This is a genomic window from Allosaccharopolyspora coralli (genome assembly GCF_009664835.1).
Classification (GTDB): Bacteria; Actinomycetota; Actinomycetes; order Mycobacteriales; family Pseudonocardiaceae; genus Allosaccharopolyspora; species Allosaccharopolyspora coralli.
Map to the genome: position 1 here is coordinate 173015 of NZ_CP045929.1, position 56251 is coordinate 229265.

56 protein-coding genes, 5 tRNA genes, 1 other RNA gene and 3 pseudogenes (2 of these 65 cut by a window edge) are annotated in these 56251 nt (G+C 67.8%); 35 read left to right on the top strand and 30 right to left on the bottom strand.

What is annotated here, in order from left to right:
• From GIY23_RS00765 to GIY23_RS00785, 5 genes are all read right to left on the bottom strand, one after another.
• Positions 1–228, bottom strand: partial view of a hypothetical protein gene (locus GIY23_RS00765; RefSeq protein WP_228717472.1) — the 5' portion only. The gene continues 6 nt to the left of window position 1, outside the view; 228 of the gene's 234 nt are visible here — the first part of the coding sequence; it begins with the start codon at positions 226–228; its stop codon lies off the left edge, out of view.
• Positions 229–316: 88 nt separating this feature from the next.
• Positions 317–1249 (bottom strand): galactofuranosyltransferase GlfT1, encoded by a 933-nt coding sequence (gene glfT1 / locus GIY23_RS00770; RefSeq protein WP_154074901.1) that lies wholly within the window; start codon positions 1247–1249, stop codon positions 317–319.
• Positions 1246–2112, bottom strand: a complete 867-nt coding sequence (gene wzt / locus GIY23_RS00775) for a galactan export ABC transporter ATP-binding subunit Wzt/RfbE (RefSeq protein ID WP_228717473.1) — start codon at positions 2110–2112, stop codon at positions 1246–1248. Before wzt ends, glfT1 begins: the two co-directional genes overlap by 4 nt.
• Before the next feature lie 13 nt (positions 2113–2125).
• The gene (gene wzm, locus GIY23_RS00780; RefSeq protein WP_456061929.1) at positions 2126–2977 is read right to left on the bottom strand and encodes a galactan export ABC transporter permease subunit Wzm/RfbD; all 852 of its coding nucleotides are present in this window, start codon (positions 2975–2977) and stop codon (positions 2126–2128) included.
• A 224-nt stretch (positions 2978–3201) separates the two neighbouring features.
• Entirely contained in the window at positions 3202–3711 is a 510-nt protein-coding gene (locus GIY23_RS00785; RefSeq protein ID WP_154074903.1) for a bacterial proteasome activator family protein, read from the bottom strand.
• A gap of 162 nt (positions 3712–3873) precedes the next feature.
• Between GIY23_RS00785 and GIY23_RS00790 the strand changes: the two genes are divergently transcribed.
• The gene (locus GIY23_RS00790) at positions 3874–5073 is read left to right on the top strand and encodes a cysteine desulfurase-like protein (protein WP_154074904.1); all 1200 of its coding nucleotides are present in this window, start codon (positions 3874–3876) and stop codon (positions 5071–5073) included.
• A gap of 59 nt (positions 5074–5132) precedes the next feature.
• On the opposite strand, the gene GIY23_RS00795 is transcribed toward GIY23_RS00790, so the two are convergent.
• Positions 5133–6113 (bottom strand): NAD(P)H-quinone oxidoreductase, encoded by a 981-nt coding sequence (locus GIY23_RS00795; protein WP_154074905.1) that lies wholly within the window; start codon positions 6111–6113, stop codon positions 5133–5135.
• Between the two features lie 222 nt (positions 6114–6335).
• Here GIY23_RS00795 and GIY23_RS00800 point away from each other — a divergent pair, with 222 nt between their 5' ends.
• A complete protein-coding gene (locus GIY23_RS00800) occupies positions 6336–7892 on the top strand; it encodes a M20/M25/M40 family metallo-hydrolase (protein ID WP_154074906.1) in 1557 nt (518 codons plus the stop codon).
• Between the two features lie 588 nt (positions 7893–8480).
• Here the strand turns inward: GIY23_RS00800 and GIY23_RS00805 are convergent.
• The gene (locus tag GIY23_RS00805) at positions 8481–8822 is read right to left on the bottom strand and encodes a type II toxin-antitoxin system PemK/MazF family toxin (RefSeq protein WP_323847467.1); all 342 of its coding nucleotides are present in this window, start codon (positions 8820–8822) and stop codon (positions 8481–8483) included.
• Positions 8823–9188: 366 nt separating this feature from the next.
• Between GIY23_RS00805 and GIY23_RS00815 the strand changes: the two genes are divergently transcribed.
• The gene (locus GIY23_RS00815; RefSeq protein WP_154078516.1) at positions 9189–10394 is read left to right on the top strand and encodes an endonuclease/exonuclease/phosphatase family protein; all 1206 of its coding nucleotides are present in this window, start codon (positions 9189–9191) and stop codon (positions 10392–10394) included.
• A gap of 103 nt (positions 10395–10497) precedes the next feature.
• Here the strand turns inward: GIY23_RS00815 and GIY23_RS00820 are convergent, their stop codons facing one another.
• The gene (locus tag GIY23_RS00820; protein ID WP_154074908.1) at positions 10498–11268 is read right to left on the bottom strand and encodes an ABC transporter permease; all 771 of its coding nucleotides are present in this window, start codon (positions 11266–11268) and stop codon (positions 10498–10500) included.
• Entirely contained in the window at positions 11265–12236 is a 972-nt protein-coding gene (locus GIY23_RS00825; protein WP_154074909.1) for an ABC transporter ATP-binding protein, read from the bottom strand. Before GIY23_RS00825 ends, GIY23_RS00820 begins: the two co-directional genes overlap by 4 nt.
• A 181-nt stretch (positions 12237–12417) precedes the next feature.
• Between GIY23_RS00825 and GIY23_RS00830 the strand changes: the two genes are divergently transcribed.
• The gene (locus GIY23_RS00830; protein WP_154078517.1) at positions 12418–12849 is read left to right on the top strand and encodes a MarR family winged helix-turn-helix transcriptional regulator; all 432 of its coding nucleotides are present in this window, start codon (positions 12418–12420) and stop codon (positions 12847–12849) included.
• Between the two features lie 48 nt (positions 12850–12897).
• Positions 12898–12983, top strand: a tRNA-Ser gene (locus tag GIY23_RS00835).
• A gap of 169 nt (positions 12984–13152) precedes the next feature.
• Here GIY23_RS00835 and GIY23_RS00840 read toward each other — a convergent pair.
• The 4 genes from GIY23_RS00840 to GIY23_RS00855 all read right to left on the bottom strand — a co-directional run bounded on the left by GIY23_RS00840 (position 13153) and on the right by GIY23_RS00855 (position 15255).
• The gene (locus tag GIY23_RS00840; RefSeq protein WP_154074910.1) at positions 13153–13413 is read right to left on the bottom strand and encodes a hypothetical protein; all 261 of its coding nucleotides are present in this window, start codon (positions 13411–13413) and stop codon (positions 13153–13155) included.
• A 2-nt stretch (positions 13414–13415) separates the two neighbouring features.
• Positions 13416–14114, bottom strand: coding sequence for a GAF and ANTAR domain-containing protein (locus GIY23_RS00845; RefSeq protein ID WP_154074911.1), 699 nt, complete (start codon positions 14112–14114; stop codon positions 13416–13418).
• Positions 14115–14213: 99 nt separating this feature from the next.
• Positions 14214–14546 (bottom strand): helix-turn-helix transcriptional regulator, encoded by a 333-nt coding sequence (locus GIY23_RS00850; protein WP_228717474.1) that lies wholly within the window; start codon positions 14544–14546, stop codon positions 14214–14216.
• A 253-nt stretch (positions 14547–14799) separates the two neighbouring features.
• Positions 14800–15255, bottom strand: a complete 456-nt coding sequence (locus GIY23_RS00855; protein ID WP_154074913.1) for a hypothetical protein — start codon at positions 15253–15255, stop codon at positions 14800–14802.
• A gap of 304 nt (positions 15256–15559) precedes the next feature.
• Here GIY23_RS00855 and GIY23_RS23450 point away from each other — a divergent pair.
• Positions 15560–15745 (top strand): annotated as a pseudogene (locus GIY23_RS23450) (IS982 family transposase); the annotation flags it as partial.
• Between the two features lie 99 nt (positions 15746–15844).
• Here GIY23_RS23450 and GIY23_RS00865 read toward each other — a convergent pair.
• Positions 15845–16720, bottom strand: a complete 876-nt coding sequence (locus tag GIY23_RS00865; protein ID WP_228717475.1) for a cation diffusion facilitator family transporter — start codon at positions 16718–16720, stop codon at positions 15845–15847.
• Positions 16721–16851: 131 nt separating this feature from the next.
• On the bottom strand, positions 16852–17217 hold the full coding sequence (locus GIY23_RS00870; protein ID WP_154074915.1) for an ArsR/SmtB family transcription factor: 366 nt from the start codon (positions 17215–17217) through the stop codon (positions 16852–16854).
• Between the two features lie 1253 nt (positions 17218–18470).
• Between GIY23_RS00870 and sbnA the strand changes: the two genes are divergently transcribed.
• Positions 18471–19451: a 2,3-diaminopropionate biosynthesis protein SbnA gene (gene sbnA, locus GIY23_RS00875; RefSeq protein WP_154074916.1), complete on the top strand. Its 981-nt coding sequence runs from the start codon at positions 18471–18473 to the stop codon at positions 19449–19451.
• Entirely contained in the window at positions 19448–20893 is a 1446-nt protein-coding gene (locus tag GIY23_RS00880) for an MFS transporter (protein ID WP_187351978.1), read from the top strand. The genes sbnA and GIY23_RS00880 overlap by 4 nt, the downstream gene beginning before the upstream one ends.
• A 242-nt stretch (positions 20894–21135) precedes the next feature.
• Here the strand turns inward: GIY23_RS00880 and GIY23_RS00885 are convergent, their stop codons facing one another.
• Positions 21136–22176 (bottom strand): C40 family peptidase, encoded by a 1041-nt coding sequence (locus GIY23_RS00885; protein ID WP_154074918.1) that lies wholly within the window; start codon positions 22174–22176, stop codon positions 21136–21138.
• An 82-nt stretch (positions 22177–22258) separates the two neighbouring features.
• On the opposite strand from GIY23_RS00885, the pseudogene GIY23_RS00890 reads away from it, so the two are divergent.
• Positions 22259–22387 (top strand): annotated as a pseudogene (locus GIY23_RS00890) (SAM-dependent methyltransferase); the annotation flags it as partial.
• Positions 22388–22568: 181 nt separating this feature from the next.
• The gene (locus tag GIY23_RS00895; RefSeq protein WP_154074919.1) at positions 22569–23369 is read left to right on the top strand and encodes an IclR family transcriptional regulator domain-containing protein; all 801 of its coding nucleotides are present in this window, start codon (positions 22569–22571) and stop codon (positions 23367–23369) included.
• A 147-nt stretch (positions 23370–23516) separates the two neighbouring features.
• Here the strand turns inward: GIY23_RS00895 and GIY23_RS00900 are convergent, their stop codons facing one another.
• On the bottom strand, positions 23517–24032 hold the full coding sequence (locus tag GIY23_RS00900) for a GNAT family N-acetyltransferase (protein ID WP_154074920.1): 516 nt from the start codon (positions 24030–24032) through the stop codon (positions 23517–23519).
• Between the two features lie 581 nt (positions 24033–24613).
• Here GIY23_RS00900 and GIY23_RS00905 point away from each other — a divergent pair.
• The 3 genes from GIY23_RS00905 (at position 24614) to GIY23_RS00915 (ending at position 26796) form a co-directional block, all read left to right on the top strand.
• Positions 24614–25414, top strand: coding sequence for a L,D-transpeptidase (locus GIY23_RS00905; RefSeq protein WP_228717476.1), 801 nt, complete (start codon positions 24614–24616; stop codon positions 25412–25414).
• A 51-nt stretch (positions 25415–25465) separates the two neighbouring features.
• Positions 25466–25939 carry a hypothetical protein gene (locus GIY23_RS22750; protein ID WP_154074921.1) on the top strand — a complete coding sequence of 158 codons (474 nt, stop codon included), beginning with the start codon at positions 25466–25468 and terminating at the stop codon, positions 25937–25939.
• A gap of 122 nt (positions 25940–26061) precedes the next feature.
• The gene (locus tag GIY23_RS00915) at positions 26062–26796 is read left to right on the top strand and encodes a methyl-accepting chemotaxis protein (RefSeq protein WP_228717477.1); all 735 of its coding nucleotides are present in this window, start codon (positions 26062–26064) and stop codon (positions 26794–26796) included.
• A 46-nt stretch (positions 26797–26842) separates the two neighbouring features.
• Here GIY23_RS00915 and GIY23_RS00920 read toward each other — a convergent pair whose 3' ends face one another.
• Both GIY23_RS00920 and hisC read right to left on the bottom strand, forming a co-directional pair.
• Complete coding sequence (locus GIY23_RS00920) at positions 26843–27448, bottom strand: hypothetical protein (protein WP_154074923.1); 606 nt, start codon at positions 27446–27448, stop codon at positions 26843–26845.
• Between the two features lie 105 nt (positions 27449–27553).
• Complete coding sequence (gene hisC / locus GIY23_RS00925) at positions 27554–28609, bottom strand: histidinol-phosphate transaminase (protein WP_154074924.1); 1056 nt, start codon at positions 28607–28609, stop codon at positions 27554–27556.
• 333 nt (positions 28610–28942) lie between these two features.
• On the opposite strand from hisC, the gene GIY23_RS00930 reads away from it, so the two are divergent.
• The 4 genes from GIY23_RS00930 to GIY23_RS00945 all read left to right on the top strand — a co-directional run bounded on the left by GIY23_RS00930 (position 28943) and on the right by GIY23_RS00945 (position 32172).
• Positions 28943–29644, top strand: coding sequence for a dienelactone hydrolase family protein (locus tag GIY23_RS00930; protein ID WP_154074925.1), 702 nt, complete (start codon positions 28943–28945; stop codon positions 29642–29644).
• A 230-nt stretch (positions 29645–29874) separates the two neighbouring features.
• Entirely contained in the window at positions 29875–31866 is a 1992-nt protein-coding gene (locus GIY23_RS00935; RefSeq protein WP_154074926.1) for an acetoacetate--CoA ligase, read from the top strand.
• Between the two features lie 100 nt (positions 31867–31966).
• Positions 31967–32055, top strand: a tRNA-Ser gene (locus GIY23_RS00940).
• 44 nt (positions 32056–32099) lie between these two features.
• Positions 32100–32172 (top strand) — tRNA-Arg (locus GIY23_RS00945).
• Positions 32173–32483: 311 nt separating this feature from the next.
• On the opposite strand, the pseudogene GIY23_RS00950 reads toward GIY23_RS00945, so the two are convergent.
• Positions 32484–33122, bottom strand: a pseudogene (locus GIY23_RS00950) (2-keto-3-deoxygluconate permease); the annotation flags it as partial.
• Between the two features lie 26 nt (positions 33123–33148).
• Here GIY23_RS00950 and GIY23_RS22860 point away from each other — a divergent pair.
• Positions 33149–33328, top strand: a complete 180-nt coding sequence (locus GIY23_RS22860) for a 2-keto-3-deoxygluconate permease (RefSeq protein ID WP_228717758.1) — start codon at positions 33149–33151, stop codon at positions 33326–33328.
• Here the strand turns inward: GIY23_RS22860 and GIY23_RS23330 are convergent.
• Positions 33243–33440, bottom strand: a complete 198-nt coding sequence (locus tag GIY23_RS23330; RefSeq protein WP_222850207.1) for a 2-keto-3-deoxygluconate permease — start codon at positions 33438–33440, stop codon at positions 33243–33245. The two genes, GIY23_RS22860 and GIY23_RS23330, sit on opposite strands and share 86 nt — an antisense overlap.
• Before the next feature lie 33 nt (positions 33441–33473).
• Between GIY23_RS23330 and GIY23_RS00965 the strand changes: the two genes are divergently transcribed.
• Both GIY23_RS00965 and GIY23_RS00970 read left to right on the top strand, forming a co-directional pair.
• A complete protein-coding gene (locus GIY23_RS00965; protein WP_154074929.1) occupies positions 33474–34364 on the top strand; it encodes an EamA family transporter in 891 nt (296 codons plus the stop codon).
• A gap of 14 nt (positions 34365–34378) precedes the next feature.
• Positions 34379–35248, top strand: coding sequence for an SDR family oxidoreductase (locus GIY23_RS00970; RefSeq protein ID WP_222850208.1), 870 nt, complete (start codon positions 34379–34381; stop codon positions 35246–35248).
• Positions 35249–35324: 76 nt separating this feature from the next.
• Here the strand turns inward: GIY23_RS00970 and GIY23_RS00975 are convergent, their stop codons facing one another.
• Together GIY23_RS00975 and GIY23_RS00980 are read right to left on the bottom strand one after the other, a co-directional pair.
• Positions 35325–36539 (bottom strand): alpha-hydroxy acid oxidase, encoded by a 1215-nt coding sequence (locus GIY23_RS00975; RefSeq protein ID WP_154074931.1) that lies wholly within the window; start codon positions 36537–36539, stop codon positions 35325–35327.
• A 33-nt stretch (positions 36540–36572) separates the two neighbouring features.
• Positions 36573–38288 carry an L-lactate permease gene (locus GIY23_RS00980; RefSeq protein ID WP_154074932.1) on the bottom strand — a complete coding sequence of 572 codons (1716 nt, stop codon included), beginning with the start codon at positions 38286–38288 and terminating at the stop codon, positions 36573–36575.
• 111 nt (positions 38289–38399) lie between these two features.
• Between GIY23_RS00980 and GIY23_RS00985 the strand changes: the two genes are divergently transcribed.
• A complete protein-coding gene (locus tag GIY23_RS00985; protein ID WP_154074933.1) occupies positions 38400–39179 on the top strand; it encodes a FadR/GntR family transcriptional regulator in 780 nt (259 codons plus the stop codon).
• A gap of 118 nt (positions 39180–39297) precedes the next feature.
• On the opposite strand, the gene GIY23_RS00990 is transcribed toward GIY23_RS00985, so the two are convergent.
• The 3 genes from GIY23_RS00990 to GIY23_RS01000 all read right to left on the bottom strand — a co-directional run bounded on the left by GIY23_RS00990 (position 39298) and on the right by GIY23_RS01000 (position 41323).
• On the bottom strand, positions 39298–39777 hold the full coding sequence (locus tag GIY23_RS00990) for a YbaK/EbsC family protein (RefSeq protein WP_154074934.1): 480 nt from the start codon (positions 39775–39777) through the stop codon (positions 39298–39300).
• Positions 39778–39880: 103 nt separating this feature from the next.
• Entirely contained in the window at positions 39881–40075 is a 195-nt protein-coding gene (locus GIY23_RS00995) for a hypothetical protein (RefSeq protein ID WP_154074935.1), read from the bottom strand.
• 567 nt (positions 40076–40642) lie between these two features.
• Positions 40643–41323, bottom strand: coding sequence for a TetR/AcrR family transcriptional regulator (locus tag GIY23_RS01000; RefSeq protein ID WP_187351980.1), 681 nt, complete (start codon positions 41321–41323; stop codon positions 40643–40645).
• Between the two features lie 282 nt (positions 41324–41605).
• Between GIY23_RS01000 and GIY23_RS01005 the strand changes: the two genes are divergently transcribed.
• Positions 41606–41827, top strand: coding sequence for an antitoxin (locus GIY23_RS01005; RefSeq protein WP_154074937.1), 222 nt, complete (start codon positions 41606–41608; stop codon positions 41825–41827).
• Positions 41828–41961: 134 nt separating this feature from the next.
• Here the strand turns inward: GIY23_RS01005 and GIY23_RS01010 are convergent, their stop codons facing one another.
• A complete protein-coding gene (locus tag GIY23_RS01010; protein ID WP_154074938.1) occupies positions 41962–42933 on the bottom strand; it encodes a prephenate dehydrogenase in 972 nt (323 codons plus the stop codon).
• Between the two features lie 308 nt (positions 42934–43241).
• Between GIY23_RS01010 and GIY23_RS01015 the strand changes: the two genes are divergently transcribed.
• The 4 genes from GIY23_RS01015 (at position 43242) to GIY23_RS01030 (ending at position 44718) form a co-directional block, all read left to right on the top strand.
• Positions 43242–43730 carry a tRNA adenosine deaminase-associated protein gene (locus GIY23_RS01015; protein ID WP_154074939.1) on the top strand — a complete coding sequence of 163 codons (489 nt, stop codon included), beginning with the start codon at positions 43242–43244 and terminating at the stop codon, positions 43728–43730.
• A complete protein-coding gene (locus GIY23_RS01020; protein ID WP_154074940.1) occupies positions 43727–44197 on the top strand; it encodes a nucleoside deaminase in 471 nt (156 codons plus the stop codon). Before GIY23_RS01015 ends, GIY23_RS01020 begins: the two co-directional genes overlap by 4 nt.
• 77 nt (positions 44198–44274) lie before the next feature.
• A complete protein-coding gene (locus GIY23_RS01025) occupies positions 44275–44505 on the top strand; it encodes a CsbD family protein (protein WP_154074941.1) in 231 nt (76 codons plus the stop codon).
• Between the two features lie 125 nt (positions 44506–44630).
• A tRNA-Ser gene (locus tag GIY23_RS01030) sits at positions 44631–44718 on the top strand.
• A gap of 54 nt (positions 44719–44772) precedes the next feature.
• Here the strand turns inward: GIY23_RS01030 and GIY23_RS01035 are convergent.
• Complete coding sequence (locus GIY23_RS01035; protein ID WP_154074942.1) at positions 44773–45402, bottom strand: M23 family metallopeptidase; 630 nt, start codon at positions 45400–45402, stop codon at positions 44773–44775.
• Between the two features lie 1503 nt (positions 45403–46905).
• Here GIY23_RS01035 and GIY23_RS01040 point away from each other — a divergent pair.
• The 7 genes from GIY23_RS01040 (at position 46906) to GIY23_RS01070 (ending at position 51955) form a co-directional block, all read left to right on the top strand.
• Positions 46906–47565 (top strand): GAF and ANTAR domain-containing protein, encoded by a 660-nt coding sequence (locus GIY23_RS01040; protein ID WP_228717759.1) that lies wholly within the window; start codon positions 46906–46908, stop codon positions 47563–47565.
• A gap of 528 nt (positions 47566–48093) precedes the next feature.
• Entirely contained in the window at positions 48094–48738 is a 645-nt protein-coding gene (locus tag GIY23_RS01045; RefSeq protein WP_154074944.1) for a methyltransferase, read from the top strand.
• Complete coding sequence (locus tag GIY23_RS01050; protein WP_154074945.1) at positions 48728–48937, top strand: CDGSH iron-sulfur domain-containing protein; 210 nt, start codon at positions 48728–48730, stop codon at positions 48935–48937. The genes GIY23_RS01045 and GIY23_RS01050 overlap by 11 nt, the downstream gene beginning before the upstream one ends.
• Entirely contained in the window at positions 48931–49944 is a 1014-nt protein-coding gene (locus tag GIY23_RS01055) for an iron-containing redox enzyme family protein (RefSeq protein WP_154074946.1), read from the top strand. Before GIY23_RS01050 ends, GIY23_RS01055 begins: the two co-directional genes overlap by 7 nt.
• Before the next feature lie 4 nt (positions 49945–49948).
• Positions 49949–50956: an L-histidine N(alpha)-methyltransferase gene (locus GIY23_RS01060; protein WP_228717478.1), complete on the top strand. Its 1008-nt coding sequence runs from the start codon at positions 49949–49951 to the stop codon at positions 50954–50956.
• 305 nt (positions 50957–51261) lie between these two features.
• Positions 51262–51636: a hypothetical protein gene (locus tag GIY23_RS01065; protein WP_154074947.1), complete on the top strand. Its 375-nt coding sequence runs from the start codon at positions 51262–51264 to the stop codon at positions 51634–51636.
• Positions 51617–51955, top strand: coding sequence for a hypothetical protein (locus tag GIY23_RS01070; RefSeq protein WP_154074948.1), 339 nt, complete (start codon positions 51617–51619; stop codon positions 51953–51955). Before GIY23_RS01065 ends, GIY23_RS01070 begins: the two co-directional genes overlap by 20 nt.
• A 328-nt stretch (positions 51956–52283) precedes the next feature.
• Here GIY23_RS01070 and GIY23_RS01075 read toward each other — a convergent pair.
• Positions 52284–52369, bottom strand: a tRNA-Ser gene (locus GIY23_RS01075).
• A gap of 142 nt (positions 52370–52511) precedes the next feature.
• On the opposite strand from GIY23_RS01075, the gene ffs reads away from it, so the two are divergent.
• Together ffs and GIY23_RS01085 are read left to right on the top strand one after the other, a co-directional pair.
• Positions 52512–52606: signal recognition particle sRNA small type (ffs, locus tag GIY23_RS01080), an RNA gene on the top strand.
• Positions 52607–52736: 130 nt separating this feature from the next.
• A complete protein-coding gene (locus GIY23_RS01085; protein ID WP_154074949.1) occupies positions 52737–54950 on the top strand; it encodes a DNA polymerase III subunit gamma and tau in 2214 nt (737 codons plus the stop codon).
• Positions 54951–54954: 4 nt separating this feature from the next.
• On the opposite strand, the gene GIY23_RS01090 is transcribed toward GIY23_RS01085, so the two are convergent.
• Positions 54955–56251 carry the 3' portion of a S9 family peptidase gene (locus GIY23_RS01090; protein ID WP_154074950.1) on the bottom strand. Its footprint extends 518 nt past the window's final position, so 1297 of the gene's 1815 nt are visible here — the last part of the coding sequence; its start codon lies off the right edge, out of view — the gene reads right to left on this strand; it ends in the stop codon at positions 54955–54957.

Genomic DNA, 56251 nt, shown 5'->3' on the forward strand with positions numbered 1-56251 from the left:
CTCCTCCATCCACTTCTCGCCGAAGATCGATGCCAGCTGCGTTTCGATGCTGCGAAGCACCATCCAGGACAGCTCGCGTTGGTGACCGGTGAGGGTGAAGCTCGCGAGGTGGTCCCCGGTTTCTCGATCGCGGACGTGGAAGAGTCGATGAGAGCCCTTGCCTCGGGCGGGATCTTCTTCGATGCTCGCGCCGTGCTCGCGCGCGGCCTTGCGCGCGAGTTGGAGCACCTTCGCAGGTTTCAGTTTCCTCGTGACCACGACGCTACGTCTATCGGATTGACCGCGCAAGTGGCAAGTATGCTAGAAACTTTCGTGTTCAGCGGCGGAAGAACTGCTCCCGGCGTCCCTGACGGACCAGACGCATCCACTCGAGGAACGCCTTCGGGTCCCGGCGCTGGCCGACGAAGTACAGGCCGAACCGCACGAACTCGAGCGCGCCGATCTTGCGCATCCCCGGCTGGGCGAGCAGGTAGCCGCGATTGCGGTAGGTGTAGTAGCGCTTGTTCGCATCCGCCGGGTCCTGGGCGTGGAACCGCCCTCCCAGCATCGGCTTGAACTCCTCCGAGCCGTCCGGATGCACGAAGCGCGTCCGCAGCGTGGTTCCGAACGGCAGCCCGGAACGCACCACCCTGCGGTGCATCTCCACCTCGTCGCCGCGGAAGAACAACCGGTAGTCCGGAACGCCGACGACGTCCAACGTGGACGAACGGAACAGCGCGCCGTTGAAGAACGACGCGATGCCGGGCAGGAAATCCCCGTCGGCCCCCTCGGCCCGCAGGTCCTCGGCATTGCGCTTCCAGGTCAGGCCGCGACGCAACGGGAAGGCGAGCCGCTCGGGCCGCTCGATGTTCACCACGGTCGGCGAGACGGCCGCCAGGCCACGCTGCTCGGCGACGTCGATGAGCGTGGCCAGCGCGTCCTCGTCGGCGGGCCTGCCGTCGTCGTCGCCGAGCCACACCCACTCCGCGCCCAGCGAGAGCGCGTGCAGGATGCCCAGCGCGAACCCGCCCGCGCCACCGAGGTTGCGCTTCGACGGCAGGTACGTGGACGGGATCGGGCATTCGGCGACGACGTCGTCGACGGGCTTGTCCGGGCCGTTGTCGACGACCACGAGGTGATCGGGCACGCGCGACTGCGCGGCGATGACCTTGAGCGACTCCGCCAGCAGCTCACGGCGATGCCGGGTCACGATCACCGTGACGACGGAGTCGTGAGGGAGGTCGGGCTGCTGTCCGGAGTCCGTGCTCATGGATGTCCCTCTGTGGTCCCGGTGGCGGCATTGTCGGCGGCCCGTGCGGAGCCGTTCGTCTGCCCGGTCGTCGGCGCGGACTCGCCGATCCGTGCCAAGGCTTCCTGGCTGAGGTTCTCGAACGGGTCCTTGCCCTTGTAGTGCGTGAGCACGCTACGCAGCGAGCCCTGCTCGCGCATCTCACCCTTGTCCAGCCAGATCGCCGTGTTGCACAGCTCCATGAGGAACTCGTCCGAGTGCGAGGCGAAGACCAGGATGCCGGAGCGCTTCACGAGGTCGGTGAGCCGTTCGCGCGCCTTCTCCAGGAACTCCGCGTCCACCGCGCCGATCCCCTCGTCGAGGATGAGGATCTCGGGGTCGATGGAGGTCACCACGCCCAGCGCGAGCCGGACCCGCATACCCGTGGAGTACGTGCGCAGCGGCATCGCGAGGTAGTCGCCGAGCTCGGTGAACTCGGCGATCTCGTCGACCCTGGCCTCCATCTGCTTGCGGTTCATCCCGAGGAACAACCCCCGGATGATCATGTTCTCGTAGCCGGAGATCTCCGGGTCCATCCCGACGCCGAGGTCGAAGACCGGCGCGACCTTGCCGACGACCTTCGCGCTGCCGCGAGTGGGCTCGTAGATGCCGGCGAGCAGCCGCAGCAGCGTCGACTTGCCCGCACCGTTGTGGCCGACCAGGGCCACCCGGTCGCCGTGCCGCAGCGACAGGTTGATGTCGTTCAACGCCTCGATGATCGGGACACGGCTGTCGGTGCCGATCTTGCCGCCGGTCTTGCCGAGGACGGCCTTCTTCAGCGAGCGGGACTTCGCGTCGAAGATCGGGAAGTCGACCGCTGCGTTCCACACGTCGATGCTGACCACGGTTCGTCCTCCCTCAGACCCAGTAGGAAACGCGCGAGCGGTAGTTGCGCAGGACGAGCAAGGCCAGCGCCCAGCCCCCGGCGGTGAAGGCGAGCACCAGCCACCAGTGGTGCATGCTCTGGTCCTCGCCGAGCAGCGGCGCGCGCACGATGTCGACGTAGTGATAGATCGGGTTGAGCTGCGCCAGCCAGGCTCGCGGCCCGGCGTTCTGCTCCAGGATCTCGATCGGCCAGACGATCGGCGACATGAAGAACAGCAGCTGCATCAGGCTCGTGACCACCGGCGGGATGTCGCGGAACCGGGTGCTGGCCACGCCGAGCAACAACACGACCCACACGCCGTTGAGCAGCAGCAACGCGAACGCGGGCAGCACCGAGATGATCTTCCAGGTCACGTCCGGCTGAAAGATCGCGAGGATGCCGAGATAGACGACGAGGTTGTGCAGGAACAGCAGGAACTCCCGCCACACGGTGCGCAGCACGTGGACCATGACGGGGGCGGGCAGCTGCTTGATCAGCCCCTCGTTCTTGATGAAGACCTCGGTGCCGCTGCTCAGGCAGCCGCTGATGAAGTACCAGACGATGAAACCGACCGTCATGTACGGGACGTACTGAGCCGGATCCTGGCCGAAGATCGTGGAGTACAGGAAGCCCAGACCGGCGGCGGTGACGGCCATGCCGACCGTGATCCACAGTGGCCCCAGAACCGAGCGCCGGTAGCGCTGTTTGATGTCCTGCCAGCCGAGATGCGCCCAGAGCTGGCGCTGTCGGATGCCGCTGGACATGTCGTGGAACGCCTTGCTCCAGCTCCGCGAAGACGCGTCGGGGGGTGCTGGAGGTCGCTCTGGCGTGCTGGTCGGCTGCACAGTGGGTCAGCGTACCGATGGCCCGGTCGCCGACCCGGTGCGGGCGTCCCCCGGACGGTGGAGGTGCGCAAAGCGGACGCAGTGCCCCGCGCGCGTCGGGAGAGCGCGGTGTCAGAGTGCATCGAGGAACTGGCTTGTGTGCCCGTACGTGACCAGCCGGGGCAGGGTGAGGGGCTCCTCGGGCGGCGGTACCGGACCACCCACCCAAGTTCCCGAATGCGCTCTCAGAGGTACTGGCCGGTGCCTCGTGGCTGGTGCTGAGCCGCCTCGGCCTCCGCCGCGCCCGGTGGCAAACCGCGCCGCATCGACTCCAGCTGCGCACGAGCCGCCATCTGCTGCGCGAACAGGGCCGTCTGCAGGCCGTGGAAGAGTCCCTCGAGCCAGCCGACGAGCTGGGCCTGGGCGATCCGCAGTTCGGACTCCGACGGGGTGCTCTCCTGGGCGAACGGCAGCGACAGCCGCTCCAGCTCCTCGATGAGCTCCGGGGCCAGGCCCTGCTCCAGCTCGCGGATGGAGGACTGGTGGATCTCCTTGAGCCGGGTGCGGCTCGCCTCGTCCAGTGGTGCCTGCCGCACCTCCTCGAGGAGCTGCTTGATCATGGTGCCGATGCGCATGACCTTCGCGGGCTGCTCGACGAGCTCACCGAGCTCCTGACCGCTCCTGGCCTCGTCCTGGCCCGGGTCCTGGTCGCCGTCGCCGACCACGAAGACGTGTTCCTGATCGTTCTGGTTCATGGGTCCATCCTGACTCGTCCTGTCCTGCGCGACCGATCGGGTGAGGGAGCCGCCGAGTCCCGCTCGGCGGGTGACCCGGGAACAGCATGGAACCTCGGCACGTGGTCCCTGCAACACAGCCCCGGGGTGAGTCGATTCCCGCAGCCTCCGTACGGTAGCCGCATGGGGTTCGACGTCGCTGCCGTGCGCGGGCTGTTCCCCGCTCTCGGCGACGGCTGGGTGCACCTGGACGCCCCCGCCGGAATGCAGGTTCCCGAGCAGGTGGCGACCGCGGTCTCGACCGCGTTGCGCGCGCCCGTTTCGGGCCCCGGTGGGATTTTCCCCGCTTCCCAGCGCGCGGAGGCGATCGTGGACGCGGCCCGCCGCTCGATCGCCGACCTCGTCGGTGCCGACCCGGCGGGCGTGGTGCTCGGGCCGAGTTCGGCCGTGCTGTTGCAACGCCTCGCCGACGGGCTGGGCGAGGGCTGGATGATCGGTGACGACGTGGTCGTCTCGCGGCTGGACCACCCCGCCAACATCGCCCCCTGGCAGCGCGCGGCGCAGCGCTCCGGCAGCTCGGTCAAGTTCGCCGAGGTCGACATCGAGACCTGCGAGCTGCCCGAGTGGCAGTTCCGGGAACTCGTCTCCCCGCGGACCAAGGTCGTGGCCGTCACGGCCGCCTCGGGTGCGGTCGGCACGCGCCCGGACGTCCGCAAGATCGCCGACTCCGCCGCCGAGCACGATGCGCTGGTCGTGGTGGACGGCGCGGCCGCCGCTCCGTTCCTGCCGTTGGACATGACGACGATGGGTGCCGACGTGGTGGCCCTCAACGCTTCGGCGTGGGGCGGGCCACCGGTCGGGGCATTGGTGTTCCGCGACGTCGGGATGCTCGACCGGTTGCCGTCGGTCGCGCTGGAACCCGGAGCGCGCGGAGCGGAACGGATGGAGCTCGGCCCGCACGCCTACCCGCTGCTGGCCGGGCTCGTCTCGTCCGTGGACTACCTCGCCGGGCTCGACGACGCGGCCCTCGGGCCTCGCCGGGAGCGGCTGTTGACCTCGCTCGGCTCCGTGAAGGCGTACCAGGCGGGGCTGCTGGCGAACCTGACCAACGGTCTGCGCGCGATGCGGCACGTGATGCTGATCGGCGACGCGATGCGGCGGGTGCCGTCGGTGTCGTTCACGGTCGACGGTGTCAAGGCAGAAGACGCGATCGAGCACCTCTCGGAGCGGGGCGTGTGCGCGTTCGCCGACCCCGGCACCCACGGCGTGTTCGCCGTGCTGGGAGCCGGTGAGGTCGGGGGAGCGGTGCGCGTCGGCCTCGCCCATTACACCAACGCGAGCGAGGTCGACCAGCTCGTCCGCGCGGTCTCCGAACTCACCTGACGCGCGCGGGGCGTGAGTCTTTTTGGTGCCTATAGCCACCAAAAAGGCTCACGCCGCCGTCACTGCACGGGCAGCAGCACCTTGCCGCGCACGCCTCCGGCTTCGAGTAGTTCGTGCGCGCGGGATGCTTGGGCCATCGGCACGCGCTCGGCGATGATCGGCCGCACCGAGCCGTCCTCCACGAGCGGCCACAGGTGCTCGCGGACGTCGGTGACGATCGCGGCCTTGCCGGTCGGTCCGTCGACGGGCCGCCCCCGGAGGCCGAGCACGGACACGGTCAGCCGCTTCACCAGCATCCGGCCCATGTCGAGTTCGCCCTTGCGGCCGCCCTGCATTCCGATGATCGCCAGGTGCCCGTCGGGGGCGAGCGCGTCCAGGTTCTGGTCGAGGTAGCTCGCCCCCATGTTGTCGAGGACGACGTCGGCGCCGCCGAGCTCCTTCGCCGCCGCGACGAAGTCTCCGTCGCGGTAGCTCACCGCCACGTCCGCTCCCAGGTCGCGGCAGAGTTGCAGGTTCTCCTCCGAACCGGCGGTCGCGACCACCCGCGCGCCGAGCGCCTTGCCGATCTGGATGGCGCAGGTGCCGATACCGCCGGAACCACCGTGCACCACCAGCACCTGGTCCCGGCGCAGACCGGCCCTCATCACGACGTTCGACCACACGGTGCACGCGACTTCGGGCAGCGACCCCGCGTCCACGAGATCCACACCGTGCGGCGCGGGCAGCAACTGCCCGGCCGGGACCGTGACCCGTTGCGCGTAGCCACCGCCTGCGAGCAGCGCGCAGACGCGGTCACCGACAGTCCACCCTGTAACATCCTCGCCGAGGCCGGCGATAATTCCGGCGCATTCGAGCCCGAGAATCTCGCTCGCACCTTTCGGCGGCGGGTAGGCGCCGACGCGTTGCACGAGATCGGCACGGTTCACGCTCGACGAGACGACGTCGACGAGAACCTCACCGGGACCCGGCTCCGGGTCGGTGATCTCTTTCCATTCCAGCATTTCCGGGCCACCGGGCTCGCGGATCGTGATCGCGTACATGACCACGACCGTAGTCACGTGCGGCGGCTCCGACCCGCCGGGGCGGGTTTCCCTGACCGCCCTGTACTCTCCGTGATCGCGGGAAAGGCGAGAAAATTCGATTCCCCGACAATGGTTTTCGTCGCAATGTTTCGTCTTCTTTTCTTTTGTGGCGAACTCTTGACTTTCCTGGTGTCGCGTTCCAAAGCTGTGTCGACCCATCCACATCCCTCGGGGAGCACCATGAACTTGCGAACTCTCCTGCCCGGACGGAAAGCCGCGGCGATCGTCGCGGCCTGTGCGGCCACCGCCGCCACCCTCGCGGTCGCCCCCGCCACCGCGGCGCCGATGCACAAAGACCTCGGCGAGACGATCAACGGCAACGCGGTCAACCGGCACCTGATCGCGCTACAGCGCATCGCCGACCAGAACGGCGGGAACCGTGCCACCGGCCTGCCCGGCTACGACGCGAGCGTGGAGTACGTCGCGGGCAAGCTGCGCAACGCGGGATTCGACGTGACGACGCCGACGTTCGACTACACGGCCTGGTACCTCGACGCGTTCGCGCTGCATGTGGACGGCGCCCCCGTCGAGGGCGATGCCCTGGAGTACTCGACGTCGACGCCGGAAGGCGGGCTGACCGCGCCGCTGGCCGTCGTCCCCCCCGACTCGACACCGGGCTGCGAGGCCTCCGACTACGACGGGCTCGACGTGACCGGCCAGGTGGCGCTGATCCAGCGTGGTGAGTGCGCGTTCGCCGACAAGCAGCGCATCGCTTCCGAACAGGGAGCCTCCGCGGCGATCATCTACAACAACGTCGAAGGCCCGCTCAACGGCACCCTGGGTGGCGCCGAGGACGCGGTGATCCCCACCGCCGGTGTCTCGCAGGCCGTCGGCGAGGACCTCGCCGGTAAGCCGGGCGCCGAGGTGCACCTCGACGTGCAGGCCCGCACCGAGGAAGTCACCGCCCGCAACGTCGTCGCCCAGACCCGCACGGGTCGCGCGGACAACGTCGTGATGGCCGGAGCGCACCTCGACAGCGTCGCCGACGGCGCGGGCATCAACGACAACGGAACCGGCACCGCAGGCCTGTTGGAGACGGCGCTGAAAATGGGCAGCACGCCGGACGCGAACAACGCGGTGCGGTTCGCCTTCTGGGGCGCCGAGGAGTCCGGCCTGATCGGCTCGACGAAGTACGTGCAGGGCCTGAACTTCGAGCAGCAGCTCGACATCGCCATGTATCTCAACTTCGACATGATCGGCTCGCCGAACGCCGGGTACTTCGCCTACGACGGCGACGACTCCGACGGTGAGGGCGCCGGCCCCGGCCCGTTCGGTTCCGCGCAGATCGAGAAGGACCTCGTCGAGGCGCTGAGCAGCACCGGCGTCGAGGTCGAGGGCACGGACTTCAACGGTCGCTCGGACTACAGCGAGTTCATCAACGTCGGCATCCCGGCCGGTGGGCTGTTCACCGGCGCCGAGGGCGTCAAGACCGAGGAGCAGGCCGCGAAGTGGGGCGGTGTCGCGGGTGAGTCCTACGACCCGAACTACCACACCCCGCAGGACGATCTCGGCAACGTCGACCGTCTCGCGCTGGAGCGCAACACCAAGACGATCGCCTCAGTGACGCAGCTGTACTCGCAGAGCACCGAAGAGGTCAACGGCATGACCCGCGCCGAGCGCGCGCAGGTCCGCCAGCAGCAGGCGGCGTTCGCCGCGCAGAGTCTCGCCGGTGCGGGCGCCAGCCACGCCGACGAGTCGTCTTCGGCGATGCACGACCACACGCCGGACCGCGCCTGACGCCTGAAACACCGCGACCGCCGCGCCGTGCCCGCACGGTGCGGCGGTCGTCCGGTTCCCTCAGCTTGTGTTTTAACCTCCTCGGTCCTTCGCTGGTCACGGGGACCGCTGCCACCATGGCCGTTCTCGCGATACCCGAGTTGATCTTTTAGCTGGTCAGGCCCGGCGTCTTCCGATGAACCCAGGCAGTGCCAACACTGGAGAGGGCTGGGCACCCCGGAGGGAGGTTTTGAAACACCGGCAGGACAGCGGCCCCTGCGGCCGGTGCATCAAAACTCCATACGTTCACGCTTGGTGATCAGAGCAGGTCTTCTTGCCTGCATCATCCACACCAAGATCACAACAAGTGACGATCAAGAGGTTAAATCACAAGCTCAGAAGGCGTTTTGGAACTTGGGTGGGTGGTCCGGTACCGCCGCCCCAGTTCGTGCCTCGCGGCGTTGGGGTCCTCTTGAGTACCAGGAAGTACGCGGCGAGAACCCCTGCCTTGCGAGGCACGAACTGGAACGCCGGAGCTCCTCACCCCGTCGAGGCTGAGCACGTATGACCGTGCCCTACGGGCACAAAAGCCAGTTCTCAAATGCTCCCTCAGAGATCGAGGGTGAGGCGCAGGCCCTGATCGACTTCGCGCATAAGGGACAGTGGCAGGATGCCCACCCACTCTCGTAGCTCGTCCTTGTCGAGTGTGACCAGCGCGGTGACGTTCACGACCGAGTCTCGAGGCAACCCAGTGGCTCGCGACGGAAGAAACACGGTGCCGGGCTTGAGTGCAAGATCGGTGTGTGACGTGATCACTGCGGCGAGTGCGGTGGAGAGGCGGCTCGCGTTGAGGCCGTCCGACTGAACGATGAGCACCGGGCGGTGCTGTGCCGGCCTACTTCCCTGCGGAGCGCCGAGATCGGACCAGTAGATGTTTGCCCGTTCGATCACCAGTCGTCGTCCATGGCTAGCAGCGTGCGGTGGCCCGCCCTGACAGCGTCCGTTGTCGAGCTGTCCGCCCCCTCGAGAGAGTCGAGCGCGAGGTTCATCTGGCGGGTAAGAGACTCCGTGTCGAGCTTGTCGAGGTAATGCTCAGCGGCACGAGCGAAAAAACTCCGATCGGCTCATGCCCAGATCGTTTGCGCGATGAGACGCCCGTTCGAACGTCTCGTCAGGGAGGGAGATCGCGGTCTTATAACTTAGTATGACTGGGTCCGACGCTGCCGGACGGCGACTTCTCGCCAACGTGACGCCCGCTGTTCACGTTCGGCTGCCAGACTTCCTCCCGACGGTCGAGGCGTGAGGCAGGAGACGGGGATGCACAGCAAGCGCACGACCAGCACTCGCGGCGTGGTTCTCGTCGCCGCAGCAGCTCTCACCGGGACGGCGGTGCTCGTCGAGCCCGCCCAAGCGCAACCCGAGCCGGTGCGGTTCGCGACGTTCAACGCCTCGCTCAACCGTGACGCCGAGGGTGAGCTGCTCGCCGACCTGTCCACACCGGACGACGAACAAGCCCGCGACGTCGCCGAGGTCGTGCAGCGCACCCGCCCGGATGTGGTGCTGCTCAACGAGTTCGACCATGTCGAAGGCGGCGCTGCCGTCGAGGCGTTTCAGCGCAACTACCTCGCTCGCGGCCAGAACGGCGCCGAGGCGATCGACTACCCGTACAGCTACACCGCGCCGGTGAACACCGGGGTACCGTCCGGAATGGACCTCGACAACGACGGCGCGGTCGGCGGCCCGGGCGACGCCTTCGGCTTCGGTGAGTTCCCCGGCCAGTACGGCATGGTGGTGCTGTCGAAGCACCCGATCGACCGCGACGAGGTGCGCACCTTCCAGAACTTCCGCTGGGCCGACATTCCGGGCGCGCGGCTGCCGGACGACCCGGCGACCCCGGAACCCGCCGACTGGTACAGCCCGGAGGAACTCGAGACGCTGCGCCTGTCCTCGAAGTCCCACTGGGACCTGCCGATCGACGTCGACGGCCGCACGGTGCACCTGCTCGCCTCCCACCCCACGCCGCCGAGCTTCGACGGCGAGGAAGACCGCAACGGACACCGCAACCACGACGAGATCCGGTTCTGGGCCGACTACGTCCATCCGGCACGCGGCGACTACGTCTACGACGACGCCGGACGCACCGGCGGCCTCGGCCCGGGCGCCCGTTTCGTCATCGCAGGGGACCAGAACGCCGACCCGTTCGACGGCGACAGCCTCGACGCGGCGGCGAACCAGCTCGTGCGCGCGCACCGCGTCGTCGACCCCAAACCGGGAAGCGAAGGCGCCGTCGAGGCGAGCGAAACGCAAGGTGGCGCCAACGACGAGCACCGCGGGCGGGCGGAGCTCGACACCGCCGACTTCTCCGACGACGAACCCGGCAACCTCCGCGTCGACTACGTGCTGCCGTCACTGCCGTTGATTCCACGCGACGCCGGGGTGTTCTGGCCGACCGCCGACGACCCGCTGGCGCGGTTGAACGGCGCCTCGGACCACCACCTCGTCTGGGTGGATCTTCGTGTTTAGAGGGGGTGCGGGTTGATCTGCGTGGGTGCTTCCGTGGCAGAACCCGCGGGTGGTCGGGCTGCGTACGTGTTTGCCGCTCAGCGGCAACCCGCACACCGTCTCCTTAATCCAAGGCGCGGCGGAGGAAGAAGCGGATCCCGAGCGCGCCGAACACTAGGCACGCCGCCAGGAGCGCGAGGACACACACCCACGGCGGCATGTGTGGCACGTCGGGCAGTAACGCTCCCCGCATGCCCTCGCTGGCGTAGGTCAGCGGGTTGAACGCGCAGACGACCTGGAACCAGCGGAGCTCGTCGAGTTCGACCCACGGGAACTGGCTCGCCCCGGTGAAGATCAGCGGTGCGAGGATCACCGCGAACATGATGTTGATCCGACGCGGCGGCACGGCCGCACCGACCGTGAGACCGACCGCGCCCCCGGCCAGCGAGCCGAGAACCAGGCACAGGACGGCGAACGGCAGGCCCGCGTAGTCCCAGGCGATCTGTCCGAACATGAGGATGCCGATCGGGATCATCAACAGCGCCGCGAACAGCCCCCGCATCGCGCCGAAGAGCATCTTCTCGATCGCGACGCCGCTGATCGGCAGTGGAGCCAACAGCCGGTCCTCGATCTCCTTCGAGTACGAGAAGTCCAGCACCAGGGGGAACGACGTGTTCTGCAGTGCCACCACGAACGCGTTGAGGGCGATCATGCCGGGCAGCAGGATCTGCTCGTAGCCGGGCTGGGTGTAGCCGAGTTGGCCGAGGACCTTGCCGAAGATGAACAGCAACGCCACCGGCTGCACGAGGACCTGCGCGAGGAAGCTCGGCAGTTCCCGCCCCGTCACGAACAGGTCCCGGCCGAGGACCGCGACGAACGCACGTCCGGAACTCACCGCAGGTCCCTCCCTGTGAGGTCGATGAACACGTCCTCCAGCGTCGCCGACCCGAGCGTCAGCCCCGCCACGTCGACGTGGTGTTCGTGCAGCAGTTGCGCCACCGGGCCGAGCAGACCCGCGGGCTCGCCGGTCACGTACAGCCGGACGTGCTGCTCGCTCGCCGTGTCGGAACCGACGTGCTCGGCGCGTTCCACCCCCGCCACAGTGGACAACAGCTTTACGAGTTCGCTCATGGAGCTGCCGTTCGGCCGTACCGACGCGTCCACGGTTCCCGACCCCGGCAGCGACTTGATGAGCGCGGCGGGCGTGTCGAGCGCGAGCAGCGTGCCGTGGTCGACGACGCCGACCCGGTCGGAAAGTTTCTCCGCCTCGTCCATGTCGTGCGTGGTGAGCAGCACGGTGACACCTTCGGCGCGCAGATCGTTGACGCGGTCGTGCACGAACAACCTCGCCTGCGGGTCGAGGCCGGTCGAGGGTTCGTCGAGGAACAGGACCTCCGGGCGATGGATGAGCGCGCGGGCGATCATCACCCGCTGCGACTGGCCGCCGGAGAGGTCGTCGACCCGCGCGGTCGCCTTGTCACCGAGGCCCATCCGATCGAGCAGCTCCTCGGCGAGCCTGCGCCGTTCACGTCGCGGGACACCGTGGTACGAGGCGTGGAACTGGAGGTTCTGCCGCACGTTCAACGACCTGTCGAGGTTGACGTGCTGCGGCACCACCGCCACCTTGCCCCGCGCGGCGACCGGATTCCTCGCCACGTCCACCCCGGCGACCCTTGCCTGACCGCCGGTCAACAGCACCCGCGTGGTGAGGATGCCGACGGTGGTGGTCTTGCCCGCGCCGTTCGGACCGAGCAGGCCGAACACCTCGCCCGGATGCACGGTGAAACTCAGCCCGTCGACGGCGTTGGTGCGGCTCTTCGGGTATCGCTTGACGAGGTCGATCACGTCCACCGCATTGGTCACCCGGCGCCCCCTCCGTGTCTGTGGTCCCCCCCGCCCGATGCTACTGAGAGGTCCCGACAGGCAAGACCGAATTTCACCGCACGGCGCTTCGGGCGGGTTCTCCCCACTGCGGGCATCGTCCCGCTAACCTGGCGGGGTGCAGGACGATGAACGCGACGTCAAGTGGCTCGACGACACGGAGATGGAAGCGTGGCGCAACTACATCACGGGTAGTGCGCTGCTGGAGTACCGGCTCAACCGGGAACTCCAATCCGGTCACGGGGTCTCCCTCGCCGATTACGAGATTCTCGTCCGTCTCTCCGACCGCGCGGAACACCGGATGCGGATGAGTGAGCTCGCGTCCGAGGTGGCGCACTCGAAGAGCCGCATCTCGCACCAGATCCGGCGGCTCGAACGCGCGGAGCTGGTGGAGCGCACCGAGTGCCCCAGCGACGGACGCGGCGTGTTCGCCGTGCTGACCGAACGCGGCATGGAGGTGCTGCGCGGCATCGCCCCCGATCACGTCGCCAGTGTCCGGGAGCATTACGTCGACCTGCTCGACCCGGAGGAACAGCAGGTCATGGCGAAGGTGTTCGGTCGGCTCGTGGACCACCTGCGGGACACCGAGAGCTGACGGACCTGGCTGGAGCCGGCAGCGTCGGAGTGGCTACGCTGCGACGTGGGAAGCGTGGCAGAGCGGCCTAATGCAGTCGCCTTGAAAGCGACCGAGGTGATGAGCCTCCGGGGGTTCGAATCCCCCCGCTTCCGCACTGTGACCAGCGATGACGCTGGTTCCGTTGAAATACCAGCACCAACGTCACGCGGGCCCGTTGCAGTTTGCTCGACTGTGAGCATCGGACGCCGCTTCGTCACCGAATCCGGTTGCGGTCCCGCACGAGGTCCCCAACTCGGTTCGGGCCGTTCCCGGTGTCGTGAGTCAGCTGGGGTCGGGCGGGCGGTGCAGGTGGCCGTAGGCGACGGGGTGGTCGCGACCTTGCTCGAGGTAGGTCTCGTTGAGGGCTTGGGCGATGATGTTGTGCTCGTGGTTGTCGAGGCACTCGTCGCCTTCCACGTGGCGGCGCAATTGGGCCACGGTCCCTGACCCACCGAGGGCGAGGCACCGTGTCCAGAGTTCCGTGTAGGACAGACGGGAGAGTCTCATTCCCTCGGCGAGGGTCAGCGACAGATGGGTCAGCACGGTCACTCGGTGGGCAGTTGCCCGGTCGTGGTGAGGTGCTCGGCGACCTCGCGCAGCTTCTGGTTGGTGTGTTGCGAGGCGGCGATGAGCAGGTCGAAGGCCTGCTCGGGAGTGAGCTTGAACCGTTCCATGAGAACTCCCTTGGCTTGACCGATGACGTCGCGCGATTGCAGTGCGATGCGCAAGTTCGCCTGTTCGGCCGCGGCGGTCGCCGCCACCGCGGCGTGGGCGGCGAGCAAGGTGCCGATGTGCACCGCGTCGTCGGTGAAGGCATACGGTGCCTCGGCGTAGATGTTGAGCGCGCCGAGCGTCGTCGCGTGTGCGCCGGCATCGGTGGTGTAGAGCTGAAACGACAGCATCGAGCGCACGCCCAGGTGCGCCACGGCCGTGCTGAATTCGACCCACCGCCGGTCGGTGGACAGATCGTCGACGCGAATCACCGGCTCGTGTTCGAATGCCGCGCTCAAGCACGGCCCCTCGCCGGTGCTGTACTGGTGCTTGTCGAGGACGCAGACCAGCTCGTCGCTGGCCACCGGGGTGGACACCGAGCCGCGGGTCGTCATCGTGATGCCGGCGCGCTCCGCTCCCTCGATCTGGGTCAGCGAGGTCTGCACAGTCCGGCGCAGCACGGCGTCCACGTCGTCCTCGGCGGCCAGTTGCCGAGCCAGCGTCGCCAGCAAGTCAGGGTCGGGATGTGCCATCACTGCCAGGATGCCTGCGTGGGCGGGCCGCGCCTAGCAGGTCAGACGCATACGCCATGACCAAAAAACGAACCCCTGAGCGGGCGACAGCCGTAGCCGCTATCCGGTGTGCAGGGTGCGGTGAGGGTGTTCGCCGTAGGCGGACCGGTAGTCGGCGGCGAAGCGGCTCGGTCGGGCATAACCCCACCGGGCGGCCACCCCGGTCACCGTCGTGCCGTCGCCCGCTACGGCGTTCTGTAGGTCGTGGTGAGCTCGATCGAGACGTACGCGGCGCAGGTAGTGCATGGGCGTGGTGTCCAGGTGCCTGCGAAACGCCAGCTGCAGCGCGCGGGGGCTGACATTCGCGGCGCGAGCGATATCGGTCAGGGTCAGATCGAGGTCCGGGTTGGCTTCGATGAACGCGACCGCGCGACGCAGCCCGCGCAGCTGCAACGCGCCGTGGCGACAGCGGTGGGAGCGAGGAGACCTTCGGCCCCGGCGACCAGTTTTGATCAGCCGCCCCGAGCCGTCCTATACCGGTGTCGCCCAGTCCTTACGCCTGCGGTTCATCATGACGCCCAACCGTGTCATCGCCGACCGCGCTGCTGTGCAGCCGGGAGTAGAGCGTGCTCACGGTGTCCTGGACCAAGCCGACCTCGTTGCTGTCGAAGGTTCACGGTTCGATGATCCGCTGCTTCGGAGCGGTTCAGGTGCGCAGGGTGTGGCTGGGCAGCACGCCGTAGGCCTGCCGGTAGCGGGTGGGAAGGCGTGGTGCAGCGCCCGCGGCCCGATCCCGGCCGCGTGGGCGATACGGGCGAGGGTGAGTGGCTGCTCGGGGTGGGCGTCGATGTAGGCAACCGCACGGCGCAGCGCCGCCGGGGTCACGTGTCCGGGGCCACGCTGGTGGGCCAGGGTCATGGTGGTGTTCGGGAAGGTGGCCAACGCGGCGGGCCGCGGTCTGCATCATCTGCTCGTACACCAGCGGATTGGTGCTGCCGGGGTCGGTGCCGGCCAGGTCGCGGTGAAAGAACGTGAGCACATTGCCGAAGTAGCGGTCCATGGCCGCGGAGACCGGCACCATGGACTCGAATCGCACGTCGGCGGAGTCGACGTCGCAGTACTCGGCCGCCGGCCGACCGACACGCTGAAGCGGCAGCCGCATGACAGCGATGTCGATGGAGCGGGCTGTGCATGCAGCGGCGAGCCGAATGGGTACAGGTAGCTGTTCCCGGCGCGCAACTGGCGGTCTTCGGCACTGGTGCGCAGGCGAAACGTGCCGCGCTGCACCTGCCCCATGGGCAGGTACTCCCACGGGGCGGTGGTGATGTCGATGTCGATGGAGCTGTCTCACCGACAGTGGCCGCGGAGGCGACGAAATCGGCCCGCGGCTGCGCATCGACGAACCGGAGTGCGTTGTCGATGTACATCTGCCGTAGATGTTCCGTGGTCTCGTCCTCGTCCCGTGAAGACCCCTGCGCCACACCATCGAATCGATCAACCAGACCTTCAAAGCCCAACTTGAGCTGGAACGACACGGCGGCCGCACCCCCACCGGGGTCACAGTACGGATCCTGCAACGCATCCTCGCCCTCACCACCGCCATCCGGCACAACGACCACACCCGCGCACCCGTCCACCGCTACGACCACTGACCCTCGGAATCGACCGTCTAGGGACAGAACCCTGCGCAGGCGTGCGGACCATCCGGGACGCCCGCTCACACGCGTCCGACGAGTGAGCCGGGGGTATCGTCAACCACCCCGGCGCAGGGGGCTGATCGTCACTGGTCCAGCGCTGGGCAATGTGGCTCGCAACGCGTGTTCGACAGCGTGTGCTTGCTGATGAAATGCGCCGATGGTGACGGTCTCGTCGGCGGGAAGCTCGATCGAGATGTGGAGCCGGTGTCCGCTCCAGCGGAGCGCGACTCGCGGCGGCAGCGTCGTGGGAGCTGCTTCGGCGACGACGGATTCGGCCCGCCGAACCAGGTCAGGGTCGACACCGTCGAGCAGCCGCGTGCCGACATCGCGAATGGTGCCGGCGAGCAGCACAACGATGGCGACAGTGATGAGCAGTCCGACGATCGGGTCGGCCAAGGGGAAGCCCAGCAGTACTCCTAGCGCGCCGAGTACGACAGCCAACGAGGTGAACCCGTCGGTGCGGGCGTGTAGCCCGTCTGCGACCAGGGCGGCCGAGCCGATCCGCCGCCCCACACGGATGCGATACACGGCAACAAGCTCGTTTCCCGCGAATCCGATCAGCCCGGCGGCGAGCACCCATCCGACGTTGTCCAGAGGCTGCGGGTCGATCAGCCGGCTGATGGACTGATACCCGGCCAGCACAGCAGACAACGCGATCATGGCCACGATGAACAAGCCCGCCAGGTCTTCCGCACGACCGAAGCCGTAGGTGAACGAGCGGGTCGGTGCCCGGCGGCCGAGCACGAACGCGATCCATAGCGGAACCGAGGTCAGCGCATCCGAGAAGTTGTGAATGGTATCCGCCAGTAGTGCGACGGACCCGCTGAACATCACCACGACGAGCTGGAGCAACGCCGTCGCGCCCAACCCGGCCAAGCTCACCCTGACCGCACGGATCCCGTGGCCACTGGCCGTGAGGGCGTCGTCCACCGAGTCGTTCGTGTCGTGGCTATGCGGCACGAAAACAGCGTGCAATGCCCCTTTGAGGCCGCTCGGATGATGCCCGTTCTCATGCCGGTCAGATTGGTGGGTTTGGCCGTGCTGGTGGTCAGCTGACCGTTTCACCGAGCCGACCTCATCTCGACCTCATGGTGCCGAGGTGCATCACCCAGCGAGTGCTCCGCCTGGAAGATCGCATCGGCGACGACACGACGCACGTGTTCGTTCGCCAGCCGATAGAAAACCCGAGTTCCCTGCTGGCGGGTCAGCACGATCCGGGCCAGCCTCAGCTTCGCCAGATGTTGCGAGACCGCCGCAGGCGACTTGTCGACGATCTCGGCCAGCCGGTTCACGGGCAGCTCCTCATCCCGCAGCGCGAGGATGATCCGTACCCGCGTGGCGTCGGCCAGCATCGAGAACAGCTCCACGGCCAGCTCGACGTAGTCGCTCTCCACCCCGAAGCTGCAAGAACCGTTATCTGCATTCATATGCAGATTATGACACAAAGGTGGCTCCATGGCAGGCCGACATGCTCGCTCAAGATCACCTGCACCCAGGCCGGCTGTGGACAGCGCTGCTCATCGGCTCGGACGGCAGGGTGCTCGACTGCGTCGTTCGAAGACGACGACACCCGTGGTCGAAACCACCGCGCCCGCCGAAGCGGTGGCCGTCCACTCAGCGGCAGACAGCAGCGCGCCGGCACGGCGTCACGGTCGTGCGCATCGACGGCGCGGCGAAGGCTTCACCGACGCCAATGCAGACACCATTCGTGTGCCTCGACGAACTGCTCGTCTTCCCCGGAATCCGACGACACCGAACGTTTCACCGCAACCACCTCGTCATGCGCCGAGGGTGCCTGTGAATGATTTTTCTTCCACAGGGGGCGAGCGCAACTGGTTTACATTCGTGTAGTCGCGCCCAGGCCCCCAACCCGGGCGAGGATCTTGATTCGACGAGGAAATACCTTCGGGTCGTGATGAACACCATGTCCCTGCGAGGTGCGGGGTGACAGTGGCTAGCATGGCGTCATGCTGAAGGGACTCCAGCGCGCCCAGGGGAGTGTCGGTCTCCTTGCGTTGCTTGCTCTCGCAGCTTTCCTGATGTGCACACTGCTGCCGCATCATTCACACGGCCAGGACGCTACGTCCGGTAGCGCTCACAGCGCCTCGGCGACTGCGTCACATGCTTCTGGTGTCTCGCACCACGGTGCGGTCGGGGAACCGTCCCATGCTCCTGGTGCCGACGCTGTGGCCTCCTCGCCCGGCGATGGCCACGAGCCGCATCAGGAACCGACGTGTCATAACCCGGCAGATCAGTTCATGGACGTGGCGGGTCGGTTCATGCCTGCCACGCCCGACGAGCTGCTGGGGTTGCTCGGAGCCGTCCTGGTCGCGGCTGGAGGGGTGGTTCGCCCTGCCGCATGGCCGCGTGTGCCGCTCTGGTTGACGCGACCACCGCGCTTGCTCTCCGGATTCCCACTTCTGATCGCACTCGGGGTTTCACGAACCTGATTCACGTCCCGCTGATGATGTGCTGAGTACCAGCTGAACAATTCCTGAGGTATCAGCGCTCCGCCATGGCTGTCGTCCTAACGGCGATATTCGCCCACTGATCGGGCGCTTCATGGCTGTCAGTTCTTTTTCCGTTCACTTTCCGCCGCTGATGGCGGACGGTTTCGTTCTCGTGAATACGGCTGAGCCCACTCGCGTGTGTACTGCGGTGGCAGCCCGGGAGGTTTGTAGTGACATACGACTCTGTGCTGGACTGCGTCGGTTCGACCCCGCTGGTGCGATTGCGGCGGTGTTTCCCTCATCCGGACGTCGAAGTCCTGGCCAAGCTGGAGATGCTCAACCCCTGCGGAAGCATGAAGGACCGCCCCGCTCGCTACATCGTCGAGCAGGGGGTAAGCGAGGGGACGCTGCGGCCCGGAATGCGCCTGGTGGAGAGCACCTCGGGCAATCTCGGTGTCGCGTTGGCGGTTGCTGCCCGCATGCACGGATTGGCGTTCACCGCAGTGGTGGACCCGAACACCTCGCCGATGAACTTGCGGTTGCTGGAGCTCTTCGGTGCCGACGTCGACATGGTGACCGAGCCGGACGAGGCTGGTGGTTACCTGCAGACGCGCGTCGGTCGGGCTCAAAGCCACGCCGCAGCGGACTCGGGAGTGGTCTGGATCAACCAATACGCGAACCAGCGCAACTGGCGCGCCTACTACGAAACGGTCGGGGCCGAGATCCTCCAGCAGGTGGACGGCGCCATCGACTACCTGGTCGCACCGGTGTCCACGACCGGATCGTTGCAGGGCACGGCTCGACGCTTGCGGGAGTCGAACCCCGAGCTGACTGTGGTGGCCGTCGACGCAGTGGGATCAGTGATCTTCGGAACCCCCCCGAGCAAGCGGCGCATCCCCGGATTCGGCGCCAGCCGAGTACCGGAGATCTTCACCGCCGACGAGATCGACGACGTGGTCCACGTCGACGATCTCGGCTCCGCTGCGGGATGTCGGCGATTGGTCGAGACCGAGGGCCTGCTCGCCGGAGGGTCGTCCGGTGCTGTGATCGCGGCGCTGGAGACGGTCGTGGACCGCTTGAGTGCGTCCGCGCGGGTCGTGACGCTGCTACCGGATCGGGGCGAGCGCTACCTCGAGACCGTTTACGACGACAGCTGGACAGAGAGCGTGAAGCGCGAGCTCATCGAAAACGATCTGTCGGAGGCGTCGTGAGCACCGCCGAGCGTGTCCAACGGCGCAACCTTGTGCTGCTGTGGGCCAGTCAGTTCGTCAACACCGCCGGGTTGATGATGCTGGTGCCGATCATGCCGTTCTACGTCCAGGGCATGGGCGTCGACGGCACGGCCGAGGTCCAAACCTGGGCAGGGGTGGCTATCGCGGCTCCCGCTCTTGCGCTGACCGTGGCGACTCCACTGTGGGGGCGCCTCGGCGACCGGATCGGGCGGCATTGGATGGTCGTGCGGTCGCTGGTGGGGCTCGCGGTGTCGATGCTCGTGATGGCTCTGGCCGGGAATCCCTTTCTGCTGGTGCTGGGGCGACTTCTGCAGGGCGGTCTCGGAGGCGTCGTGGAAGCGGCCCAAGCATTCGCCGGTGCTGCCGGGCCAGGCAGCAAGCGGGGTTCGGCGCTGGGCAAGTCCTTCAGCGCGACTGCGGCCGGATCCCTGATCGGGCCGTTGGCGGGCGGAGCACTCGTCGGTGCGGGAGCGCTGAGCACTCTGATGATCGTGATCGCCGTCCTGGCCGTCGTGCTCGCGGGTGCCTGCACGCTCGGGCTGCGCGAGCCCGACGCCACAGAAACCTCCGCTCCAGCGTCCGCGCCCTCCGCTCCGGCGAACAGCGTCGGCCGCGCTGGTTTTTGGCACGTCCCCGCAGCTGTACCGCTGGTTATCGTCGCGGTGGCCGCGTATTTCGGGGTCTACGGGCTGATTCCCGTGTTCGCTCAGCACGTGCAGCAGAGTTTCCCCGCCGGGCAGGCCGGAATGTGGGTGGGCGTCTTCCAGTCTCTGACGTGGGCAGCGACGCTCATCGCTTCCTTCTGGTGGGGCCGGCACAACGACCGTGCGCAGCGGCCGATCCGCACCCTTGCTGTGGCTTCGGGGGTGTGCGCGGTCAGCATCGCCGCCCAGGCGCTCCCGCTGGGGCCGGCTGGCTTGATCGTGTTGCGGCTGTTGCAAGGAGCCGCCTTCGCCGCCCTGGCACAGTCGCTGTTCTTCCACTTCAGCCAGCACGCGCCGTCGTCGCGGAGGAGTGGGTACGTAGGCATGGCGAACAGCTTCCTGCTCGCCGGTCAGTCTGCCGGACCGTTACTGGCAGGGCCGATGGCCCTCGCCTTCCCCACGCCGCTCTCGATCGCATTGATGGGTGCAGCATGCGCGGTCGCGTGCCTGTGCTGCCTGCGCGCGTCTCGTATGGATGCCGAACCGCACACGTGGGGGCATGCTTCGACGGACACCAACGACTCGGCGAATCTCCCCGTGCTCAGGCAGATGAGCGGTGTACTGGAGAGCCCGTCGGAGCAGACTGCGCCGATTCGGCGCACTACCGCGGCGACCGTGACTCGCGGACCGGAACCGCCGGGGCATGTGCGGCCGGATATGAATCACCCGTCAGCCGCTCGATTCAGTCACGCTAGTGCAGGACACCGCACTGTGTAACCCGCTCGCTCGGGGCAACCGTGGTTCGGCCTTTCCCGGCCCCGTGGCACGCCCCGGGCCCGGGTCTGGTCGGCGCGCTCAGACGCCGTGCCACCGAGTCCGGGGGCATGCCTGCTTGAGTCGGAGTGGTCCACTCCCACTGTTCGGGCTGGCATGATCGAGATCCGCAGCGTCGGCGGTCCTACCGGGTCTGAATCCGGACGAAGGCCGCTAGCGCGCCCGCTCGAGACGCCGTTGAACACCTACCCGGCGAAGCGGCGGACGCTGTTGACCTCGCCCATGTACTTGACCTCTTCGACCGTGACCGTCTGGCCCTCGGTCGGAGCGTGCACCATCTTGCCGCCGCCGATGTAGATGCCGTTGTGGCTGCCCGAGCTGTAGAAGAAGATCACGTCACCGGGTTTCATCTCGCTCTGCGAGACCTGCTCGCCCTCCGAGATCTGCGACTTCGTCGATCCGGGCAGCTCCACCCCGGCTTGCTCGTAGGCGTACTGGACGAGCCCGGAGCAGTCGAACTGACTCGGTCCCTTGGCGCCGAAGACGTACGGCGAGCCCTGCTTGCTCAGCGCGGCGTTCACCGCCTGGATCGCCTTGCCGCTTCCGGCGAGCGCACCTACCGAGCTGCTGCTGGACAGCGACTCTTGTTCCTGCTGGCTGAGGCTGTTGTACGTCTCTTTGACCTCGGCCACCTGGGCGTCCATCGCGGCCTTCTTGCCGCCGATCTCGTCCTGGATCCGGGCGGACTCGGCCTCGGCTTCCGTCGCGCGGGCGCGGGCGTCGCCGGCTCGCTTCTCAGCGCTCTCGGCTTCGTGGGTGGCACTCGAGAGCGCCTCGACGGCGTCCTTGTTGTCCTTGCCGAGCGCGTCCAGTGCCGAGGCACGATCGAGGAACTCGTTGGGTGATTCGCTGACCATCAGGGCGGAGAGCTCGTTCATCTTCGCGCCCTGGTATGCGGCGCCGGTGAGCTCGTCGACCTGCCCCCGGAACCGTTCCTCTTCGGCGCGTGCCTCGTCGGCGACCTGCACGGCCTGCGCCGTATCGGCTCGAGCCCGCTCCAGGTCGGCCTGGCGCTGGGCGTGATCGTCTTCGGCCTTCTTGTACTCCTCCGTGACGGCTTCAGCCTGGCGGCCGACCTCGCGGAGTTGCTTGGCCGCCTCGGAGGCGTTGCCGGGCTGATCCGGGGCCGCGCCGGCGGGGGTTGCACCTAGCCCGACGGTGACGGCGGCAACGGTGGTTGCCGCCAGTGCTCCGCGAAACGGGAGCTTCAGCCGGTGGGACGCCATAGGAGAGCACGGCTCCTTCGAGTACTCGGGTTCGATGATCGTCACTCGGTGGGGTGATCGCCGCGAAAACGCCCAACACTGTATGCACGATCGATCAGAGCGGTCGAAGCGGGCCCGGTTTCCGCGCGCGGCGCGCACCGTACAAGCGGAACTCCGGCAGTTCGTCGACGTCGGTTCCGGTTTGCCGACCGTGGTCAGCGTGCACGAAGTCGCCCCACGCCTCGATCTGGCCTCCGTCTGCGCTTCGTCAGCGACACGGACGCGAGCGAGCAGGGTGCTCCGCGAGGTCCAGGTACCGCGGCACGTATGTACATTATGTGTACGAACCAGGCACCACGTGCCCCCCAGGGGGATGGCGGTGCCTCACATCGTGTTGTCGAGAAGGGGCGACGATGGCGGCAGACGACGAGAAGAGCGCCCAGAACCACATTCAAGGTCTAGAGCGCGGACTCGCGGTGTTGCAGGCGTTCACCGCCGACCATCCGAGCCGGACGGCGACCGAGCTCGCGACGGCGACCCGGCTGTCACGTCCGGTCGTGCGCAGGATTCTGTTGACTCTGCAGCGCCTCGGCTACGTCGCGACCTCCGAGGGACGATGGACGCTGACCCCGCGAGTGCTCACGATCGGGCATCACTACACCGCCACCCATGCCTTGACGGAGTTGGCTCAGCCCTACCTGATGCGGCTGGCCGAGAAGACGGGTGAGTCCGCCACGCTCGCCACGCTGGACGGCAACGAGGTCGTCTACATCGCCAGGGTGCCGGTGCGCCGGGTGCTCAGCGTGACCGTTTCTCCCGGCACGCGGGCACCCGCGCACGCCACGTCGTTGGGGCGAGTGCTGCTGGCGTGGGAACCGGACGAGCGGGTGGAGCGCTTGATCGCGGAATCCGGGCTGCCCGGCTTGACCCGCCACACCGTCACCGACCCGGCGCAGTTCCGCGAGATCCTCGGCACCGTCCGCGAGCAGGGCTGGTCGATGGTGATCAGCGAACGCGAGGAAGGACTGCTCTCGCTGTCCGCACCGGTCCGCGATCACCACGGCCGGGTCGTCGCCGCCGTCGCCTCCTCCACCTCCACCGGGCGTGCGACGCCCGAGGGGCTCCGCGAGGACGTGGTACCCGTGCTCGTTGACATCGCGAAGGACATCAGTGCCCAGATCGGGAGCCGCACGGCCGGCCCGCCCATCGCGTGAGCGTCCGGTCGGTCATGTGGTCGTCAGCGCTGTGGTCCGGGACTGTGTTCCCCGCCGTCTACGCACTCCGTTACGGACCCACTCGGCTCTGTTCGAACTGGGTCGGCGGTACCGGACCATCTACCCAAGTTCCCGGATGCCCTCCCATCAGAGCTTCTGCTGCAGGACCTGTCCCGGCCACGAGCGCACGGTGAATTCCTCGGCGGGAGTGAATCCCTGTTTCTCGTAGTAGCCGATCAGTGCGCGGTCGGGTCCGCGATAACAGTCCACTCGGAGCAGGTTGACGCCTTGCTCGCGGGCGCGCGTTCGCCCGAGGTCGAGCAGGACGGCGCCCGCGCCCTTGCCCGGGCCGCCGGGGTCCGCGACGAGCAGATTGATGTAGACGTGCGGGGCGGGGCAGTGCGGGATGTGGTCGGGTGCCTCGCCGAGCGCGAGTGCCGCGACCGTGGAACCGCCGTCGTGGTCGGCGAGGTAGAGCTCTCCGCTGGTGGCGTAGCTGGTCACCTGGGCCATGCGGCGCGGGTTCGTCGAGTGCGGCTCGGTTCCCCACTGATCGGTGCGTCCCCGCGCGGCGAGCCATCGGTTCGCGGCGTCCAGCAGCCCGAGCACGGTCCGCACATCAGCCGGGCCGCCCCGGCGGAGCGTGAGGTCGTGAGCTGACATGCCGCCATCGTGCCGGATTCGACGTGGGTCTTGGTGATGCCGTGTGTCTCGATGGTGCTGTCTCGCGGATGCGAGGTCGAGTTCGGGCGACTGTCGCCCGGCAGCGGCCGTGTCGCCCGGGGTCGTGGTGAAGCCGACCGCGAGTGATCACTCCACCGGGTGAAGGCCATGATCATGCAGTAATTCCGAAGCGGCCACGTTGTCGTGCAATTCCACTCTCACGTGTGATCGCGTCTGCGAACTGGCTTCATTCGGTGATCAACGACCGATATTGTGCCATAAACACGATCGCGTGAACTTTGGAATTCTGCTCAGTCTTTCGAGAGGGTTTCCGTGGTGTCCGAGATAGCGCCGGTGATCATGAAATGCTCTGTTTGAGCAGTTCAAGACGCGTGCCGTGGACTCGGGGTGAGATGAGAAACCCACCGGAGGTGTCTCCGGTGGAATCGTGAAGGTATGGGCTACTGTCCGTCCGTCGTCCGGGGAATCCTTTTTCTTCCCCCGCGGATTCACCACGGACGGATACCGCATTCCGAACGAATCGCGTACCCCCGCACCGCGTGTGAAGTCCGAGGAGCGCCATGCTGCACCGCCGAGCCCGAGACGGTCGCCGACCGATGCTCGCAGGCGCCCTCCTGCTCGCACTGCTCACCGGCTGCGGATCCGCGCCGGCGCCGCCCGCGGCCGCTCCCGAGCAGCCACCCGCCCAGGCGCGGGTCGTCACTGCGGACCTGCCGGAGGCCACCACCTTCGGGGATCTCTCGGAGGCTCCCGCCGATCCGGCTCCGCAACAGCCGACTGACGGCACCGTTCTGCGCGTGCACGACGAACTTGCCCTGTACGACGCACCCGACGGCGAACCCTTCGCGCGCCTGCCCGCCACCCAACTCGAGAACCCGACCTGGGTTCCGGTGGTCGAGACCCGAGGACAGTGGTCGCGGGTCCTGCTTCCGAGCAGGCCGACAGGGGCGACCGGCTGGGTGCGCCCCGAGCCGGGACAGGCGGAACCGGCCCGCTCCCCATACGAAGTCGAGGTCGACGTCGACGCGATGCGGATGGTCGTGCGGGAATCCGGACGCGAGATCGGCTCATGGACCGTGGGTGTCGGCGGCGAAGGCACGCCGACTCCCCGTGGCCGCACCTACATGATGGCGGCCATCGAGGAGACGGTGACGACCTTCAGTCCCGTGATCCTCCCCCTCGGAACGCACTCGCAGACGCTGACCAGCTATGGCGGCGGCCCCGGCACCGTCGCACTGCACGGCTGGCCGGACTCGAGCGTGTTCGGAACCGCGAGCAGTGACGGGTGTGTCCGTGTTCCGGACGACGCTCTCGACCTGCTCACCACGCTTCCGCTCGGAACGTTGGTGCTCCTGCGCTGACACCGGATGGGAAGAAGTCCCCGAAAGATCGAGAGTGAAGGAAGTACGACAGTGCGGAAGACAACCGGCGCACTCAGCGCCACAGCATTGGCGGCAGGCCTGCTCGCGGCGGGAAGCCCCGCGCTCGCGGACAGCACCGACAACGACGGTGTGAACATCGGCAACGACAACAACGTGAGCGTGCTCCCGGTTCAGGCGTGTGGGAACAACGTCGCGGTGGCGGGCGTCGTCGCTCCGATCCTGTCCCCGAACGAGACCGAGTGCGTCAACGCTCCGATCGTCGATCACCCCGAGTCGGAAGAGCCGGACGACCCGGAGCACCCGGACGACCCGGAGAAGCCTGAGGACCCGGAGCACCCGGACGACCCGGAACACCCGGGTGAGCCCGAGATGCCGGAGGACCCCGAGCACCCCGGTGAGCCCGAGCACCCGGGTGAGCCGGAGATGCCCGGTGAGGGCGGCTCGAGCCTGCCGACCGCCCCGAGCCCCGAGGTCGTGCCGGGTCACCACGCCGTCACCGGCTGACTCGATCTTCCTCTCGCGACGCGCGGCGCTCCACATCCGGGAGCGCCGCGCGTTGTTCGTCTCAGCCGAGGCGAGACGGACCCGTGCTCGTCAGTGGAGCCCGTGCAGTGCAGAGTGTGCACATGTTGATCCGGATCCCGACGCCCGGTGACCTCGTTGGCGCCGCCCGCTCGACCGCTGAACTGGCGGTCGGGGCCGTGACGACCGCGGCGTCCGTGCCCGGCCGAGTGCTCGGCCTCGTCGACGGCGCGGAGACGGTCCTCGCCCGTATCACCGACATCGCCGACCGGGCGGATGAGCTCGTCACCCGGGTCGATCAGATCGCCTCCCGGACCGAGAAGACGGTGGAAGAGGTCGACGGCGTCGTCGACCGCACCCGGGCGATCGTGTCGATGGCCGAGGACAGCGTTCGCGAGGTCGCCCGGATCGCCGCGGCAGCCTCGACGCTGGTCGACGACTCCGGTGCGATCGCCGAGAAGGCATCGCAGACCGTTGACCGCGCCGGGCACACCGCCGAGGTCGCCGACGGGTTGCTCGCCGAGTACGAGCCGATGGCGCGCAAGGCCGCGCCGATGGCCTCGCGGTTCGTCGACGAGCTGTCGCCGAAGGAGGTCGACGCCGCGATTCGCCTCGTCGACGAGCTGCCGGTGATGGCCGAGCACATGATCAGCGACATCATGCCGATCCTGCGCACCCTCGACCGTGTGGGCCCTGAGGTGCACGAACTGCTCGAAGTCACCCACGACGTGCGGCGGGCGATCGTCGGCATCCCCGGGTTCCAGTTCTTCCGCAGGCGTGGCGAGGGGCGCGTCGACGACAGTTCCGACGATCCGCCCCGCTCGAACGGTCGGAACTGACGGGCGCGGCTGCCCGGTGGGGACCTCCTCCGCGGTGCGCGGGAGGTCAGCTCTTCCAGATCACCAGCTCTGTCTCGTAGCGGTACCGCGTGCTTTCCCAGCTCTTGCCGACAACTTCGAAGTACGCGATGCGTTCGCCGCGTGTCTTGTAGCAGACTCGGGAGCCGACATCGACGTCGATCTTGTCGACGGCGTGAGTGGCGATCAGGTTTTCGCACTGCTGACGCGTCGGCTTGGTGTCCTCGAGCCAGACGGCACCGTCGTCGGAAACGTTCAGCGCTCCGTCGCTGGCCTGCGACAGTTGCCCACCTTCGTTCTCGGGCGGAAGCACGTCGAAGTTGACGTAGCTCGTCATGTTGAAGTGATCCGCCCACAGGACATCCGCACCCGGTTCCGATGACTCCTGGCCGTTGTCCCGCCCAGCGGGGACCGTTGCGGTGACCGTGACGGTTTCGGTGGCCGGGGCCGGTGCGGGAGCGGTCGACTTGCCTACTTGCAGTGCGACGACTCCCGTGATGCCTGCGGCGACCACTGTCGCGATCGCCCCCATCGAACCGACGCAGCCGGTGGTCTTCCAGAAGTTGCGCGGGTTGTCGACGGTCTCGGACCGCGGGTGTTGAGCCTCGCTCGGACCGTTGGACCGACGTGCCATCACGCTACTTCCCCAGTGGTCGGCTTTTCGTTCCGATCACGATACCGGGGCCACTACGGTGCTCGGGCAGGAATGGTGAACGCGGGTTCCGTCGGTCGCGCGAAGTCAAGGACGGTACGACTTGGCGGCGGCGAGGAACGCGTCGTTCTCGTCGGGCTTGCCGATCGTGACCCGCACCCCGTCCCCGGCGAACGTGCGCACCACGACCTTGTTCGCCATGCAGTGATCGTTGAACGCCTGCGCGGTGTCGCCGAGCGGCAACCAGACGAAGTTCGCCTGGCTCTCGGCGACCTCGAAACCGAGGTCCAGCAGGCCGGAGCGCACCCGGTCACGTTCCTCCGCGATCTCCGCGCAGCGAACCTTCAGCTCGTCCTCCGCATCGAGGGAGGCGAGGGCGGCGGCTTGTGCGAGCGCGTTCACGCTGAACGGAATGCAGACCTTGCGGAGCGCCTCGATGATCTTCGCCGGTCCGACCGCGTAGCCGACACGGGCACCGGCGAGGCCGTAGGCCTTGGAGAACGTGCGCATCGAGACGACGTTGTCGCGTCCCCGCAGCAGATCCATGCCGTCGGGCGCGTCCGGGTCCGTGACGAACTCGAAGTAGGCCTCGTCGAGGATCACGACCGTGTCTGTGGGCACCGCGTCGAGGAACCGCTCGAGCTCGGCCCGGTGCAGCACGGTGCCGGTGGGGTTGTTCGGCGTGCACACGAACACCACTCGTGTGTTCGGCGTGATCGCGGCGCGCATCGCTTCCAGGTCGAGCGCGTGGGCGTCGGTGACGGGAACGGTCACCGGAGTGGCTCCGGCGATCCGGGTGATGATCGGGTACGCCTCGAACGAGCGCCACGGGAACAGCACCTCGTCCTCGGGTCCGTTGCAGGTGGCCTGCACGATCTGCTGGCACAGAGCGACGGAGCCGCAGCCGACGGCCACCCGGCCGGTGTCCACCCCGAAGCGCTCGGCGAGCACCTCGGTCAGCCTGCCCACGGCGATGTCGGGGTAGCGGTGCACCTCGCAGGCAGCGGTCGCGACGGTCTCGCGGACGCCGGGCAGGGGACCGCCGGAGACCTCGTTGCTGGCCAGCTTGATCGCGCCAGGAACGGACTTCCCGGCGACGTAAGCGGGAAGCTGGTCGAGGTCCGCGCGGGTGCGCACGCTCATGCTGACTCCTTCGTCTCCTGCGGTCCGGCTCGGCGGCGCGATGTGCCGTCGCGGGCCGCGTCGAGTTCCCGTGCGGGTGTGCACGGTCGTCCTGTGCAAGGTAGCCGCTCGCGTCGTCCCGGCGCACTCACTGTGCGGCCCCCGCCCCGAGCTGCGGTGCCGCCGCGTGCTGGCCGGACGGTGCTCCGTGTGCTGACCGCCCAGTGCTCCATGTGCTGACCGCACAGTGCTCCCGTGTGCTGACCGCACAGTGACGAACCGCTGTCCAGACCGCTGCTCCGTCTGCATGATCACGTTGACTCGTGTTCACCGTGTCGTGGTTCCCTGCGGGACATGACCGACACCCGGATCGAGACCGTCGCGCTCACCGACGGCACCGAACTCCGCCTGACCGTGGCCGAACCGGACAACGTCGTCCGTGGTGGTCTGGTCGTCCTGCACGAGGCTCGCGGCGTCACGCCGCGCGTGCGGGAACTCGTGAGCGCTCTCGCCGAGGAGGGGTGGTTGGCGGCCGCCCCGCACCTGTACCACCGGATCGGTGTCGACGAGCTCGATGCGGAGCACCTGGACGAGGACGTGCACGATCAGGTGCAGGATCTCGACGTCGACTCGGTGATCGACGACGCGGACGCGACGTTCCTGTGGCTCGGTGACCGGGGCGTGGCCGTGGACCGGCTCGGAGTCATGGGGTTCGACGTGGGTGGTGCCGCCGCGCTGGTGGTCGCCGCACGCAGGCAGCTGGGCGCGGCCGTGACCATCGGTGGCGGCGGAATCCTGGAGCCGCTGTCGGACTCCCTGCCCGCACTGATCGACATCGTCTCGGACGTGGGCTGCCCGTGGCTGGGTCTCTACGGCGCCGATTCGAGCATTCCCCGCGACCAGATCGACAAGTTGCGGGAGGTCGCCGACGGTGCACCGGTGGCGACGGACGTGGTGCGTTTCCCCGCGTCGGACCACCGCTTCGAGTCGGAGCCGGAGTCGGCTCACGAGGCGTGGAAGCGCACGCGGAACTGGTTCGACCTGCATCTGCGTTGACTGTCGCGTCGGCGCTGATCAGGAGGCCTTCGGCACGGTTGTCCGCAAGGTTGCCCACAAGCCGGAGCGGTGTTGTCCACAGCCGCGGGGCGAGTTGTCCACAGGCTCGCCGTAGGGTGTGGAGAACAACCGTGCCAGGTCCCCGGTGAGCAGGCGACTCACACACAACCTCCTGCGAACAGCCCTTCGCAGGTGGCCGAATCGGGACCGAATGGGTTAGGAAAAGTCCCATGACATCAAGCACCCCCGAGACGACGCCCGAGCTGCTGTGGGAACCGACCCCGCAGCGTGCGGAGGCCAGCAGGATGGCGACCTTCCGCAGGTGGCTGAACACGGAGCGCGGACTCGACCTGCCCGACTACTGGGCGCAGTGGCGATGGTCGATCTCCGACCTGGAGTCGTTCTGGGGTGCGATCGCCGAGTACTTCGACGTGGCGTTCCACGAGCGGGCCGAGCACGTGCTGCCCGAGGAGGTCATGCCGGGAGCACGGTGGTTCCCCGGCGCGACGCTCAACTACGCCGAGCACGCGCTGCGCGCGGGCGACGGCAAGGGCGAGAACGACCTCGCCGTGATCTTCGCGCGTGAGGACGGCGTCCGTGAGGAGGTCACCTACGGTGAGCTCCGCTCTCGCGTGGCCGCCGCCCGCGCCGGGCTCCGCGAGCTCGGTGTCGGAAAGGGCGACCGGGTGGTGGCGCTGGCGCCGAACAGCCCGGAGACCATCGTCGCGTTCCTCGCCGCCGCGAGCCTCGGTGCCACCTGGTCGTCGTGCTCGCCGGACTTCGGGGTGCGTGCCATCGAGGACCGGTTCGTGCAGATCGAACCGACGGTGCTGGTCGCCGTGAACGGCTACATGTACGGGGGGCGCAGCTTCGACGTGCGCTCCACCGTCGACGAACTCCGCTCGCATCTGCCGAGCCTGGCCGCCACGGTGCTGGTCGACTACATCGGCACCGGTGGGCAGCTCGACGGTGCCGTGAACTGGTCGGAGATGCTCGACCGGCACCGCGACGCCGAGCTCGCCTTCGACCCGGTGCCGTTCGAGCACCCGCTGTGGGTGCTGTACTCCTCGGGCACGACCGGCTTGCCGAAGGGCATCGTGCACGGGCACGGCGGCATGGTGCTCGAGCAGCTCAAGGCGGTGGGGCTGCACTGCGATCTCGGGCCGGGGGACCGGTTCTTCTGGTTCACCACCACCGGCTGGATGATGTGGAATTTCCTGATCGGTGGGTTGCTCACCGGGACCACGATCGTGCTTTTCGACGGCAGCCCGGGGCATCCGGACCTGTCGACGCTGTGGCAGCTCACGGACCGCTACCGGGTCAACTACTTCGGCACCTCGGCGCCCTTCATCCAGACGTGCATGAAGCGCGACGTGCACCCGGCGCGGGACAACGACCTGTCCGCGTTGCGCACGCTCGGCTCGACGGGGGCGCCGTTGAGCAGTGACGGGTTCCGCTGGATCGCCGACGAGGTCGGCCAGGACGTGCAGATCGCGAGTGTGTCCGGCGGCACCGACCTGTGTACCGCGTTCGTGGGTGCGTCCCCGGACCTGCCGGTGTATCTCGGAGAGATCTCGTGCCCGATGCTCGGCGCGGCCGTCGCCGCTTTCGACGAGCAGGGTCGTGAGGTGCACGACGAGGTCGGCGAGCTGGTCCTCACCAAGCCGATGCCGACGATGCCGGTGTTCTTCTGGAACGACCCCGACGGTTCGCGACTGCACGAGTCGTACTTCGACACCTTCCCCGGCGTGTGGAGGCACGGAGACTGGGTGCGCATCACCCCGCGCGGCACGCTCGTGATCTACGGCCGCAGCGACTCGACCCTGAACCGGGGCGGGATCCGGATGGGCACCGCCGAGTTCTACCGCGTGGTCGAGGGCTTCGACGAGGTGGCCGACTCGCTGGTGATCGACACCTCCGGTGCGGGGGAGACGGACGGCGAGCTGTTGTGCTTCCTGGTGCTCGCGGAGGGTGCGGAACTGGCGGACGTACAACCGAAGCTGAGGACCGAGCTGCGCGCCCAACTGTCGCCGAGGCACGTACCGAACCGCTTCGTCGTCGTCGACGAGGTGCCGCAGACGCTCAACGGCAAGAAGCTGGAGGTGCCGGTGAAGAAGATCCTCGCAGGCACCGCCCCCGAGAAGGCCGTCAGCAAGGACGCCCTCCGCAACCCGGAGGCCCTCGCGCCGTTCGTGCGGTTCAGCCAGGATTCACCGCGTTGAGGTGGCGTCGGGGAGGCGCCGAGGCAGCCTCCCCGACCCCCCCTGTGCGGTCCGACCGGCGAGGTGTGTAGGCTTTTCTCCGGTGGCCGCGAGGACGCCGGGAGGCTTCGCCTAGTCTGGTCTATGGCGCCGCACTGCTAATGCGGTTGGGGTTTACGCCCCTCCCGGGTTCAAATCCCGGAGCCTCCGCCGAGGAACTCGTTCCAGGACGAGCGACTCGAACAAGAGAACAAGCGCCCGTAGCTCAACGGATAGAGCATCTGACTACGGATCAGAAGGTTTGGGGTTCGAATCCCTACGGGCGCGCGTCTGGTCGAGACAGAAGCCCCCAGTACGCTGGGGGTTTTCTCGTGCCCGAGGTCAAGTTCAGGGACACGCTCCGGTACGGGTGCCAACTTTGCACTCACCTGTTCGTCACCGAGTTCAGCGCCTCCGCGCTCGCGCGGGAGACCGGGCCCGGACCATCTGGGTGTTTAGCGTCTTCGACGATTGCGACCTCCCCAGCACGTCGGCGATCTCACAAATGATCGACCGCCGGCGACGGGGAGCGCGCCGACCTTGACCCGCACACCCTGACCCCACTGATCAGCTCCGAGCCGGGGGACCTGTTCTGTCCCCTACGTCTCGGGTTGGGTGATTGGCGCTGTCGGCACTTGGCCGGTCTCGTAGAACGCCTCTTCGTTCTTGGGCGTAATCCCTCGACGTTGTTGCCAGCGGCTGATGTACGCGACCAGGAACGGTGCGGTGAACGCCGTAGTGACCACGGCGGCCGCGACTTGTGCGGTGGCGACCCCTTGGACCGGCATCAAGGTCGGGTCGATCGTCGCAACCGCGAGAGGAGTCGCGATCGCGTTTCCAGCGGTGCTTGCTTCGCACACACCGCTGATCACGTTCCGCGTCGGAGCTGGGTGGCGGCGCGCCCGGTGCCACGCGTAAAGGCTGAGAACTGCGGCGCCGCCGGAGAAGATGACTGTGGCCAGACCGAGAGCGATTCCGATCGCGCCGGAACCGGCAAGGACGGTGAAGTCGATTCCGGCTCCGAGGGCGAACGCCGCGAAGGGGATGATCAAACGTTCGCCGGGAGCGAGGAAATCGCGGGCACGCTCGCTGCCGTTGCCAAGGATGAATCCCAGGAGCATAGGGAGGATCGCAGCGAGTAGTGCCATCAACGGAAAGTCGGCCAGGCCCGCTGCTCCCATCGCGATCATGGTAAGGAACGGGCCGTCGTTGATGGAGAGAATCGAGATCGCGCCTTTGTCGGTCTTGTTGGTTCCTGGGCGCCATCGTCAACACCGTCGCCCCCGAAGCCTTGATGATCGGCAGCTTCACGACGGCACTGTTCAAAGAAGGCGCACCCGTTCTCATCGGCCTCTTCTTCATGTCGATCGGGGCGCAGATTCAACTGCGAACCGCCCTGCCCTCGCTGGAGAAGGGCGTGGTGATACTCCGAACTCGCTGGTGAGTGCAACGTAGAGTGATCCGTTGGAGTTCGACATGGCAGCGATGATCGCGAGCGGCAGGAGACTCCATAGACTCCCCTCCGGGGTGAGGAACGCGACCAGGAGACCACACACGACAGCGATGCCGTACTTTGCAAGGTCGTCGGGGTGACAGCGCTGACCGCGCTCGCGCCCGCCAGTTGGGGAACGACGTACCTGGTCACGACCGAACTACTACCGCCCGGCTACCCGCTGTTGTCGACGGTGATCCGATGTCTGCCCGCAGCGCTTGTGCTGCTGGTGATCACTCGGAAACTGCCGCACGGGAGCTGGCTGTGGCGCGCGCTCGTTCTCGGCACGCTCAACATCGGCGCGTTCAACGCTCTGCTGTTCGTGGCTGCCTATCGGTTGCCGGGTGGTGTCGCGGCGACTTTGACGTCCGTGCAGCCGTTGCTGGTCGTGGGCTTGGCCTTCCTGCTGCTGGGTGAGAGGCCCACACGATGGCGGCTGGGCTGGGGGCTGGTTGGCGTCGTCGGTGTCGGGTTGATCGTGTTGCGCGGTGAGGTCTCGTTCGATCTGTTCGGCATCGTGGCGGGCATCGCCGCCGCATGCTCGATGGCCACGTGCGTGGTTCTGACCCGGCGGTGGGGGCGCCCTGACGGCGTTGACGCGAAGGCCATGGCCGGCTGGCAGCTCGCGACCGGCAGTCTTGTTCTGGTCCCCTTCGCGCTCGCTTTCGAAGGAGTTCCGCCCACCGTTGGCCTTCCTGCTGTTGCCGGTTACGCGTGGCTGTGCGTGGTCGGGGCCCTGTTGTCGTATCCGATCTGGTTCAACGGCATCGCCACGCTGCCGGTCGTCGCCGTTTCTTTTCTTCCCCTCCTGTCCCCGGCGGTTGCCACGATCCTGGGCTGGCTGCTGCTCGGCGAGGCTTTGACCCCCTGGCAGGGACTCGGTTTCGCGCTTGCGCTCACCGCCATCACCGCGGCGCAACTGCCCCCGCGCAGTCTGCGTTCGTCCGCTGTTCGTGCAGGTTCCACCCCCAACACACAAGGAGAATGACCGTGACTCGCACCGTGCTGCTCACCGGAGCCACCGGAACTGTGTCCACCGCTTTGCGGCGCGAACTCGAAGGAACAGACGTGCATGTGCGCGCGCTGGTACGCGACCAGAGTCGCGCCGACGAGTTTCGGGAACAGGACGTCGAGGCCGTCCTCGGTGACTTGGAGGATCCGCACACGCTCCCGGCTGCCTTCGCGGGAGTAGACGACTTGTGGCTGCTGACTCCGAATGGCCCACGCGCGCCGGAAAACAACATGAACGCGCTGTGGGCTGCCCGTCGAGCCGGTGTCGAACGCGTGGTGCGTCTGTCAGCCATCGGTGCGGCGCACGACGCCCCGAACCGCAGCGGACGCTTGCACGCGCTCTCGGACCGGGAAACCGAACACAGCGGATTGCAGTGGACGATCCTGCGGCCGCACTGGTTCATGCAGAACCTGCTCAACGAGGCCGGAGACATCGCTGCCGCCGACACGTTCTCACTGAACATGGCTTCCGCGCGGCTGGGCATGATTGATGCACGTGACATCGCCGCCTGCGCCGCCCGCGTTCTCACGGACAACGCGGACCGACACCACGGCCAGACCTATACCCTCACCGGCCCGCGTTCGCTGACCTTCGATGAGGTTGCCGACGAGCTGAGCCGCGCACTCGGCAGAACGATCGCTTACCTGCCGGTCAGCGACGAGGTCAAACGTAAGACACTGCTCGGCTACGGAGTTCCACAGTGGATTGTCGACATGCTTGAGGAATACGCCCAGGCCTATGTCACCGGTTGGGGCGATACCGTGACGGAGTCCGTCATGAACCTCGTTGGCCGGTCTCCACGCACAATCTCAGATTTCGCGCACGACCACGCCAAGATGTTCGTACGGCCAACGTCCTGACAGGCTGTGGCTCCAAGTGACCCGGCGGCTCGCGCTCTCGCGCTCGGTCGAACGCGAGCCGCCGTGCGAGTCGCGCTCAGCTGGGCAGTGTGACGTGCTCCGGCCGGAGGTCGGCCGTGCGGCTGACGCCGAGCAGCTGCATCGTGCGGGTGATCTCCGAGCTGAGGATCTCGACGGTGCGGTCGACTCCCCGCTCGCCGCCCGCCATCAGTCCGTAGAGGAAGGCTCGCCCGACGAGGCATCCGTTCGCGCCGTGCGCGAGCGCGGCGATGATGTCGGCGCCGCTGAGGATTCCGGTGTCGAGCAGGACTTCGCCCCGGCCCTGGAGTTCGTCGACGACCTTCGGGAGCAGCTGCAGTGGGGTGGGCGCGCGGTCGAGCTGCCTGCCGCCGTGATTGGACAGCACCACGGCGTCCGCGCCCGCGGCGACCGCGTCACGCGCGTCGGTGGTGTTCTGCAGGCCCTTCACGATCAGCTTGTGCGGCCAGATCTCCCGCAGCCATTCCAGGTCGGCGAACGTCACCGTGGGGTCGAACATCTTGTTGATGAGCTCGGCCACGGTGCCGTTCCACGAGGACAGCGAGGCGAACGAGAGCGGCTCGGTGGTCAGCAGGTTGAACGTCCACGCCGGATGCATCGCGCCGTCGAAGAAAGTGCGGGCGGAGAGCGCGGGCGGGATCGTCAGCCCGTTGCGTGCGTCTCGGTGCCGTGCGCCTGCGACCGGCGTGTCGACAGTGAGCATCAGTGTGTCGTAGCCGCTGTCCAGCGCGCGGACCACGAGATCCTTGCTGGCCTGGCGGTCCTTCCAGATGTAGAGCTGGAACCACTTCCGTGCGTCCGGCGCCGCAGCGGCCACGTCCTCGATGGAAGTGGTGCCCATTGTGGACAGCGTGTACGGAATGCCGGTCCGCTCGGCGACGCGGGACACGGCTCGTTCGCCCTCGTGTTGCATCATCCGCGTGAATCCGGTCGGGGCGAACGCAAACGGCAACGCGGACGGTTCGCCCAGCAGTTGCACGGAGAGGTCCACAGTGGAGACGTCACGCAGCACCGAGGGATTGAACTCGAGCTGCCGAAAGGCCTGCCGCGCACGACGCAGGCTGGTTTCGTCCTCGGCGGCTCCGTCCGTGTAGTCGAACGGTGCCTTCGGTGTGCGGCGCCGGGCAGCCTCTCGCAGGTCGGCGATCGTGTGTGCGTTGGAGAGCCGGCGGCGGGTGCGGTCGAGTTCCACCGGTTTGGGCCGCAAGAGGGGTTTGAGCTCGGACCAGCGGGGGATCTGTCGCGTACTCACGAGAGGTCCTTTCGTTGTCAGGCGGATTCGGGGCTACGGCAGCATCCAGGCCAGGACGGTGGACTGGAGGAAGACGAGGACGCAGAGAGTCAGCAGCAGGCCGATGCTCCATTTCAGTGTCGTGCGCAGTAGTCGTGCTTCCTGGTTGACGAGGCCGACCGCGGTGGCCGCGATGGTCAGGTTCTGCGGGCTGATCATCTTTCCCATCACGCCGCCGGAGGTGTTGGCGGCGACCAACAGGGCCGGATCGAGGCCGACCTTCTCGGCGGCGACTTGCTGCAGCCCGGCGAACAGCGCGTTCGCGCTGGTGTCCGAGCCGGTCACCGCTACACCGATCCATCCGAGGACCGGGGACAGGAAGGCGAACGCCGCGCCTGCGCCCGCGATCGCGGTGCCGATGGTCGTCGTCTGCCCGGACTGGTTCATCACGTACGCCAGGGCGAGCACGCCGACGACGGCGAGGGCGGGCAACCGCAGCGATCGGGCTGTGCTTGCCAGATCGGACAATGCCGTACGCAGCGGCATGCGATACCCGGCGGCGACGCCGAACCCGCAGAGCAGCAGCAGGCTTCCCGGTGTGGACAACCAGGCCAGGCTGAACTCCGTGGTGTCGGAGGGCTCACCCGAGGCCTCCGTCAATGCTCCGTACAGGCCCGGCCACGGGATCTCCACGTCCGTGCTTTCCAGGGCGTCGCCGAGCGGCTCCCACAGTTTGACCACCGAGAACACGACGACGACCAGGAGATACGGGAACAGTGCTCGAGTGATCCGCGCTGCGCCGAGCCGTTCCCGGCCGGGCGTCATCGTGGCAACGCCGCCGGTGTCCTGCGACGCTCCGGTGGCCTGCGGTTCGCCGGTGTCGTGCGATGCTCCGGCGTCTTGCGGTGTCTCGGGCGTCGCGTCGGACACGAGGCGCTGACGCGCGGCCTCGCCGCCGCGTGGCTGCCAGAAGCGGAGGAAGACCACCAGCGCGAGCGCGCCGGCCAGCGACGAGACGATGTCGGTGAGCTGCACCGACACGAAGTTCGCCGAGGCGAACTGGGCGATGGCGAAACCGGCACCGGTCACCAGAGCCGCGGGCCACGCCTCGCGCGCACCGCGCCGTCCGTCGACGACGAGCACGAGCAGGAACGGGACGAGGAACGCCAGAAGCGGCGTCTGCCTGCCGACCACGGCGCCGATGTGCTCGTACGGGATTCCGGTCAGCTCACCGGCGGTGATGATCGGGGTACCCAGCGCGCCGAACGCGACGGGCGCGGTGTTGGCGAGCAGGACCGTGACCGCGGCGCGCAGTGGCGGGAAACCGACAGCGACCAGCATCATGCCGGTGATCGCCACCGGCGCGCCGAAACCGGCGAGCGCTTCGAGCAGGCCGCCGAAGCAGAACGCGATGACCACGGCCTGAATCCGGGGGTCCGGAGAGATCATGCCGAAGCACGTCCGCAGGTCCTCGAAGTGCCCGCTGGTCACGGTCAGCTGGTGCAGCCAGATCGCGGTGAGCACGATCCACATGATCGGCAGCAGGCCGAACGCGGCACCTTGGCTCGCCGACGACAGCGCCATGTGCACCGGCATGCCGTAGGCGGCCACCGCCACGGCCAGGGCGGTCGCCAGGCCGGACAGGGCGGCCCAGTGTGCCTTGACGCGGAACACTCCGAGCAGCACGAACACAGTGGCGAGGGGGAGAGCGGCGAGCACCGCTGACAGCGCCAGGCTTCCGCCGAGCGGGGCTAACTCCGGTGTGTACACGGGTGCGGCACCTCGTCTCCGTAGCAGCTGGGTCGACCTTTATATGGTCGGACCAAGGTGAGGCAGTACCCTAGACACGACGCAACGGGCTGTAAAGGTTTGGGGACAGAGATGGCGGGATTCGACGCCGGCCACGCTCCGGAAGGCGGCAGCTCGTGGCGCCCGGTGACGCGCTCGCGAACCTACGAGTTGGTCATCGACCGCATCGAGGAGCAGATCGTCAGCGGGCAGCTGCAAGTCGGTGACCGCCTTCCTCCCGAACGCGATCTCGCGCAGATGCTGGGGGTGAGCCGAGCCGCGGTCCGCGAAGCCCTTCGCGCGCTCGAGGCTCAGGGTGTTCTGCGGATGTCGGTCGGGACCGGTCCCGACTCGGGAACGACGGTCGCTGCGCTGCCCAGCGAGGCGCTGAACCGGCTGCTGCGCCTGCACGTGGCCCTCGCGAACTTCCCGATCCAGCACGTCGTCGACGCGCGGGTGATGCTCGAGCGCGAAAGCGCCCGCCACGCCGCGGACCGGGCGACGGAGGCCGATCTCAAGGAGATGCGCGAACTACTCGCGGCCATGGACGACCCGGACTGTGACCGCGAACGATTCAACGAGCTGGACACGGAGTTCCACGTCGCGATCGCCGAAGCAGGCGGCAACCGCCTCGTCGCCGACATGACGACCGCGATCCGCGAGTCCATGCGCCGCCCGCTGCTGGACGCCTTCCGCGAACTCGGCGACGCGTGGGCGCCGATCGCCGACGGGCTCAGGAACGATCATCACTCGATCTGCGAGGCCTTGGAGGCACGCGACGGCGCCACCGCGCAGCAACGCATGGAAGACCACATTCGCGACTTCTACCGCAACGGTTGGGGAGCGTACGTCTCCGCCGAGGCGGCACAGTAAGAGGCCCACGGGTGATGTGCGTTTGCAGAACCTCACCTCGCGGCCGGTCCGGGGGCGGAGACCGACGCGTGGGACAACGTCACCGCGTCGCTGCCACAGGGAACGTCGATCGGTCGCGTCAGCCGGACGCTTCCTGCGCGACTTCGGTGGAGAGCCCGCCGGTCAGTCGGACGAGCTCGTCGTGGGAGGTGGGGAACATGGTGTGCTTCGTTCCGCCGCCCGCCCACACCGTGGGGTAACCGGTGAGCGCGCTGTCCACGACCGTGCGGATCGGTTGCGGGTGGCCGACCGGCGCGACTCCGCCCACGGGCTGTCCCGTACATGCGAGAACGAACTCGGGGTCCGCCCGCTTGATCGGTCCGATCTCCAGTCGTGCGGCCACTCGCTGCGTGTCCGCACGGTGCGCGCCGCTGGTGATGATGAGCAACGGTTCGTCACCGACTCGGAACACGAGACTGTTCGCGATCGCCCCGACCTCGCAGCCGAGCCGCTGAGCTGCCACGGCCGCCGTCGGGACGGTGTCCTCGAACTCGACGATCTCGCCGGTCGCTCCCCACCCGCGTAGCCGCTCGGCCACGTCTTGTGCGACTTGGTCCATGGGGCGCAGCGTATCCGCGAACCTTGCGCGCTGTCCCCGGGGTGCGGGGACAGCGCAGTGGAGCCCCACCAGGGGAGGGCTCCACTGCGAGCGTGTTCGGAACTCAGCCGATGATGCCGGCGTTGATGATTCCGATGTCGTCGTCCGACGTGTAGTTCCAGTCGATGTCGGTCCAGTTGCAACTCCAGTGGTTGCATTCGTGGCCGCCTGAACCACCTGCCGAAGCGACGCCCATACCGGCGAAAGCGAGCGGCAGGGTGAGTGCGCTGACGACCAGCGCGCGGGACAGCGAACGCATGAGCGACCTTTCTGTCGGTGAGCTCCCCCAGATCCCGCCCCGAACGTGCTTCGGAAGCGTGCCGGGAGCAAGGGGCTGGCGACTTCCTGTCTAGCGCCCCGGCGAATGTCGCGGCTAGGCGTCGTCGGAGCTTTCATTCCATGGTGTCCGAAGTGGAACGCCGTCGAATTCATTGTGGTATGGCGTCACTTTCGTGGGAACTCTGTCTCTCACTCGTCCGTGATCACCGCGAACCGAGAGAGAACTAGAAAAAGGTCCAGGATTCCTGGCTGTTCTCCATCGACGTCGCCTCGCCCGACCGAAGGTGAACGGAATTCTACTGTGGAGTCTGGAACTTTCGGGTCGAATTCACCGTCTTGTCGAGTGATCTCGTCCGGTGAGCAGTGGCAGTGAGTGAACCCCCTGTTCGGGATCGGCGAGAACACCGGCGGCTCCTCGGGGGGACGGTCCGCAGGCTCGGGAACCGCTCCGGGAGCACGACCAAGGTCCCCTTCGGGCTCCTCGCGTCGCGCTTCGGAGTGCCCGCGCCGATGAACTCCCTGTGGTCGATGGATCCGCCGCGAGCGGTCAACCCGCGGAGCCGGGCGGGTAGACCTCGTCGCGGTACGCGGCGAGCGAGGTCTCGAACAGGGCGACAAGCTCGGCGGCTGCGACCCGGAGCTGGTCCGGCGTCGGTGGTGTGTCGGGCTCGAAGGCATGCCGAATCGTGTCGGCGAGCGCGTCCTGCCGCGTCGTGAGCGGCAGCTCCGCCAGGGTCGTGTTGACGTTCGGGGCGAGCAGGAAGCCGGTGATCGTCGCCTCGATCGCGAGCTGGAGGTTCGGTATCTCCGCGCGTACCAGACGGTGTCGGCGCAACAGTGGGTAGAGCTCGTCGGCGTGGACGAGCGCGCGCTTGTGCTGACTCGCGTCGGCGAGCGTGCCGAGCAGCTCGGGATCACCGGTGAAGATCGCTTCCAGGAGTGGCTGCTCCCGCACGGCGGTGAAGAGGTCGCGCAGGAACCGGTGCGGCCTCGCCTGTGCGGGATCGTCCCGAAGCAGTTCGACGATCGCGGTGCTACTGCGGATGCTTTCCCGGATCAACAGCGCGTCGAACAACTGCCGCTTCGTGCGCCAGTGCAGGTAGACGGTGCCTTTGCCGATACCGGCTCGGCGGGCGATGTCGTCGATGGTGACCTTGCGGTAGCCCATCCGGGTCAGCAGGTCGCCGGCAGCGTCGAGGATGCGATCTGCTCGTTCGTTGCGGTCCACCACTGCACCTGCCTGACGTGACGCTCGTCGAGCAGTGTCCGACGCGTTGACTGGATGACGTGTCGACCACATGACCAACTGTCGAATCTAGTCATACAGAACTTCTCGGGACTGTGCAAGGGGCGGGAAGGCCGACGACCATCGAGATGCGCAGGTCGTGTGGCCCCAACGGGTGAGTTCCGGCGAGCGTTCCGCGGGGTACGAGGTCTACGGTCGGAGCTGTATCGCCCGTACTGTGCGCTGGATCACCTGGCGCGCGGGTGCTCCGCGGAAGGGACGAACATGGGATTCGGCGACTTCAAGGACAAAGCCCAGAACATGGGCAAGGAACACGGCGACAAGATCAGCCAGGGCATGGACAAGATCGGTGAGAAGGCCAAGGAGAAGTTCGGCCACGAGGACAAGATCGACCAGGCCATGGAGAAGGGCAAGGACATGTTCGGCGGCGGCTCGCAGGGCGAGGAGGGCCAAGAGGGCCAGCAGGACCGAGACCAGCAGCAGTAACTCGCGCTCACCGCTTCACCCGAGCCGCGACCGGAGGGCGCACCGCGCTCCCTCGCAGGCGGTGGTCGGAGCGGATCATGAGGGGTCGCCCCGGCCGACGGGGCGGCCCCTCGGCGTGCGCGCGACCGGCGGGCTCACACGATCGGGACGTCGGCCTCCGCGGAGTCCTCGCTCAGGGACACCACACGACCCCCGCGTTCGCCGATCTCCCGAAGTCGCTCGGCCGCGTCCGGGGCGGACCACCGCACGCTGAGCGGTTCGCGGGGAGCCGACCGCAGCTCCTCCCACTCGATCCGCGCCACGTGACCCGCATCCACAGTGGACTTGAGGCCGCCGGTGGAGGACAAGGAACCCCGCGCCGCACCCAGTCTGCCGAGTGCGTCGTCGACGGCGTCGATGAGCGCGCCACGGTTCGCTTCCGTCATCGAACGCACCAGCTCCGGGTCGCTCGCCGAGACGCGGGTGCCGTCGCGGAACGAGCCGGCGGCCAGCGACAACGCCAGCGGGCCGCCCGTCCCGGCGGCAGCGGCGAGCACGGCGGCGAGGACGTGCGGCAGATGCGAGATCCGCGCGACCGCGTCGTCGTGCGCACCGCTCGAAGCCGGTACCACGTGTGCGCCGCAGTCCAGGGCGAGAGCCGCCGCCTCGCGCCACGCGGCGAGGCCGGTTTCCTCGTCGAGCGTCACGGCCCACGGGGCGCCGGTGAACAGCTCTGCCGAGCTCGCCTCCCAGCCGGACTCGGTCGCGCCGGCCATGGGGTGTCCGCCCGCGTATCGGACCTCGGGCAACAGACCGCGGACCTCGGCCGCGACCGGGTCCTTCACGCTCACGACGTCGGTCAACCACGCCTCGGGGGCGTGCCAGGCAACCAGGCGGAGCACGTCGCGCACGGCGGTCACCGGAGTGGCGACCACGACCAGCGCGTCCTCCGCGGCGGCACGGTCCAGCGCGTCCTCGGTGCTCTCGACACGGTAGCCGGCCGCCCGAGCGGCCTCCGCGTCCTCGTCGGAGGCGGTCGCGCCCCACACGTCCCGGCCCGCAGCGCTCGCGGCGCGCAGCACGGAACCGCCGATCAACCCCAACCCGATGACACAGACAGCACGCATGAACACATCCTGCCGCACAACGAGGGGCGCGTGGCAGCGGAACCTCCTCTCTCGCGGCCGGCTGCGGGGTCGTCGACATCATGGAGCGATCTCCACCACGTCGACGCTGTCCTCGCCGTCACGAAAGGAGAACCCGCCGGGGGCTGGCGTGCTCGGCGGCGGGAACCTCTCGGCGCCCTGTGCCCGATCAGCCTTCAAGCCGCGCGGCCACCACATCGGCCTTGTCGGATCGGGTGAATCGGCTCCCGGAAGGTGACGTGGCCCCGATGGTGCTTTCGGGTGGCACCCGGACGCCTTACGGTGTGTGCATGACGGTGCAGGAGCCGGTGCCGGGCTTCGCCGTTGCCGTGGTGCGTGAGGACGGCAAATGGCGATGCAGCGCGATGGACAGCTCGGTGATGACGAGTGTGGACGCGGCGATCACGGAGCTGCGCGGGTTGCGATCCACCGGCGCCGTTTTCGGCATGTGCAATGTGGACGACGAGTTCTTCGTGCTGGTCCGGCCGACGCCGGGTGACGCGGATCTACTGGTCTCCGACGCCGCTGCCGCCCTCGACTACGACATCGCCGCCGACGTCCTCGACCTGCTGCGGGTGGAGACCCCGGACGAGGACGACGACGAATTGTGGCCGGAGGGCAACCTCGCGATCCTCTCCGATCTCGGACTGCCCGAGGGGGAGCTGCTGGTGATCATCGAGGAGGTCGACCTCTACCCGGACGAGCAGCTCGAGATGATCGCCCAGCGCTGCGGGTTCGGTGAGCAGTTCGCCGGGCTGATGGAGAAGCTGGACCAGTGACCAGTCCGGCCGGTTCGGACCAGGAGCTGGTGCGGGCCGCGCTCGAGGTCGCGCCCGCCGCACTGTCCACTTCAGACGTTCCCGTCGGTGCGGTCGTCGTCGCACCGGACGGCTCGATGCTGGCCACCGCCCACAACGAGCGGGAGGGGCGGGGCGACCCGACGGCGCACGCCGAGATCCTCGCGCTGCGAGCGGCGGCTGCTCGGTTCGGGGACGGCTGGCGCCTGGAGGGCTGCACGCTCGCCGTCACAGTCGAACCCTGCACCATGTGCGCGGGTGCGCTGGTGTTGTCCCGGGTCGCACGTGTCGTGTTCGGCGTGTGGGAGCCGCGCACGGGCGCAGCCGGCTCGCTGTGGGACGTCGTCCGGGACCGGCGGTTGAACCACCGGCCCGAGGTCGTGGGTGGGGTGCTGGCCGACGACTGTGCCGCGCTGCTGGACACGTTCTTCTCCGGCCATCGTGAGTGATGTACGTCACTTGTGCGTGGAATGGCGCACGTGGTGGGTACCTGCGGGATGGACGCCAAGACACCAGGAGGTCGCTCATGGGTGTGTTCGACAAGGCCAAGCAGCAGGCACAGCAGCTCACCGGCAAGGCGAAAGAAGCCGCCGGCAAGGCGAGTGGTGACGAGAGCACCGAGAACGCGGGCAAGCGGGACCAGTTCGAAGGCAAGGCCAAGGAGGTCGGCCAGGACATGAAGGACAAGGCCACCGGAGCCGCTGAGTCGGCGAAGGAGCGCTTCGGCGGCAACCGGTCGGGTGGCGGCCAGTCCTGATCGTCTCGACGTTCGCGAGCCCGCTCCGTGTTCCGTGGGGCGGGCTCGCTCGTGTGTCGGCGCAGTTCACGGGCCACTCTCCCCCGCTGTCCGGGGTCGCTGGGCGATCCGTTACGCTAATCCACGGTAGCGTGTCCGAGCGGCCTAAGGAGCGCGCCTCGAAAGCGCGTGAGGTGAGAGCCTCCGTGGGTTCGAATCCCACCGCTACCGCCACCACGAAAGCCGGTCACCCCACAGCGGTGACCGGCTTTCGTTATTCGGTTGCCGTCAGGCAGGCAGGCCGAGCGCGTCCCAGACGACGAACGGGTCCATGTCGTCGCACGGGCCGATCGCGGAGGCTCCCCAGTTGCCCTCGGCGGCGCGGTAATGGACATGAGCGTGGTTCAGGCCGTCCGCCACGGTGCCGACCTCCGCCCACTTCTCGCCCTGGGAGAACGTGTCACCGACCTGCATCTCGGACCCGTCCAGCAAGTGGCCCAGGGTCATGCTCATGTCGATGTCGGGGAAATACACCTGGATCCAGCGGTGATAGCCGCCGTCGTCGTAACCGCGGCCCACGACTTCTCCCTCGCCCCAAGCGTAGATCGGGCTGCCGGTTGCCGCGCCCACGTCCAGGCCCTTGTGCCGCTGGTCCCCGTTGCAGCCGAACTCGTAGCCGGGGATGTAGGCGTTGTACGAGGTCGTGGTCTCTCCGTTGGTGACGCCCCACCACGTGTTGTCCGGTAAGTCGTTCGGTACGACGGCGCTCTCCGAGGTCGAGGCGACCGCGGGGCGTTGATGCGCTGGAGCGGGTTCCGCGGCGCCGGCCGTCGCTGTGGCGCCTGTCAGAAAGAGTCCGGCGGCCATGGCGACGAGGGTGATGCGGCGAGCTGTGGTGCGAGCGAGCGATGTCCTCATGGTGAATTTCCCTCTCAAGGCCAGACCGAGTGGTGAATGATGAACAAGTGTCAGCTGCGCGGAGGGTTCAGCACAAGGCTCGCGGGATTCGATCGGCTGATCAGCGCAGTAGCCGTTGTCCGTCCGCCTGGTCGTTCGCCGCCGAACGGCCGAGTCCCGGATCCGGCGCCCACCGGACTCGCCGTGCGGTGGTGAACTTCCGATTCAACCCGACCGGTTGTGTCCGCAGTGGACACGGCGACCGCAGTCCGGAGCCGGTGCCGCGAGCGGAATAGTGCCCGGGTTCGTAGCGTTGGACGTGACGTGGTGGTTGAGCCGAAGCTGCCTGACTGACGATCACGGCGATGTGTCGCCGGGGCTAGCGCACTGGGGAGTGACACATGGCCTTCCATGCACCTTCACGCTTATCCAACCAAGAAGACGCGGGCGAACCGGACTTCGTCTGCCGGGTCTGCGGCCACCGAACGTTCAGCGAGGACACGCCGCACGAATTCGCCGGAGGACTCAGCGACCGCCTACTCTGCCAGGCCTGCGGCGCGCACTACCAAATCTGAGAGTGCTTTTTGGAACTGGCTTGTGTGCCCGTAGGGCACGGTCATACGTGTCCAGCCTCGGCAGGGTAAGGGGCTCCGGCGTGTCAGTTCGTGCCTCGCAAGGCAGGGGTTCTCGCCGCGTACGCCTGGTACTCAAGAGGACCCCAACGCCGCGAGGCGCGAACTGGGGCGGCGGTACCGGACCACTCACCCAAGTTCCAAAAACGCCCTCTGAGATTCGTCGGCACACCGTGCACAGAGCCCCGGGCGCTCGCGCGCTCCGGGGCTCTGAACTGCTGTTGAAGGTTCGAACCCGTGAAAACTATGAGTTCCGCACGAGTTCATTCTCATTCCACTGTGTACGCCGGGCTTCGTTCTCGTTCTCGAACCGCCGGGAGTCCCTCGGGTATGCGGGGCCCCCTCGGGGTGTGGTCACTCCGACTTGGCGTGCTCACGAGGATCCACCCGGTGACCATGCAGATACGCCACTCGCGCCTGCACCATCGTTGACCCCACCCGGATAATCGCCCGTGTGGGTCGGGTCAGAATTGCGATCATGTTGCGCATCAGCCAGCCTCCTTCTCTCCCAGTGAGTGGGCGGCTAGCTACTGAACCGCGCCCCTGGGGTACCCATCCGGACGCCGGACAACACCGGTTTCACAGCGGTACACCGGCGGGCCGTGGTTCCCAGGACGCCGCCGGAGACACGCCATTCCGAACACGATGCGAGCGTGTTCGAACGCCCTCGCTTGCGAGCGCGGTGACCTCCGTGGACCGTTCGGAACAGCTTTCACGGAGAGTGCATGGGGGAAGCCTTTCTGCCCGTAAGGCACGGTATACGTGATCAGCCTCGGCAAGGTGAGGGCTTCGGGCGTTCGGAGTTCGTGCCTGGCAAGGCAGGGGTTCTCGCCGCGTACAACCTGGTACTCACGAGGAACCCAACGCAGCGCCTAGTCTGGACTTTCTCGGGCTGCTTGCGGAAAAGGCCCATCAGCACCTCAACGTCGCTGCGGCTGCTGTCATCCTCTCCGACCAGCGTGGCGGGTGGCGGCCCACCGCCGCCTCGCACGAAAGCGCCGAGCTCATCTCCCTGTTCACCGCACAAACCCGCGACGGCCCCTGCCTGGACTGCGTGCAGAGCGGTACCGCCATCACCAGCCCCGACCTGCACACCGAGCAGCGTTGGCCGTCCTTCACACGCCTAGCCCTCCAGGCCGGCTACCAGGCAGCCGCCGCGGTGCCGCTGCGCTCGCGGCACCAGATCATCGGCAGCCTGACCCTGCTGGGCACCGAACCCGACGGACTCGAACACGCCAGCATCCAGCTGGGACAAGCCCTGGCCGACATGGCCACCATCGGCCTGCTGCAACAACGCGCGTCCCGCCGCGGAGACCTGCTCGCCGGGCAACTGCAAGCCGTGCTGCACCATCGTGTGGTCATCGAACAAGCCAAAGGCGTGTTGGCCGAAGCCGGAAACATGGCTCCTGAGGACGCTTACCGGACGCTGCGCGACCACGCTCGCCAGCACGGCCAGCACCTCTCCGAACTCGCTCGCGGACTCGCCACCGGCACCATCCGCCCCCACGAATTCCTCGCCACACGCCCTGCTTCCGACGACACCACCCGCTAACTCGACCGCGCCTCGTGCACGTGAGATCGCGACGCGAGGGCACCGAGGTAGGGACGAGACGGACGGAGTCCACTCGCGCCGCGACACTCGTAGGCATGCCCGCCCCAGCCACTAGCTACACACCCGGGCACCTCGCTCACCCGTTCAGTGCAGCCGCGGCCCGTACTGTTGCTGGTCGCGTCTCGGGCGTCGGCCAGCGTGAGAACGCTGTCTCGCTCGACCCGAATGGGCGGCCAGACACGCGTGGTTGCGATGTCCCCCGTGCCGTGTCGGCAGCCGCAGGAGTGCGATCCGGCGAGCACGCGGCCGCCGCGCAGGACGTGTTCGGCGAGCAACCCGGCTACTTGTAGAGAGGGCGTGCGAGTACCGGCTGCACGAACGCGGCTACACGGCCGGGGCCGTGCGACCCGAGAAGCTGCGTCCGAACGCAGGCACCAAGAGCAGGCTGAATACTACGCGGCGATCTATCGTGCGTGTGCCGACGTTTATCGAGCGACGTCTTCCGGGTAGTAGCAGACGGTGTTACTGGTGCGACCTCCTGGCGTGTATCGGGCACAGACAGACACCGCGCTGTTGTGCCGCGTGTTGCGGCGCGGTCATGCGGTCGGCCGGCGGGTGCTCGATGTGGGATCCGGGACCGGTGCGCTGGCTCTCGAGGCCTGGCGCGCGGGCGCTTCGTCGGTTACCGCCGTCGACGTCTCGCGCCGCTCCGTCGTGGCGACGTGGCTGAACACCCGGCTGCACGGAGCCGTGACACCGGTGGCATGCGGGGACTTGTTCGGTCCCCTTGGGGACGAGAAGTTCGATCTGATCGTTGCGAATCCTCCCTACGTGCCGTCGCTGTCGACAAACGTGCCGTGGCATCGGAACAGTCGCCGCTGGGACGGTGGTCCGGACGGCAGAGCGATCCTGGACCGGATCTGCGCGGGTGCTGCCGCGCGACTCACCGAGGACGGTGTGATCCTGGTGGTGCACTCGGCGGTCTGTGGCCCCGAACGCACCGTAGAGCGGATGGGCCAGGCCGGATTGGCGGGCACGATCGTCGAGCGGGATGCGATTCCGTTCGGACCGGTCATGCGAGCCCGCGCCACGATGCTCGCGGCCCGGGGGCTGGTCGAACCAGGACAGTCTGTGGAGGAACTCGTGGTGGTGGAGGCCCGACGTGCCGAGTGAGCGAACACGGATCCTGTTGACGGACGAGGGTCCGGCGTTGGTGTACGGCCCTGTGGAATTCGTGCTGCCGGACGGCACCCGAACGTATTCGCAACGACCGGTCACCGCGCTGTGTCTGTGTCGGCGCAGTCGTCGCTACCCCTTCTGCGACACAAGCCACCGCAAGCGAGTACGCAGCGGAAGTGAAGGCCGATGCTGAGTCCGACGACACCGCTGCACCCCGAGATCGGCACCCTGCCGTCGTCTCGCGGTCCGCTGTCGGAGGCTGTGCTCGCCACTCTGCGGAACGAGACGCCGGGTGATCCGGCCGTCGACGCTGCCGATCCGTACGGGGACGATCTCCAGCTCGCCCTGTACTGCTGCTACGAACTCCACTACCGAGGATTCGCCGGTGTCGACGACGAACGGGAATGGCACCCCGGGCTGCTGGCGCTGCGTCACGAACTGGAGCGAGTTTTCCTCGCCGCTTTGCGGGCCGATGTCGTCGCCGGCGACGATGTGACCGCAGAGATCGACACCCTGCTCGTCGAGCCCGTCGACGGGGTCGGCGTCACACATCATCTTCGCCGGAACGGCGCCCTGTGGCAGCTGCGGGAATTCGTGGCGCACCGGTCGATCTATCACCTCAAGGAAGCCGACCCGCAAGCGTGGGTGATCCCTCGCTTGTCGGGCCCGGCCAAGGCGGCACTGGTCACCGTGGAACACGACGAGTACGGCGCCGGTGACCCCGATCGCATGCATGCCGGGCTGTTCGCCACGATGATGACCGAGCTCGGACTCTCCGCACGCTACGGCGCCTACCTCGACCTTGTCCCCGGTGAGACACTGGCCGAGGTCAACTTCATGTCGCTGTGCGGACTCCACCGGTCCCTCCGTGCCGCTTCGATCGGGCAGTTCGCCGTGACGGAGTTGACGTCCTCGCCCGGGTCCGACCGTCTCGTGAGAGGGATGCGCCGCTTGGACTGCCCGCCGTCGGCCATCGACTTCTACGCCGAGCACGTCGAAGCCGACGCAGTCCACGAGCAGATCGTCCGCCGCGGGATGCTCGACCCCTTGATGGCCGCTGAACCGTGGCTGGCGGCCGACGTCGTCTTCGGCATCCGAACCGCCCTGTTCCTCAACGAGCGGTTCTCGGCGCTACTCCTGGATCACTGGCAGCGCGACGCCACCAGCCTTCGAGAACCGCTGACCACCGTCGGGTCGTGATCGCGTGGACGCTACGAGCGAGGATCCGCCCATCGTTGCCGTGGAGGACGCCGAGTTCTGGGACGATCACCAGGCTGTCCTGGACTGTCTGCGCGAGCCGACGCCGCGTGTCCCCTCCTGGTTCGGGTACGACGAACGCGGGTCAGAACTCTTCGAACGCATTACCGAACTGCCCACCTACTACCTCACCCGGGTCGAGCGCGACCTGTTACGGCGTCACGCCACCGCCATGGCCGACGCCGTGGGAGGTCGCGACGTCGTGGAGCTGGGCAGTGGCAGCGCCAAGAAGACCCGACTGCTGTTGGACGCGTGCGTGGGGCGTGGGGGTACTACCTATCTGCCGGTGGACGTCAGCCGCGAGATGTTGCAGACGAGTGGCGCGATGCTGCGCACTGCTGTCCCGGGCCTGACGGTGCAGGGCTTGTGGGGCCGTTACGAGGCCGCGCTCGACTGGCTCCGCGGCAACCGCACCGGACCACTTCTGGTGGCGTTCCTCGGAAGCAATCTCGGCAACGCCACACCCCTCGAACGGGCGGCGCTGCTCGCCGAAATCGGAGCCACCCTCCAGCCAGGAGACCAGTTCTTGGTCTCGGCCGACCTGGAAAAGTCGGCCGCGGAGTTCGAGACCTGCTACAACGACCCTCCGCCCCGCTCGGCTTTCGCGGAGTTCCGGCTGAACTACCTCCGCCACCTCAACCGGCGTTTCGCCGCGGACTTCGCGCTCGACAGTTTCCGCCCTGTCGCACATTACGACTCGTCCACCTCCACAGTGGAGGGACACCTGTACAGCACCCGGACGCAAACGGTGTCGTTGCCGGCCCTGTCCCACACCCTGCGGCTGCGTCGTGGCGAGTCGCTCAACGTCGGATACTCGTCGAAGTTCACCGCCCACGGCCTTCGCGCCGAACTCGCCGGACATGGGTTCACGCCGCAGGAACAGTGGACCGACGATACTTGGCAGTACGGAATCTTCCTGTTTCGCCGCATCGGCAACGACTCTCCTCAACGTTGACGAAACCCGCGAGCATCGGGGGCTGGCCTGTCCTTGAGGGGACCCGGTTAGTCCAAGTCGGCCGACGTGTAGTTGCGACCTTGTCCGTCAACAGATCATCGGCCTTGCCCTACAGTGCGGTCGCGAGGGTGTCCAGGTTGTTCGTCACACAATGATCGTGGGCACCCCCGCTCGACGAGTGACGTCGACCGACACCAACCACGGCTCAGCCCGCTACACCAACCGACACGTCAGTCGCTCCCGTTCTGATCTGCTGTGGAGCTTCACATAAACGCGTGTTAAACGGCGTTATACACTCGGAGCTGGTGAACGCGGATGAGTACTACGATGGGATACCGGTCGCCGAGTTGCCCATTACCGACATCGACGTGCCCGATCCGGTTCATCTGCAGCGGTCGCGGCGTTATCGCGGCGCGGTCGATGTCGACCCGGTGGCAGCGATCGAAGCAGCGGGCGACCCGGCGGGTTTGGTCGCCCGGGATCCGAACTCGGCGACCGGCGAGGCGATCCGGGCTATTGGCTACGCGCCCACCGCGGAGCTGGTGCTGATTTCCGACGATCACCCACCGACCGGGCTGTGGCATGTGGCCACCGCCTGGTCGGCGAGTCACCGTCAGCGCAGCGCCTATACCGGCAGCGACGAGGAGGAGGTAAACGATCATGACGAACCCGAATCCTGACGTGGCCGACAAGCTCGCCGCCGAGGCCGAGCACGCCGAATCGACCCGCGATGCCGAACTGGCTTACCAGCGGCGCCGCCCCAGTGGTGGGCAAGCGGTCTACGGCCTGCGGCTGCCCACAGAGCGCATCGCTCAACTGCGTCGACTGGCCGAGGCGCGCGGCATCGAACCCAGCGTGCTCGCCCGAGGATGGATGATCGAGCAGCTGGACCGCGCCGAAGCCGGCAACCGCGATCCAGGCACAGACCGCTGGGAACGCGACCTCCGCGCCACCGCCGAGCACCTCCGCGAACTACTCGACGAACGCCCCGGAGCATGAACCAACCGCCCGCTTGGTACACCGGTCGAGCGTTGCCATAGCGGAACTTTGTGGTGTCGCGCGCTCGCATACGGAAGCCGTTCCCGGGCGGAGACCCTTGTCGCCGTGCGCGAAGGAGAGACTCTCGTCGTACCGAAGCTCCGACCGGCTCGCCCACTCCGTTCCGGACGCACGACGTCCTTGGCGGCTCGCTGGTCGAACGTGACAACGATGGCCCGACGGAGTGCTCGTGACCTCCGCGGAAAGCGACTGAGACGGAAACTGAGACGGAAGCAGAAACGCCGGGCGCCCGTGTGGTGGGGTGCCCGGCGTTTTTGCTGTTCAGCGGCGGAGGATACGGGATTCGAACCCGTGAGGGCTATGAACCCAACACGATTTCCAATCGTGCGCCTTAGGCCGCTCGGCCAATCCTCCGCGGAAAAGCGTACCGGACGTGTCGCCGCGACCGACGGCCGGGCCCGTTCTGGTGACGCAGGTCGTCGGCAGGGCTGTGTCCGGCGCGGACGTCGTGACTGGTGCCCGCCTCGGGTGGGGGCGCGGGGATGGGTACACTGTCTGTGGACCCCGCGCGGCGTCCATCCTGTGAACTCCCCCAGGGCCGGAAGGCAGCAAGGGTAAGCGGGCTCTGGCGGGTGCGCGGGGTCCCCTTGTGTCTGAGACCGGCTGGGGCGAACGGCACGTTCGCCCCGTGTGACGAGGCGAACGGCACGTTCGCCCCGTCGGCTCGGGGGCGGCCGCGAGGCTGTGACGGGGTGTCGGGGGCACCGCGTAGGGTCGGGGCGTGGCGCTCGCCCTTTACCGCAAGTACCGGCCCGCGACCTTCGCCGAGGTCGTGGGGCAGGATCATGTCACCGAGCCGCTGCGCACCGCGCTGGCCTCCGGACGGATCAACCACGCGTATCTGTTCTCCGGGCCTCGAGGCTGTGGCAAGACGTCCAGCGCGCGGATCCTCGCTCGATCGTTGAACTGTGCCGAAGGCCCGACCGCCGACCCGTGCGGCACGTGCGACTCCTGCGTGGCGCTGGCGCCCGAGGGCCCCGGCAGCGTCGATGTCGTCGAGCTCGACGCGGCGAGCCACGGTGGTGTGGACGACACCAGGGAACTCCGGGACCGCGCGTTCTTCGCGCCCGCCCAGTCGCGGTATCGCATCTTCGTCATCGACGAGGCCCACATGGTGACCCCGCAGGGTTTCAACGCCCTGCTGAAGATCGTCGAGGAACCACCAGAGCACCTCATCTTCGTGTTCGCCACGACCGAGCCGGACAAGGTGCTCACCACCATCCGTTCGCGGACGCACCACTACCCCTTCCGCCTGATGCCGCCCGGTGTGATGCGGGAGCTGCTGGAACGGATCTGCGCCGACGTCGGCGTCACGGTGCAACCGGCCGTGTTCCCGCTGGTGATCCGGGCAGGCGGCGGCTCGGCGCGGGACACCCTCAGCGTCCTCGACCAGTTGCTGGCCGGTGCCGGGTCGGAGGGCATCACCTACGAGCGTGCGGTCGCACTGCTCGGGGTGACCGATGTGGCGCTGATCGACGACATGGTCAACGCGCTCGCCGCGGACGACGGTGCGGCCGTGTACGGGACGGTCGACCGGCTGGTCGAGGCCGGCCACGATCCGCGCCGGTTCGGCGCCGACCTGCTGGACCGGCTGCGTGACCTGGTGCTGCTGCACACCGTTCCGGACGCCCCGCAACGAGGTCTCGTCGACGCGGCGGGCGACGAGTTGACCACGATGCAGACCCAGGCCGACCAGCTCGGCGCGGCCACCCTGACCCGGTTCGCCGAGATCGTGCACACCGGCCTCGCCGAGATGCGCGGTGCCACGGCGCCGCGCCTGCTGTTGGAACTGTTGTGCGCGCGGATGCTGCTGCCGACGGCCTCGGACGGCGAAGGGGCGGTGCTCCAACGCTTGGAGCGCGTGGAGCGACGCATGACGATCGCCTCGCCCGCCAGCGGTGCCGAACCCGAACCCGAAGCAGCGGCGGCGTCGGGCAAGCGCGTGTTCACCCGCCCGACCGAGCGGGAGAAGGTGGCCGAGCCCGAGCAAAGTCCGCAACAGTCGCCGGAACCGGCGGGCGACAACTCCGTGCCACGACGGGAAGAACCGCGACGGGAAGAACCGCGGAGAGAAGAGCCCCGGCGGGAAGAGCCGACTCCGCCTGCGGACGCTCCCGCCGCTCCCGCGCCTGCGCAGGAGCCGTCCGTTCCGGAGGCGGCGGCGCCGGAGCCGGCGCGAACCGGCTACGAGGCCGCCGACATCCGTCGCGTGTGGACACAACTGCTGCAGGCCGTCGCCGAACGGAACCGCCCGACGCAGGCGTTGTTGCTCAATGCGAAGGTCCAGGAACTCCGCGACAACACGCTCGTGCTGTCGATGCCGACCTCCGGGCTCGCTCGGCAGTTCGCGCAGCAACACCGGATCGAGTTCGTGCGGGACGCACTCCGCAGTCTGCTCGGCGACGGCGAATGGGAAGTGCGGTGCGTGGAGGAAGGCGCGCAGCCCCAGCCCACCCCGAAGCAGCAGCCCGCCTCGAAGCCCCAGTCCGCTCCGAAGCAGAGCCAGGCCGCCGCACCGCAGGCGGAGAAGCCACGCCGCCCCTCGACGGAGTGGTCCCGTTCGGACGGCAAGTCGGGGTCCGCTCCGTCGGGCAACGGGAACGACAGTGGCCCGCCCACCGGCAACAGCGGTGGGACGGGTGATGCGTCGCAGCCCGCATCAGGCCCGGCGACCCGGTCCGAGAAGCCGCAGCGCGAAAGCACCGCGGACGACGACATCCCGCCGCCTCCGGAACCGCCGGACGAGGAGCCTCCGCCGGACGAGCCACCCCAGCGAGCCGTCGCGCCTGCTCCCGTGCCTGCGGACGAGGACGAAGAGTCGATGATCGTGGATTCCACCGATGCGGGTGCGCCCCCGGGTCCCGCCCGTGACAGCCACGACGAAGCGGTCGAACTGTTCGCCAGCGAACTCGGGGCCCGGACCCTCGACACCTGACCCGTCAGCGGGCCAGGTGTCGAGCGAGGAAATCGAAGATTCGCGGGTACGCGTCGAGGCGGTTCGTGCGCCGGGCGAGACCGTGGCCCTCGTCGGGGTAGACGATCAGTTCGCACTCGATACCCTTGCCGCGCACCGCATCCACGAGCTGTTCGGCCTCGGAGAGCGGCACGCGCGGATCGTTGGCGCCGTGCACGACGAACAACGGCGCGGCGATGCGGTCGACGTGCGTCAACGGTGAGGCGTCGTGCAGGAACTCGGCGTCGTCCGCCAGCGACCCGTACTCGCGTTCGCGGTGTGCCTGCCGGTAGCCGGCGGTGTTCCGCAGGAACGTGACCAACGACGACATGCCGACGATGTCGATGCCCGCCGCCCACCGCTGTGGTTGCTGCGTCAGCCCGGCGAGCACCATGTAGCCGCCATAGGAACCGCCGTACAGCGCGGCCCGTGTCGGTTCGATTCCCTGCGACGGCAGCCAGTCGTGAATCGCCGCCAGGTCCGCGACCGCGTCGGGGCGCCTGCGGCCGTCGTCGGCGCTGTACCAGCGTTTCCCGTAGCCGGTCGAGCCGCGCACGTTCGGGACCACCACCGCGTGACCTTGCGCCGCCAGACCGTGCAGGGTCGGGTTGAACGCACACACCGACTGGCTCTCGGGTCCACCGTGGATCACCACGACCGCCGATCCGCTGGAGTCCGATGTGGACGGATACAGCAGGCACGGGATGGTCTCACCGTCCGGTGTCGGCACCGCGTGATGTGCGGGCTCGGACAACGACTCGCCGCGCAGCGGTGCGGCCGAATCCGTGAGTTGCTCGACCAATCCGTAACGTGCTGTCACCAGGAGGACATCGCCAGGAACGAGCGGCGAGGTGAAGGACAGCGCCACGCGGGTCGAGTCGGGAGACCATACCGGAGCGGGCATCGGGGACGAACACCAGCCGTGGCCGGGAAGTTGAATGTCGTGCACGAGCGAGCCGTCGTCGGTGTGATGCAGCGACAAGCCCGTTGTTCCGTCCACATTGGTCTGAACGAGTACCGTCCGGCCGTCCGGGGACGGCCATCCGGCCACGTCGTGCTCGTCCGAGGTGACCAGGTACTCGCGCTTGCCGCTCAGCGGGTCGAGGCGCGCGACGCCGGTGAAGTTCCGGCCGGTGTTCGTGGTGACCAGCAGGCCGGAATCGTCCGGCAGCCATCGCACGTGAGTGTGCCTGCACGGCTCCGACGGGTCGGTGAGCGACACGACGCGTTCGTCCTCGGTCGCGGGCATCGTGTTGACGAGGACGAGCTGTTCCGATAGCGGC

Coding starts and splice junctions, on each gene's coding strand:
- GIY23_RS00930 (WP_154074925.1), top strand. CDS start 28,943: ATGACCGACACCCGGATCGAGACCGTCGCGCTCACCGACGGCACCGAA.
- glfT1 (WP_154074901.1), bottom strand. CDS start 1,249: ATGAGCACGGACTCCGGACAGCAGCCCGACCTCCCTCACGACTCCGTC.
- GIY23_RS00935 (WP_154074926.1), top strand. CDS start 29,875: ATGACATCAAGCACCCCCGAGACGACGCCCGAGCTGCTGTGGGAACCG.
- GIY23_RS01055 (WP_154074946.1), top strand. CDS start 48,931: ATGCTGAGTCCGACGACACCGCTGCACCCCGAGATCGGCACCCTGCCG.
- GIY23_RS00800 (WP_154074906.1), top strand. CDS start 6,336: ATGAACTTGCGAACTCTCCTGCCCGGACGGAAAGCCGCGGCGATCGTC.
- GIY23_RS01010 (WP_154074938.1), bottom strand. CDS start 42,933: ATGCGTGCTGTCTGTGTCATCGGGTTGGGGTTGATCGGCGGTTCCGTG.
- GIY23_RS00790 (WP_154074904.1), top strand. CDS start 3,874: ATGGGGTTCGACGTCGCTGCCGTGCGCGGGCTGTTCCCCGCTCTCGGC.
- GIY23_RS01015 (WP_154074939.1), top strand. CDS start 43,242: ATGACGGTGCAGGAGCCGGTGCCGGGCTTCGCCGTTGCCGTGGTGCGT.
- GIY23_RS00795 (WP_154074905.1), bottom strand. CDS start 6,113: ATGTACGCGATCACGATCCGCGAGCCCGGTGGCCCGGAAATGCTGGAA.
- GIY23_RS00845 (WP_154074911.1), bottom strand. CDS start 14,114: ATGGCACATCCCGACCCTGACTTGCTGGCGACGCTGGCTCGGCAACTG.
- GIY23_RS01025 (WP_154074941.1), top strand. CDS start 44,275: ATGGGTGTGTTCGACAAGGCCAAGCAGCAGGCACAGCAGCTCACCGGC.
- GIY23_RS00830 (WP_154078517.1), top strand. CDS start 12,418: ATGGAAGCGTGGCGCAACTACATCACGGGTAGTGCGCTGCTGGAGTAC.
- GIY23_RS00855 (WP_154074913.1), bottom strand. CDS start 15,255: ATGCGGCTGCCGCTTCAGCGTGTCGGTCGGCCGGCGGCCGAGTACTGC.
- GIY23_RS00995 (WP_154074935.1), bottom strand. CDS start 40,075: ATGCGTTCGCTGTCCCGCGCGCTGGTCGTCAGCGCACTCACCCTGCCG.
- GIY23_RS00915 (WP_228717477.1), top strand. CDS start 26,062: ATGTTGATCCGGATCCCGACGCCCGGTGACCTCGTTGGCGCCGCCCGC.
- GIY23_RS00900 (WP_154074920.1), bottom strand. CDS start 24,032: ATGTCAGCTCACGACCTCACGCTCCGCCGGGGCGGCCCGGCTGATGTG.
- GIY23_RS00895 (WP_154074919.1), top strand. CDS start 22,569: ATGGCGGCAGACGACGAGAAGAGCGCCCAGAACCACATTCAAGGTCTA.
- hisC (WP_154074924.1), bottom strand. CDS start 28,609: ATGAGCGTGCGCACCCGCGCGGACCTCGACCAGCTTCCCGCTTACGTC.
- GIY23_RS01035 (WP_154074942.1), bottom strand. CDS start 45,402: ATGAGGACATCGCTCGCTCGCACCACAGCTCGCCGCATCACCCTCGTC.
- GIY23_RS00905 (WP_228717476.1), top strand. CDS start 24,614: ATGCTGCACCGCCGAGCCCGAGACGGTCGCCGACCGATGCTCGCAGGC.
- GIY23_RS00870 (WP_154074915.1), bottom strand. CDS start 17,217: ATGAATGCAGATAACGGTTCTTGCAGCTTCGGGGTGGAGAGCGACTAC.
- GIY23_RS00815 (WP_154078516.1), top strand. CDS start 9,189: ATGCACAGCAAGCGCACGACCAGCACTCGCGGCGTGGTTCTCGTCGCC.
- GIY23_RS00985 (WP_154074933.1), top strand. CDS start 38,400: ATGGCGGGATTCGACGCCGGCCACGCTCCGGAAGGCGGCAGCTCGTGG.
- GIY23_RS00920 (WP_154074923.1), bottom strand. CDS start 27,448: ATGGCACGTCGGTCCAACGGTCCGAGCGAGGCTCAACACCCGCGGTCC.
- GIY23_RS00990 (WP_154074934.1), bottom strand. CDS start 39,777: ATGGACCAAGTCGCACAAGACGTGGCCGAGCGGCTACGCGGGTGGGGA.
- GIY23_RS00785 (WP_154074903.1), bottom strand. CDS start 3,711: ATGAACCAGAACGATCAGGAACACGTCTTCGTGGTCGGCGACGGCGAC.
- GIY23_RS00885 (WP_154074918.1), bottom strand. CDS start 22,176: ATGGCGTCCCACCGGCTGAAGCTCCCGTTTCGCGGAGCACTGGCGGCA.
- GIY23_RS01070 (WP_154074948.1), top strand. CDS start 51,617: ATGACGAACCCGAATCCTGACGTGGCCGACAAGCTCGCCGCCGAGGCC.
- GIY23_RS01005 (WP_154074937.1), top strand. CDS start 41,606: ATGGGATTCGGCGACTTCAAGGACAAAGCCCAGAACATGGGCAAGGAA.